Origin of the sequence: Streptomyces sp. NPDC096339 (assembly GCF_044762985.1) — a bacterium.
Taxonomy (GTDB): Bacteria; Actinomycetota; Actinomycetes; order Streptomycetales; family Streptomycetaceae; genus Streptomyces.
The window spans coordinates 1-54,364 of the sequence record NZ_JBIWFI010000034.1 but is presented as its reverse complement, the minus strand read 5'-3'; the positions used below and the strand labels follow the sequence as shown (position 1 = coordinate 54,364).

The following is a 54,364-nucleotide window of genomic DNA, read 5'->3' as shown; positions in this document are numbered from 1 at the left end:
GCGCAAACAGTCCAAGGCCAAGATCTCGGCTCATGCCGACAAGACCAAGGACATGCCCGTCAACGGCATCATGGCCTTCTGCACCTTCTACGACCGGCTCGAAAAGCTGCGACCCCTGGAGGAAGACCCCTTCGACTACGGAGTCAAGGGGACCAGCGGGCTGACCAGAATCCACTTCCGCCTCAAGGAGCCGACCGAAGGACACGACGGGGCCGCACTCCCCCCGCAGTTCACCGTGACCCTCTACCCCGGGTCGGTGTTCTTCGTTCCGCTGTCCACCAACCGCCTGTACACCCACGAAATCAGGCCCTCGGGATTGGACGCCGAGTCGCTGCCGACACGTCTGGGATACGTGGTGCGCTGTTCGAACGCCGAAGCCGTCCACAAGAACGGCCGTACGTTCCTCGCGTCGGGCGGGGATCTGGTCGAGCTGGGGCCACCCACACCGGCCGGCATGGACGAGTTGCGCAGGCTGTACGCCGAGGAGAACAGGAGCTCGTCCTTCATCGACTACGGCGACGAATTCCTCTTCAGCATGAACACGGGAGACTACATTGCCCCCCGAGTCTAGGATCTCGGATGAGATCGTCTCGTGTGACGTGCCCACCGAGAGAGATCTCTTCGCGGAGTTGTCCGCGTCCTCTCCCCTGGAGGACGTGGGAAAGGGCCGGCGAGGCGCCACTTTCACCAGGATCGAGGAGACGGGCGGTGTGCCACTCGTACGCACGACGAGTCGGTACGGCAGCCCGACCCGGAGTTTCCGGCCGGTGCACGAATGGCTGTCTCGGCAGGTTCGAGAACGTGCGGCGCTTTCGGTCGACTTCAACAACGCCCTCATCGAGAATTACACGAACGCCTACAGAACGATGGGCAGCCATTCGGATCAGGCCCTCGATCTGGCCGACGACTCGTTCATCGCGGTCTTCTCCTGCTACCGGAATCCCGAAGCGGGCCCGCCAAGGAAGCTGATCTTCGAATCGAAGGGGGCCGATGCCGAGAAGTTCGAGATCCCCCTCGTCCACCACGGCATCGTCGCGTTTTCCGTCGAATCGAACCGGCACCTCAGGCACAAGATCGTCTTGGACAAGCCCGTCCCGGCGGCGGACAACCAATGGCTGGGCGTAACCTTTCGAACGTCGAAGACCTTGCTCCGGTTCCGCGAAGGACACGCGTACCTCCCGCACGGTCCGCGCCTCGTGTCGGCCGACGACGAGCAGAGGGAGGAGTTCTACCGGCTACGCCGCCGCGAGAACAACGAAACGGACTTCGACTACCCCCTGCTGACGTACACGATCAGCGAGAGCGATCTGATGCCGCCCGTATGACCGGCGCGAGCATGGCTTCGGCCGCCCTCCTGTCAGCGCAGTCCGCTGTAGGCGGCCATGATGATCTCCATGCCCCGGTTGTCCTCCTGCCGGTCTCGATCGATCATCTGGTTCATGACGTAAGCCACCGTCATGCGTGAGTCGGGGTCGCTCGCGACGAGCGAACCGCCCCATCCTCCCCAGCCGAAGGTGTTGCCGAACTTGCCGTAGCCCGCCGTCCAGGACATCGGCGTCCCCAGGATGCGGTCCTCACCCCGGAACACCTCCTGCCACGCGGGTTCACACCCCCGGGGGGACAGCAGCCGCACGCCGCCGGCCGTTCCCCCGTTCGCCAGTACCGACTGGACGAGGGCGACGGAGCGGGCGTTGCCGAAGCCGTTCACGGCGGGGATCTGCGCACGGCGCCAGGCCACCGAGTTGACGTCCTTGACCCGGATCGCGGCGCCGGTGGTCTCCCGGCGCACGCCGTCCGGTCCGGGCGGTGCGCCGGCGTCGTACTCGTCGGTCAGCGACGGCGGCGCAATGAGCGGTGCGACGCGGTGGTCGTGGTCCCTGGAGAGCCCGATGTGGAAGTCGGCTCCCAGCGGCTTGGCCACCTCCTCCGCGAAGAACTCGCCGAGGCCGAGGCCGGTGATGCGGCGGACGATCTCACCGACGAGGAAGCCGAAGGTGAGCGCGTGATAACCGGCGGCCGTCCCGGGTTCCCATTCGGGTGCCTGGGCTGCCAGCCCTGCCGTCACCTTCTCCCAGTCGTAGAGGTCCTCGACCACCGTCGGCCCGGGCAGGTGCGGCAGCCCCGCGGTATGGGACAGCACGTGCCGTACCAGCACGTCCTCCTTGCCGGCCGCGGCGAATTCGGGCCAGTAGGCCGCGACCGGCGCGGACAGATCGAGCCGGCCTCGGTCGGCCAGGATGAGCGCGCACAGGGCGGTCATGTTCTTGGTCGTCGAGTTCACCCCGGCGAGGGTGTCGCGCTCCCAAGCGATGGAGCGGCCGGCATCGGCGTACCCGCCCCAGATGTCGACCACCGGTTCGCCGTCGAGGTAGACGGCGACCGAGGCGCCCACGTCGTACTCGTCGAGCGACGCCTCGAGTGCCTCACGTACCGCTCCGAACCGGGGCTCGCACAGTCCCCTAACATCAGTCATGGGTGAAAGCCTCCGGTGTCGTCGGGGCTTCCCGCCCGACCGTTCCCGTAGCGGTTTTGTCGGGCGGGGCGAGCGACTTCCCTCGCTCCGGCGAGGCGGCCCGGGCGCGACGCGAGAAGGAAGGGCGGAGTCGCTTGCTGGAGCGGCTGAATCAGGCGCTGGACCACCTGGAGACCTGCCTCGAAGGCGAGGTCGACATGGCCGAGGTGGCCCGGATCGCCGCGGCGTCCGAGTACCACTTCCGGCGGCTGTTCTCCGCGCTCGCCGGGATGCCCCTCTCCGTCTACGTGCGGCGGCGTCGGATGACGCTCGCCGGGGCCGAGGTGCTGGCCGGGAAGTGGACTCTGCTCGATGTCGCGACGCGGTACGGGTACGGCTCGGGCGAGGCGTTCGCCCGGGCCTTCCGGTCGGTGCACGGTATCGGGCCCGGCGAGGCCCGCCGCACGGGTGCGGTGCTCACGGCGCAGCCGCGCATGTCCTTCCGCGTCGTCGTCGAAGGGAGTACGGCCATGCGGTACCGGATCGTGGAGAAGGAGTCCTTTCGGTTCGTCGGCAGGAAGGCCCGGGTCCCACTGGTGCACGAGGGTGTCAACGCGGCCGCCGCGGCACACGTGGAGAGCCTGGACGCGCAGGCGATCGTCCGGATGAAGGAACTGTCCGGCCGGGAGCCCGAGGGGATCCTTTCGGCGGCCGTGTACCTGACCGACAGCCGGGTGGAGGGCGCCGAGGCGGACTACTGGGTCGGCGTGGCGGCCGGCCCCGAGGCGGACGCCGGGGAACTCGACGCCCTTGACGTGCCGGCCGGGACCTGGGCGGTCTTCGACGGCCGCGGTCCCCATCCGAGCGCGCTCCAGGAGCTGTGGCGGGACGTGTTCACGCAGTGGTTCCCCTCGAACCCGTACACGAGTCGGCCGGGTCCGGAGCTCCTGCGGACGCAGCCGGTGGAGATCGGCGCGGAAACCGACTCCCAGCTGTGGATCCCGGTCGAGCGGGGCAGCCGGCGCACCGGGTAGCGAGCACGCCCGTATCGGCGCGGCCGGCGCTCCGCTCCGCACGGTTCAGTCGACGCCCAGCAGACGCCTCCGGTCTTCGGGACTGGCACGGAATTCCGCGCAGGCCGCCTCGTGGACGATGCGGCCCTTCCGCATGACCGCCACGTTCCGGGCGACGGAGAAGGCGAGTCCCAGGTTCTGTTCGACGAGGACCACCGCCATGCCCTGCGCGCTCACTTCGCGGATGACCTCGCCCACCTGGGCGACGATGGCGGGGGCGAGGCCGTCGGACGGCTCGTCCAGGAGCAGGAGGCGGGGATTGCCCAGCAGGGACCGCGCGATCGCGAGCATCTGCTGTTCCCCGCCGGAGAGCTGGTCACCGCGGTGCCCGAGCCGCTCCCCGAGCCGCGGGAGCAGGTCGAGCACGCGGGCCCGCGTCCACGGGCCCCGGGTCTGACGCCTGGAGGCGATCGCCAGGTGTTCCGCCACGGTCAGCGGCGCGAAGACCCGGCGCCCCTGCGGAACCACGCCCACCCCGGCGCGCGCGATCACATCGACGCGGGATCCGGCGATCTCCCGCCCGCCGAGGGTGACGCTGCCTTCGTACGGCCTGACGAGACCCATGACCGTCGAGATCAGGGTGGTCTTCCCGACCCCGTTGCGGCCGAGGACCGCGACGGTCTCGCCTTCGCCGAGGTCGAGGTCGACGCCGCCCAGGACCACGCCCCCGGCGTAACCGGAACTCAGGCCGCGCATGCGGAAGAACGGTTTCACGAGGTGGCCTCCATCGTGCCGAGGTAGGCGCTCTGGACCTCGGCGGAGGACCGCACCTCGTCCGGGGAGCCTGTTGTCAGGTGTCTGCCGAGGTGCATGACCGTGACCGTGTCGGCGAGCCCGAAGACCATGTCGAGGTCGTGTTCGATCAGGAGGACGGTCACTTCGGGCGGCAGGGCGGCGACCAGTTCGGTGAGTCGCGCCGTCTCCGCCGGGGACATCCCGGCGGCCGGCTCGTCCAGCAACAGCAGCCGGGGTTCGGTGGCCAGGGCGACGGCGACCTCCAGCTGCCGCCGTTCGCCGTGCGAGAGGGCCGCCGCGGGGAGGTCGTGCCGGGTGGGCAGCCCCACCCGTTCGAGCAGCGTCCGCGCCCGCTCGATCGCCTCCGTCCGGGCAGCCACCCTCCGCGCGCCGCCGAAACCGGCACCGGCCCGGCGCAACACGGCCAGCAGGACGTTCTCCAGCACGGTCTCCCGCATGAAGAGGCTGGAATGCTGGAACGTCGCGGCGACACCGAGCCCGACCCGGCGGTCCACGGGCAGCCGGGTCACGTCCTGCCCGTCGACGAGGACGGTTCCGCCCGTCGTCGTCAGAGTTCCCGAGATCAGGCCGAACAGCGTGGACTTGCCCGCGCCGTTCGGGCCGATGATCGCGTGCCTGGCACTCCGGCGCACCGTGAGATCGACCTCGTCGAGGGCCCGGAAGGAGCCGAAGTGCCGGGACACCCGGCGGAGTTCCAGGAGATCGGGTTCCGTCATGCCGTCCTCTTCCGGGTCAGCCTGGGCGGGAGCCGTACGCCGGCCAGCCCTCGGGGCAGCGCGTAGACGGCGAGAACGAAGAACAGTCCGAGCAGCAGCGGCCCGCGTCCCGCGACGGCCTCCAGGTTTCCGAGGTAGTCGCGGGTGAGCCAGACCAGCGCGGCTCCGGCACAAGCCCCCCGCATCGACCCGGCGCCGCCCACGACGACGGCGAGCAGGGCCAGGGCGGCGATCTCGAATCCCGCGTCGCCGGGCGAGACGAACCTTTGCACCGACACCCACAGGCCGCCGGCGGCGCCGGCCAGCGCACCGGCCCCGCAGTAGACGGCCAGGGCGTACCGTCGCGTGGGGTATCCGATCGCGTTCATGCGGCGCTCGTTGTCGCGGATTCCGCGCAGGGCGAGGGCGAAGGGGGTGGCGCCCAGGCGGGAGACGAGCGCGAACAGCGCCGTGAACACGGCCAGGACGTAGATGTAGACCAGCCCGTCGAGTTCCAACGCCGACATGCCCGGCAGCGGTACGACGGGCGGGATGCCGGACACACCGTCGGTGCCGTTCGTCAGCGACTTCCAGTTGACGGCGGCGCTGTGGGCGATCTCGCCGATGGCCAGCGTCAGCATCAGGAACACCACGCCCCGGGCCCTCACCGCCAGCCATCCCGTGGGCACGGCCACCAGCGCGGAGACCGCGGCGGCGATGAGCAGTTGGAGCACCCCGACGTCGGTGACCCGCGTGGCGACGATGGCGGCCGTGTAGGCGCCCACGCCGAAGTAGGCCGACTGGCCGAGGGTCGGCAGTCCGGTCAGGCCGGTGAGCAGGTGCACGCTGATCACGAGGAGGGCGAACACCAGGATCCGCGAAAGGGTGCCGATGGCGTACGGGCCGAGGACGAAGGGGGCTGCCGCGAGCCCGAGGGCGAGGGCGGCCACGGAGATCCGCCGGGCGGCGGCTCCGTCGGGTCGGGACCGGCTCATGCGCGTACCCCCGACGGGACCAGGCCGTGCGGGCGGACGACGAGCACGGCCAGCATGGTGCCGAAGAGCAGGAACGGGGCGTACTCCGGGAGCAGCGCCACCCCGAGCGTCTGCACCTGGCCGATGAGGAGCGCGCCGGCGAGCGCGCCGCGCACGGATCCGAGACCGCCCACGACCACGACGACGAGCGAGAGCACGAGGACGGTCTCGTCGACGCCGGGGCCGGGCCCCAGGATCGGCGCCCCGAGGACCCCGCCGACCACGGCCAGTGCCGCGCCGAGCGCGAAGACCCCGTAGAGCACCTTGCGGACGTCCACGCCCAGCGCGCGGACCATGTCCCGGTCCGCGACGGTCGCCCGTACCAGCGCTCCGAGCGGACTGCGCTCGAACACGAGGTGCACGAGGGCGGCGAGGCCGGTCGCGACGCCGATGAACACGAGCCGGTAGACCGGGTACGCGTGGCCGAGGAGGTCCACGGTCCCGCGGAGCGATGTCGGCGGATCGGTGGGCAGCACCTCGCCGCCGAATGCGGCGGCGAGGAGGTCGGCGACGACGAAGGTGATGCCGAGCGTCAGCACGGCCTGGTCGAGGTGACCGCGCCGGGCCAGTGGTCCGGTGAGGAACGTCAGTGCCGCTCCGCCCAGGGTGCCCACCAGGACGCCGACGGCCAGTGCGAGGAGCAGGCCCCCCACGCTCCCGTCGGACAGGGCGTAGGCGACGTAGGCCCCGGCGAGGTAGAGCGTGCCGTGCGCCAGATTGAGCACGTCCATCATGCCGAAGACCAGGGAGAGGCCGACCGCGATCGTGAACAGCAGCAGACCGAAGGCGACCCCGTCGATGATGCTGACGAAGTTGCCGTCCAACCATCCGTACATGTCAGCCGCCCAGCCGGAGGAGTTCGGAGTCGACGGCGTTGGCCCCCTGCTTGACCTCGCGCAGGTACCAGGGCTGGACGGGCGTGCCGCCGGTGTTGAACCGCCAGGTGCCGCGCGGGCTGTCGATGTCTCCCACCGCGGGGATGGCGGCGTTGACCGTCTGCGGGGTCACCGTGTCGCCGGCGGCCCTGATCGCCCGGTCGAGCACCTGTGCCGCGTCCCATGACGCCATCGCGTACGTGGTCGGGGCGCCGCCGTAGGCGGACGTGTACGCCGGGGCGAACCGCTTGTTGGCCGCGTTGTCCAGGTCAGCGCTGTAGTTGAGTGCGGTGAGGATGCCTTCGGCCGCCTCCCCCTGGCCCTTGAGCACGCCGCCCTCGGTGAGGAAGCCGGGAGCGTAGAGCGGGATCCTGCCCGCCAGCCCGAAGTCCCGGTACTGCTTGACGAAGTCGACGGCCGCACCGCCGGCGTAGAAGCAGAAGACGGCCTTGGCTCCGGAGCGCTCGATCTGCGCGAGGTACGGCTGGAAGTTCTTGGTCCCCGGGAACGGCGTGTAGACCTCCTCCCCCGCGATCTTGCCGCCAGCCGGGAGGAAGGTGGACTTGAAGCCCTCCACCTCGTCCTTGCCCGCCTGGTATCCCGCGGCGATCAGGAAGACGGGGCCGCCGGCCTTCTCCGCCACGTGTTTGCCGAGCGCCTTTCCGGGTTCGTCGTTGACGTACGAGGTGCGCCAGACGTACTTGGTCCCGGTCAGGGTCGTGGGTGAGGCGTTCGAGCCGACGAGCGGGACCTTGCTGCTCTCGAAGAGGTCCTTGACGCCGTTGACGGTGGCCGAGCTGACCACGCCGCTCACCGCCAACACCCGGTCCTGCTTGACCAGCTTCTCCGCCGCCGCCTTGCCCGAGTCGGCCGTCTCCCCCTCGTCCGCGACGACGATCTCCACCTTGCGGCCGCCGAGTTCGCCTCCGTGCTGTTCGACGTAGAGCTCGAAGCCCTGCTTCATGTCGTCGCCCAGCGCCTTGTAGGTGCCCGACCGGGGGACGAGGAGCCCGATCTTCAGGGGCCCGTTCCGCTTGTCACCGTCACCCTTCCCCAGGGCGGCGCTGCCGCAGGCCGTGGCCAGGAAGAGGGCTGCCGTCGTCACGGCGATCAGACCGACGGGACGATTTCGACCTGCCATGGAAACTCCGAACGTCGTCAACCGGCCCGGGAGGGCCGGATGTTGCTGATGGGGCCGGCAAGGAGGGTGACACGTGTCTATCGTGCAGTTACGACGGTCGTCAAGAGTTCGCCATACGGCGGGCGTTGACGGAACCCCGCCCCTTGACCCCGGACATGCGCATGTCGTAACACTGACCCTCGTCAAAAAAGCGCTATGCCGATGTGGCGAGTGACCGCTCTTGATCAGTCAGGGAGTGAAGCACCATGACCGACGATCCATCGCGACGCGAGATCCTCAGGAACAGCGGGATGCTGGCAGGCGCCGCACTGCTCTCCGGAGTGCCGGGCGGGGGCACGGCGCAGGCCGCCCCGCACGCGACCGCCTCCTCGCCGGTGGTGGAGGCGCCCGCGGGCCGGCTGCGCGGCAGCGTCGAGGGAGGCCTCAACGTCTTCAAGGGCGTGCCCTACGCGGCGCCGCCCGTCGGCGCTCTTCGCTGGCGGCCGGCCCGCCCGCATCCCGGCTGGCAGGGGACCCGTGACGCGACCGCCTTCGGGCCGAGCGCACCGCAGCCCTACCGGGAAGGCGGCGACCAGGTGCTCGGAACGCACGGCGCACCCCCCTTCGACGAGGACTGCCTCACGCTCAACGTCTGGTCTCCCCAAACCGGCGGCGCGAAGCGGCCGGTGATGGTGTGGATCCACGGCGGCGGCTTCATCTCCGGATCCGGCTCGATGCCCAACTACTCCGGCGAGACCTTCGCGCGGGGCGGCGACCTCGTCGTCGTGACCATCAACTACCGCCTCGGACCATTGGGTTACCTCTACTTCGGCGAGGACGGCGCCGGCGGGAACTTCTGGCTCACCGACCAGCTCGCCGCGCTCGACTGGGTACGGGACAACATCGCCGCGTTCGGCGGAGACCCGGAGAACATCACCGTCGCGGGACAGTCCGGCGGTGCGCTGTCGGTCGCGGCGCTTGCCGGCGCCCGGACCAGGGGCCGCCCGCTGTTCCGGCGCGCGATCCTGCAGAGCCCGCCGCTCGGGCTGAAGATCCCCACCCGCGCCGAGTCCCTGCGGCGCACCGCGACCTTCCTGGACATCGTCGGAGCACAGGACCTGGCGGAACTGCGGGCCGTACCCTGGCCTCGCCTGATCGCCGCCACCTTCGAGATGTTCGGGCGCACCGGACGGTGGGGGTACTGGTCGACCCCGTTCCTGCCGGTGCTCGACGAGGTCACGCTGGACCGCCACCCGGCCGACCTGCTGCTCGGCGACGCCGGGGCGGACATCGAGGTCCTGATCGGCTGGACCCGGGAGGAGGCGAACTTCGCCTTCGCCCTCAGCGAGCCGTACGCCGCCACGACGAAGGAGCAGGTGCTCGCCAGGGCCCGGGACACCTTCGGAGACCGGGCGGCGCAGGCCTACACCGCCTACGAGGAGGCCCGGCCGGGCGCCCGTCCGCTCGACGTGCTCATGGACCTGATCACCGACGACCTGTTCCGCATGCCCTGCGTGGCGCTGGCCGAACGGCGGGCGGCTCGCGGACGTCCGGTCTGGGCGTACCAGTTCAACCTCCCGACGCCCGCGCATGACGGTCAACTCGCGGCCGCGCACTGCCTGGAGCTGCCGTTCGTGTTCGACAACTTCGACAAGTGGTCGCAGGCGCCCTTCCTGACGGGGCTGGACCCCAGGGTCCGCGACGGTCTCGCCACGGCCGTGCACGCGTCCTGGACCTCCTTCATCCGCACCGGCGACCCCAATCACCACCCCATGCCGCGGTGGGATCGCTACGACCGGGACTCTCGTACGACGATGACCCTCGACTCGGTCACCACCGCCGGCGAAGACGTCGCCGGATACTGGCGCCGCCTCCACCATCCGGCGGTGCCGTAGCCACACCGCCGGCCTACGGCCCGCCTCGCAGCAATGCCGCGATGCGCTCGGCGAGCATGAGCGTCGGCACGTGGGTGTTCGCCGACGGCGGGTCCGGCATGATCGACGCGTCGACCACCCACAGGGCGTCCAGTCCGTGCACCCGGCCGGCCGGATCGACGACCGCCCCGGCCGCCGGGCCGGGGCCCATCGCACAGGTGCCGACGGGATGGTGGTAAGTCCACACGTTGGTGCGGACGAACCGTTCGGTGGCCACGTCGCCCTCCGCGTCCGGCGCGCTCACGATGCCGGCGCTGAGGCTGCCGAGCGGCTTCGCCCGCGCCACCCGCCACGCACGACGTACCGCCTCCGCCAGCCGCGGCAGGTCGGCGGGGTGCGAGAAGTAGCCGAGGTCGACGCGCGGTGCCGCGAGGGGGTCCGGTGAGCGCAGCCACACCCGGCCCCGCGATCGCGGCCCCAGCAGCGCACCCCCGACGAAGAACGTGCCGCCGGTCTCGGCCGCCGTGCCGTCGAACGGGCCGCCGACGATCAGCTGCAGGTCCGGCGGCTCACGGTCCTCATCGGCCTGCGCACTGTGCAGGGTGGCGACGAGCTGGAAGCGGCGCGGCGGGCGCCCCGCCCCCGCGTAGGCGACGTCCACGGAAACCGCGGGATGATCGGCGAGGTTGCGTCCCACGCCCGGCAGGTCCAGCACCGGCTCGATGCCCACGGAACGCAGCTCGTCGGCCGGGCCGAGCCCCGACCGCAACAGGATCGCCGGGCTGCAGTAGGCACCGGCCGAAACGATCACGCGATCGCCGAACACGTTCTCCCCGTCGGCCAGCCTCACCCCGACCGCGCGCCCACGATCGAGGATCACACGGTCGACCGGCGCCTCGCCCCGCACGGTGAGGTTGCGCCGGGCCCGGGCCGCCGCCAGGTACGTCGATGCCGCGCCCAGACGTTCCCCCGCCACCTCGTTGACCGGAAGCGGGCCCACGCCCACGGCGCCCGGAGCGTTGTGATCGGCGATCGCCGGCACCCCGGTCGACTCGATCGCCTCCTGCCCGGCCGACGCGATGTCGCTGCGCTCCTCGCCCACGTACCGGCGGATGGGAATCGGGCCGTGCCGGCCGTGATACGGCTCGTGGCCGAAGTCCAGGTCGTTCTCCACCGCGGCGAACCGGGGCAGCACGTCGTCCCAGCCCCATCCGGGAATTCCCCGTGCCGCCCAGGCGTCGAAGTCGTACGGCGAGCCGCGCAGAGCGAAGGCCGCGTTGGTGGTGGACGAGCCGCCGATCACCTTCCCGCGCGGCAGGGCGATGGCCCGGCCGACCCGGCGGCCCGGCTCGCTCGAAAAGCCCCAGTCATGGGAGGCCGTGTGCGGTCCGGAGCCGTCGCGGAGGGCTGCGGGCAGCTCCACGTAGTCCGGCCCGGCCTCCAGCAGGAGCGCCCGCATCGAGGAGTCCTCGGTCAGCCGCGCCGCCAGGACGCATCCGGCAGCCCCGCCACCCACGATCACCAGGTCGTACCCGTCGACCATGCCTCGACCGTACGCCCGACGGGCGCGGGCGGGAAGTACGCGGTTGTCGTCGCACGGTCCGTACGGCCAGGCTGTACGGGCATCCGCCACCGCCGCCGAGCCGAAAGCAGACTGCCGTGAAACGACTTCCCCCGGACCCGACGGTGCTCCACCCGTTTCCCGACCAGCCGCGTGTGGTGCTGCTGAAGCCGCTGGTGACGTCACCGTTGATCGAGGTCGGGGAGTACTCGTACTACGACGACCCGACGGATCCGACCGGGTTCGAAACCCGCAACGTGCTCTACCACTACGGGCCGGAGAGGCTGGTCATCGGCAAGTTCTGCGCGCTGGGCACCGGGGTGAGGTTCATCATGAACGGCGCCAACCACCGCATGGACGGACCCTCCACGTTCCCCTTCCCCATCATGGGCGGTTCCTGGGCCGAGCACTTCGACCTGATCACCGGACTGCCCGGCCGGGGTGACACCGTCGTCGGCAACGACGTCTGGTTCGGCTACCACAGCATGGTGATGCCCGGAGTGCGCATCGGGAACGGCGCGATCATCGCTTCGGGCGCCGTCGTCGTCGACGACGTCCCCGACTACGCGATCGTCGGAGGGAACCCCGCCAAGGTCGTGCGCATGCGCCATCACGACGACGACATCGCCCGTCTGCTCGGCATCGCCTGGTGGGACTGGCCGGTCCAGCACCTCACGCGGCACCTCCGCGTGATCATGTCCGGCACCGTCGACGAGCTCGCAGCGGTCGCACCACGAGGCTGAGCCGCCCGACAGCGGCTCCGCGCGGGCACCGTCCCGTCGAGGCCGCATCCGCGGTCGAGCCCTTCACGTCGCGGGGCCCGCGCGACGCGTCCGTCCCATCAGCGCGCAGCGGCGTCGGCGAGGATCGCCTGGAGGCGCGCTCGGCATTCGGCGACGAACGCGGGGAAGGTGTGCCGGTAGTAGGAGATTCCGCTGACGCCCACCGCGATGGCCCAGGCACGGGCGCGGGTCCAGGTCGGGTCGTCGAGGTTCAGGGCGTCCCAGTAGGCCTGTCGTGCCCGGGGCGGCAGGTCCCAGATCGTGGAGTGCTCCGCATCGGGGAAGCCGACCGAGAGTCCACCGAAGTCGATCACCGCGTGGAGCCTGCCGTCCCGGACCAGGAGGTTGGTCGGCTTGAGGTCGCCGTGGAGCCAGACGTGCGGGCCGGAGGGCTCGGGCAGCGCCAGCGCGCCCCGCCACAACCGTTCCAGAGCGTCGACGTCGAGCTCAGGGCCCACGACGGTCCGGCACTCGTCGAGACGCACGCCGACCCACTCGTCGCACGGCTCCAGGGTGCCGCCGCGGTACCAGCTGAGGCCGTCCGCGCGGATAGCTCCCATGAGGTCGATGCCGTGGAGCTCCCTCACGACTTCCGCCAGGTCGGCTCCGAAGGCGGCCCAGTCCCGGACGGTGTGCGGGCCGGGCTCGTCGCCGTCGATCCAGCGGTAGACCGACCAGGGCAGCGGGAACGCGCCGGTGGGCGTACCGGCGTGGACGGGCCGGGGAATCGGACGCGATAGGAGGGGCGCCAGGCGGGGCAGCCATTCCTGTTCCTTTCGCACGGACTCTCCGTTGCCGGCGGTCCGCGGAAGTCGTACGAGCAGGTCGTCGCCCAGTCGGTACATGGTGTTGTCCGTGCCCGCGCCCGCGGGCGACAACGGCCGGTCGGCCCACTCCGGGCGCTGTGCCTTGAGCAGTGACCGGACCAGCGTCTCGTCGACCGGGATCTCGTTCTCGTGAAGCGTCACATCGGAAGTCTCACCTCCGTGGGGAAACGGAAGCCACCGAGTTTTGGTCAGCCTGTCAGGGCCCCGGCCGGGCAGGGCCCCGGCCGGGCAGGGCGAAGTCGGTAGGCTGCACCGATGCGCCGTGTACTCGTGGTCGGCATCAGTGGCGCCGGCAAGTCGACCCTGGCCCGAGAGCTGGAGCTGCGACTCGGACTTCCGTACCACGAGATGGACGCCCTCCACTTCTCGGGACCGCAGTGGGCCGTCAGCCCCTCCTACGCCGCGGACGTCGCCTCGATCGCGGCGGGCGAGCGCTGGGTCCTGGACTCCCACGGGCCCGAGTCCGCGCGAGAGTTCCTGTGGCGGCGGGCCGACACCGTGGTGTGGCTCGACCATCCGCGCCGTGTCGTCATGCGCCGGGTTCTTCTGCGGTCACTGCGCCGGAGCCTGACGCGGGAGCGGCTGTTCGGCGGCAACAGGGAGCGGTGGCGGGAGTGGCTGCGCGGCGACCACCCGGCATGGTGGGCCTGGTCGAGGTACGCGTCCCGGCGCGCGGAGATCGGACGGCTCGCCGGTGACACGCGGTTCGCCCCGCTGGACGTCGTACGCCTGCGCTCGCCGGGGGCCGCCGACACGTGGTTGCGGGCCCAGCGCTCGGCCGGGTAGCGGCTGCCGACGTGGTCGCGGCCCCTGGCGGTACCGGGTGGGGGCCCGCCGCGTGCTCGCCGGCCCGGGGCCACCGGGTTCGGCCGGGCGCCCCGCGGCCCCTTCTACGGGGTGGGAGTCGCGGGTTCCCACGGGAGCGGCGGGTGGCATGCGGGGCGGGCGTCGTCTTCCTCCGTGCGCGGCCAGTACCGTCCTTCGAGGGCCTCGGCGCTGCGGTTGAGCCGGACCAGGACGTCCTCCAGTTCCCGTACCTCCTCCGGGGACCAGTCGGCGACCACCTGGGCCAGGCAGGACCGGTTGGCCTCACGGTCCGCGGCGAGCCGGCGACCGCCTTCGTCGGTGATGCGCAGCTTGCGGGCCATGCCGCCGTCCGGGTCCGCGACGCGCTCGGCCAGTCCGCAGCGCAGCAGTGCGGCCGTCTGGCGGTTCACGGTCGAGGTGTCGAGCCCGAAGGCCTCCGCCAACTGCCCTATGGACATGGGCCCTTGCGTGTCGATCCGGCTGAGCAGCAGGTACGCCGACCGATCGAGGCGTTCGGGGTCGCGCTCGCGCCGGGCGAGCACCTGGTGCCGCGAGAGCAGCATCAGCTCCCGTTCCAGTTTCTCCAGCACTGCGCCTCCCGCTTCTTCCGGCGCTCCATTATCGCCGACCCGTGGACCGTCGGGCCGCGGCAATATGCATGATACATATCGTGTGTAGTATGCACTTCTCGTTGTCACCCCGACGAGCCACAGCCTGAACCCGGAGGACCCGCATGACCGTCACCACGTCCACCGCCTCCCGCGCGGCCGAGATCCTGTCCCGGCCCGTCACGCTGAACGGCCTGACCGTCCCCAACCGCATCGCGATGGCCCCGATGACGCGGATGTTCTCGCCCGGCGGCGTGCCCGGCGAGGACGTCCGGGCGTACTACGCCGCCCGGGCCGCCGCGGGTGTGGGCCTGATCGTCACCGAGGGCACCTACGTCGGCCACGACTCCGCCGGGCAGAGCGACCGGATTCCCCGGTTCCACGGCGAGGAGCAGCTCGCCGGGTGGGCGGAGGTCGCCGCGGCCGTGCACGAGGCCGGCGGCACGATCGTGCCGCAGCTGTGGCACATAGGCATGGTCCGCGAGCAGGGCGAGGCGCCCTACCCCGAAGCGCCCGCCGTCGGCCCTTCCGGCATCCGCGTCGACGGCACCGAGGGGACCGGCAGGGCGATGACCCGCGCCGACCTCGACGACGTCATCGGCGCGTTCGCCGACGCCGCCGCGGACGCCGAGCGGATCGGCTTCGACGGCGTCGAACTGCACGGAGCCCACGGCTACCTGCTCGACCAGTTCCTGTGGGAGCGGACCAACCGCCGCACCGACGAGTACGGCGGCGACGCGGTGGCCCGTACGAAGTTCGCCGCGGAGGTCGTGGCCGCGATCCGCGAGCGCGTCTCGGCCGAGTTCCCGGTGATCTTCCGGTACTCGCAGTGGAAGCAGGAAGCCTACGACGGCCGGCTCGCGCAGACCCCGCAGGAGCTGGAGGCGATCCTGGCCCCGCTGGCGGCGGCGGGCGTCGACGTCTTCCACGCCTCCACCCGGCGCTACTGGATCCCGGAGTTCGAGGGCTCGGACCTGAACCTGGCGGGCTGGACGAAGAAGCTCACCGGCCGGCCGACCATCACCGTCGGCTCGGTCGGCCTCGACGGCGACTTCCTCCGCGCCTTCGCCGGCGAGGGCGCGGCCCTCGGCGACATCGACGACCTGCTGGACCGCATGGAACGCGACGAGTTCGACATGGTCGCCGTCGGCCGGGCGCTGCTCCAGGACCCGCAGTGGGCGGCGAAGGTCCTCGGCAACCGCTTCGACGAGCTGAAGCCGTACGACGCGGCGGCCCTCGGCTCGCTCAGCCGGTAGCCGGCGCCGCCGGCCGGTGGCCCTCAGCCGTCCGGACGGTCGGCGAGGAGACGCCATGCCGTGAGGGCGAGCCTGGCCCTGACCGGTCCGCCGGGTGCGGTGAGGTCCATGCCGAGGCTCCGGCCGATGTGTTCGAGGCGGCGGGAGACGCTGCTGTGGTGCAGGTGGAGGAGCTCGGCGGCGCGCCGCAACGAGCCCGTGGCGCAGTACGCGTCCAGGGTCCGCAGGTCGTCCGGGTCGGCCGCGAGCCGGGCGATGGCGGCCACGTCCTGGTTGTCCCGTACGGATTCGTCCGGGATCTCCGCCAACAGGGCCAGCGCTCCCAGGTTCGCGTAGTGGACGACGGGTTCGCGCGGGCCGGTGAAGCGCAGGGCCGCGCGGGCCTGGCGCCAGGAGCGGTCGGGGCCGCCGTCGGCGCCGATGCCCGCGCGGGCGTCCGCGGGGAGCCGGGCCGGGTCGACGGCGGTGGCCAGGACGACGCCCACATCCCCGATGAGGGCCGCCTTGACGGGGCCCGACGGGCACACCAGGGCGCCGACCCGGTCGAGCGGCAGCGGCGACCGGACGGCGAGGACGCGCAGCGGTACCCCGGCGGGGAAGCCCAGCAGCCGCAATGCCCGGGCCCGGTCCGCCTCGTCGGTGTCGGCGCCGATGGCCAGTTCGACGAGGGCGGGGTCGGCCATGGTGGTCCGGGCCGGACCGTACCGCTCGACGACCCCGGCGGCGGCGAGGGCCAGCCGGTCCAGGAGCAGCTCGTCGAGCGGGCCGGCCGGGCCGGGGCGCTCCAGCCACACCGTGCCGATCTCCTCGTCGTCGAGCGTGATCGCGACGGTGGTGGACGCGGGCGCCGGGAGGTCGGGGGCGGGCCGGCCGTCGGGGGTCACGCGTACGACGCGCCCCGTTCCGTGGAGCCGGAGCCCCGCGACGCATTCGGCGAGAGCGGCCGAGGCCCGCCCGAGGGCCGGCAGGTCCACCCGTCGGCGCATGAGCGTGTCGTAGAAGGCGACGATGCGCATGGCGCCGTCGACGTAGGGGTCCAGTCCTGACAGCCGTACGGCCAATGCCTCCATGCTCGAAGGATAGGAGGAGAGGGCCGCGCCGTTCGGTGCGCGTCGGGGGTGCGATGTGCGACGGGTGGCGGGCGACGCCGCGGGCGGCGGCGACCAGGATGGTCGCCATGGACCCTGAACTCGAAGCATTCGTACCGCTGTTCCCGCTCTGCGACTGGACCGACCCGGTCGCCGACCGCAAGGTCTACGCGGAGCTCGCCGCAGCACGGCCGGCCCCGGACACCTCCGAGCTGCTCGTCGAGGACCGCCTGGTGCCCGCCGAACCGGCCGTCCCGGTCCGCCTCTACCGCCCGCACCGGACGCAGGGCGCGGTCGTCTGGATGCACGGCGGCGGGCACGTCGTCGGCGACCTGGACACCGAGGACCATTGGGCCTCCCGGATCGCCGTGACCACCGGCGCGGTGGTGGTCTCGGTGGGTTACCGGCTCTCCCCCGAACACCCTTACCCGGCCGCCCTGGAGGACGTGTGGGCGGTCCTGGGCTGGACCGCCGACCACGCGGCCGAACTCGGCGTCGACCCGGCACGGATCGCGGTCGGGGGCCACAGCGCGGGCGCGAACCTCGCGGCGGCCGTGGCCCTGCGGGCCCGGGACGAGCGGGGCCCGGCGATCCACTTCCAGCTGCTGAACGAACCCGGGCTCGACGACCGCCAGGAGACGTGGTCGCAGCGGCAGTTCACCGACACCCCCTGGCTGACCCGGGACAAGCTCCGGGCCTCGTGGGGGCACTATCTGGGCCCGCGGCCCGCGACCGCGTACGCCGCACCGGCCCGGGCCGCCGACCTGTCCGGACTGCCGCCGGCCTACATCGCCACCGCCGAGCTCGACCCCAACCGCGACGAGGGCATCGAGTACGCGCTGCGCCTGCTGCGGGCGGGCGTGTCGGTCGAGCTCCACCAGTGGCCCGGCACCTTCCACGGCTCCCAGGCGATCCTGTCCGCCGAGGTGTCGCAGCGTCAGATCACCGAAGTCGGCGCGGCCCTGCGGCGCGCCCTGGCACCGTGACCGGAGAGGGGAGGAAGAGCATGACGAAGGCGAAGAGGATCCGGCTGGTGGTCTGCGCGGCCGCGGGCGCGGTCGCACTGAGCGTGTCCGCGAGCGCGGGCACGGTCGCGGCGGCCCCCGAGCCGGGCGGCGGTTCGACGGCAGCGCTCGGCACGGCCCTGGAGGGCGTCCACCGGGCGGGTGTGCCGGGCGTGTTCGCTGAGGTCCGCGACGGCGGCCGGACGTGGCGCGGCGCCTCCGGGGTCGCCGACACCGCGACCGGGCGCCCCGTCACACCGGGCATGCGCCAGCGCGTCGGCAGTGTGACCAAGACGTTCACCGCCGCGGCGGTCCTCCAGCAGGCCGAGCGGGGACGGATCCGCCTCGACGCGCCGATCGGGGACTACCTGCCGCAGCTGGTGCCGGGGGAACGCGGCAGGAAGATCACCGTACGCATGCTGCTGAACAACACCAGCGGCATCCCCGACTACATCCCGTACGCGTTCCCGTCCCTCCAGGGCTTCCCGTCCCTGCCCGACATGTCCTCCCGGAGCCTCGACGAGAACCGGTTCCGGCAGTTCAGCCCCGAGGAACTGATCGAACTGGGGCTGTCGGCGCCGCCCGCCGGCGAGCCCGGCGCCACCCCCGGCGTGTACTCCAACACCAACTACCTGCTCCTGGGGCAGCTCCTGGAGCGGGTGACGGGCACCTCGGCGGAGGCGTACATCACGCGCAACGTCATCGAGCGGGCCGGGCTGCGCGAGACGTCCTTCCCGAGCGGCCCGTGGATCGAGGGACCGCATTCGCGGATGTACGAGGCGTTCTACGGCCTCCTCGCCCCGCCGCGCGACTACAGCGTCTACAACATGTCCTGGACGGGGACCGGCGCCGCACTCGTGTCGACCATGGACGACCTCAACCGCTTCTACGCCGCGCTGCTCGACGGCAGGATCGTCGGCCGGTCGTCGCTGGCCGAGATGCAGCGGACGGTCCCGGTGCGGGCCCTGGACGGCTCGCCCATCCAGTACGGTCTCGGGCTGCACCGGGTCGACACCCGCTGCGGCACCTTCTGGGGCCACGACGGCACGGTGTGGGGCGCCGGGACGATTTCGCTGACCCGGTCCGACGGCAGGCGCCAGATGTCCGTCGCCGTCAACCTCCAGAGGTGGAACGTGATCGACGCCTCGGGCGTCCCGCAGCCCCATCCCATCGACGCGGCCCTGTCGGCCCTGTACGACCGGGCGATGTGCGGCGACCCCGAGACCCGCCCGGCACCCGCCGAGTAGACGATCACCGGCCGGGCCCGGAACCGTCCCCGTTGCGGGCGGCGGGCTCGGTCGCTCCTACGGGGCGGACAGGGTGGCCGCCAAGGCGGGGGCCAGGCCGGTGATCACCGCCTCCGGGGGCAGGGACGTCACCCCGGGGAGTTTCAGGAGGTAGCGGGTCAGGGCGAGGCCCAGGAGCTGGGCCGCGACCAGGCCCGCCGCCCGAGCGGCCCGCTCCGGGCCGAGGGCCGCCGCGAGCGCCGGGGCGACCTGCAGCGCGAACACCTCCCGCATCCGGGCCGCCGCCTGCTCGTTCGTCACCGCGGAGCGCAGCAGTACCAGCAGGGCGTCGTCCGCCGGGTCCCCCTCCCACCGCTCCACGAAGTGCCGTACGAGCGCCGCCGGGAGCTCACCCGCCGGCACGGCGCCCAGCTCCGGCAGCCGCAGGTCGATGGCCAGGCTCGCCCCGAAGAGCTGTTCCTTGCTGCCGAAGTACCGCATCACCATCGAGGGGTCGATCTCCGCGTCCGCGGCGATGGCACGGATGGTGGTGCGCTCGTAGCCCTGTGTTGCGAAACGCTCGCGCGCGGCCCGCAGGATCTCTGCCTTGGTCCGTTCGGAGCTGCGTCGTACCGTCATGCCAACAACTGTAGGCCAACAACTGTTGACACACCAGGTCGCCCGACCGCATCCTTTAGTCAACAGCCGTTGGCCAACAGGTGTTGGCTCACTGGAGGAGGCCCGTGATGAACAGCACCGCCCCGCTCCCACTCCCCGCCACCACCGATGTCGCCATCGTCGGGGCCGGCCCCACCGGACTGGCCCTCGCCGTGACCCTGGCCGAGGCCGGCATCGACTTCGTGCTCCTGGACCGGCAGGCCGAAGGCGCCAACACCTCCCGCGCCGCCGTCGTGCACGCCCGCACCCTGGAAGTCCTCGACGAGCTCGACCCCTCCCGCGCCCTCTCCGCCGAGCTGATCGGCCGCGGCATCCCCGTCGGCACGTTCCGGATCCGCGACGGCGCCCGCCCGCTCGCGAAGGTCGGCTTCGAGGGCCTGCCGACCGCCTACCCGTACGCGCTGATGGTCCCCCAGGACCAGACCGAGGCCGTGCTCCTCGCCCGGCTGCGCGCCGTCGGCGGAGACGTCCACCGCCCGTACGAGGTCACCGCGATCACCCAGGACGCGGACGGGGTCACCCTCACCACCACCACCGGCGAGACCCTGCGCGCCGGCCACGCCGTCGGAGCCGACGGGATGCACAGCGCGGTCCGCGAGGCGGCCGGGATCGGCTTCACCGGCAGCGCGTACGAGGAGTCCTTCGTACTGGCCGACGTCGTCATGGACTGGGCCCCGGGCGCCACCGAGGTCTCCCTCACCCTCGGTGCCGCCGGTCTCACGGTGGTCGCGCCCCTGCCCGGAGGCCACTACCGGGTGGTCGCGAGCGTCGCCGAGGCCCCCGCCGAGCCCGACCTCGCCTTCGTGCAGGGGCTGCTGGACGAGCGTGCGCCCGGCCAGGCCGGCGTCCGCGAGGTGGCCTGGTCCTCCCGGTTCCGGATCCATCACCGCGTCGCCGACCACTACCGGGCGGGCCGGCTGTTCCTCGCCGGGGACGCCGCCCACGTCCACTCCCCCGCCGGCGGACAGGGCATGAACACCGGCATCCAGGACGGGTACGCCCTCGGCCGCTCCTTCGCCGACAAGAACCTCGACGGCTACGAGGCCCGCCGCAGGCCGGTCGCCCAGCGGGTCGTGGCCCTCACCGACCGGATGACCCGGGTCGCCACCACCCGCAACCCGGCCCTGCGCACCGCCCGCAACACCGTGCTCCCCATCGCCTCCCGCATCCCCGCCCTGCGCCGCCGCCTGGCCACCGAACTCGCCGAGCTCAACTACCGCTAGGCCACCGCGGGCCGTCTCACCGAGCCGGCGGTGCTCAGGTCGCGCGGACCTCGACCTTGCGACCGTCGGGGTCCGTGAGGACGTGGCGTCCCGGGGTGAGCGGCGGAGTGACCGTGGCTCCGTCGACGGCCAGGCCGAGGCGCAGGATGTCCGTCTGGCGCCCCTGACGGGCCGGGTAGAGCTCGAAGACCATACCGCCCGGCAGGACCGCGGCGTAGTGCTCTGGGCCTTGGCCGTGGCGCTCCGCGATGAAGTCCAGTCCGAGGTCCCGGTAGAAGCGTCGGCATTCCTCCAGCCGAGGTGAGTACAGCACGAGCAACGTCACAGCGACCGGTTTCGGGTCAATCATGGGGCTCCCGCGCTCTGTTCACGCTGACGGGCCGACTGTAACCGGCGAAACGATCATCGACCACCATCGGCGACGAGCTGTTCCTCCAGGGCCGCCAGCGTCCGGTAGCAGGGCAGCACCTGGGCGATGGAGGCGTTCGGCTCGCGGCCCTCGCGGATGGCGGCGACGAACTCCCGGTCCTGCAGTTCGATCCCGTCCATCGACACGTCGACCCCGCTGACGTCGATCGGCTCGTCCTTGCCGGTGACCAGGTCGTCGTAGCGGGCGATGTAGGTGCCGGTGTCGCCGATGTAGCGGAAGAACGTGCCGAGCGGCCCGTCGTTGTTGAACGAGAGGGACAGGGTGCAGATGGCGCCGTTCTCCGCGCGCAACTGGATCGACAGGTCCATCGCGATGCCGAGTTCGGGGTGGATCGGGCCCTGGAGGGCGTTGGCCCGCACGATCGGGGAGCCGGTCTGGTAGGCGAACAGGTCGACGGTGTGAGCCGCGTGGTGCCACAGCAGGTGGTCGGTCCAGGAGCGCGGCTGCCCGAGGGCGTTGAGGTTCGTGCGGCGGAAGAAGTACGTCTGCACGTCCATCTGCTGGATCCGGTAGTCCCCGGCCTGGATCCGGCGGCGCACCCACTGGTGGCTGGGGTTGAAGCGGCGGGTGTGTCCCACCATGGCGACCAGTCCGGAGCGCTGCTGGGCTTCCAGGCAGGCCTCGGCGTCCGCCAGGGAGGCGGCGAGGGGGATCTCCACCTGGACGTGCTTGCCCGCGTCGAGACAGGCCAGCGTCTGCTCGGCGTGCATCGGGGTGGGCGTGGCGAGGATGACGGCGTCGATGTCGTCCATCGCCAGCACCTCGTCCAGGGAGGCGACGCCACGGCCGACGCCCTGTTCCGCGGCGAACTTCCGTGCGCCTTCGAGGGTGCCGCTCACGACGGCGGCCACCTCGACGCCCTCGATCCGGCGCAGCGCGGCCGCGTGCTTGGCGCCGAAGGCGCCACCGCCGGCCAGGGCCACCCGGAGGGTTCGTCCGTCGCTCATGTCACTTCACTCCTTCGGCGGGCTCCTGGGCCCGGGGGTGGTTTTCGAGTATCAGATGGCCGACGGCGGTGTTGGACGCCGGCACGTGGTAAAAGCGGTGCTTGACCTCGACGTGTCCCGCCCCGTCGAGGTCGCTCATCGCCCCGCGGGCGATCAGCCACATCACCAGCTCGATGCCCTCCGAGCCCGCCTCCTCGACGTATTCGAGGTGCGGTACCCGCGACAGACCGACGGGGTCGGCGACGAGCCTGTCGAGGAAGGCGTTGTCCCATTCGCGGTTGATGAGGCCGGCGCGCGGGCCCTGCAGCTGGTGGCTCATGCCGCCGGTGCCCCACACCTGGACCTTCAGTGGCCTGTCGTAGGACTCGATGGCCTTGCGCAGTGCCCGGCCGAGTGCGAAGCAGCGGGCGCCCGAGGGCACGGGGTACTGCACCACGTTGACGTGGAAGGGGATCACCTTGCACGGCCACTTCTCGACGTCCCCGAACATCAGTGACAGCGGGACGGTGAGGCCGTGGTCGACGGCCATCTCGTTGACGAGGGTGAGGTCGAAGTCGTCCCTGATGAGGGAATGCGCGATGTGGGCGGCCAGGTCGGGGTCGCCCTCGATGCCGGGGACCGGGCGGGGCCCGTAGCCCTCGTCGGCGGTGGGGTAGGCGGCGCCGGTGCCGAGCACGAAGGTCGGGATCAGCGACAGGTCGAAGGAGGTGGCGTGGTCGTTGTAGACGAGGAGGATCACGTCGGGGAGGTTCTCCTCCTCCCACTTCTTCGAGAACTCGTAGCCCTCGAAGACCGGCCTCCAGTAAGGCTCTTCGGTCTTGGCGTGGTCCATCGCCGCGCCGATCGCCGGCACGTGCGAGGTGAAGACCGCTCCGGTGATCACGGCGTGCTCGGACGGGGGTGCCGGATCGGCGTGCGCCGCTTCGAGGACCGCGTGGTCGATGCGGTTGCCGTCGACCGGGCGGCCGCCGCGGACCATCATGTCGCGGTACTCCTGTTCGGTCATGCCGGTCATCGATCCCGCCATCTGCTGGAACGAAAGGCCCAGCGTCGCACCCCACTTGGCGAGGAAGTAGATGTTCCCGCCCTCGCGCATCGCGGCGTTGAGGTCGCGGTCGAGCAGTGCCCGCTTCTGCTCCTCCCGCAGCGGCCACGCGTCCAGGTAGGCGCGTTCGTCGGCGAGGTAGAGGGCACGGTTCTCGGCCGTCATCAGCGACATGCAGAACTGGTTGAGGTGGTAACCCTTGGCGGACTGTTCGGCGTCGAAGACGGTCGTTCCCGGAACGAGCTTGTAGCTCTTGTCCAGTGTCACGGTGGGACTCCAATCGTGGGGCGGTCAGCCCGCGTCCGGCCAGTACAGGCGCATCGGGTTGTCGACGAGGAGCCCCTGCCGCAGCCGTGGGGTCGGCGCGATCCGCGGGACGAAGTCGACGAGCAGGCCGTCGTCGGGCATGTGGTCGGTGAGGTTCGGGTGCGGCCAGTCGGTGCCCCACAGCACCCGGTCGGGGAACTCCTCCACTACGCGCCGCGCGAAGGGAACGACGTCGCGGTAGGCGTCCTGCTCGCCGTCGAGGGCGGGCGGGCCGCTGACCGACAGCCGCTCGGGGCAGGTCACCTTGCACCAGATGTCCGGCCTGGCCCGCATGAAGTCCAGGAACGCCTCGAACTCCGGGCCGTGCGGGTCCTTGGTGACATCGGGCCGGCCCATGTGGTCGACGACCAGCGGCACGGGGATGGAGAGGAGGAAGTCGCGCAGGTCCGCGAGGTCCGCGGCCTCGAAGTAGACGACGACGTGCCATCCGTAGGGCGCGATGCGCTTGACGACGTCCCACAGGTCCTGGCGCGGAGCCGCGTCGACGAGTCGTTTGACGAAGTTGAACCGCACGCCGCGGACGCCCGCCTCGTGGAGCTCGCGCAACTCCGTCTCCGGAATCCCGGGCCGTACGGTGGCGACCCCCCGGGCCAGGCCCCCCGAGGACCGCAGGGCGTCGACCATGGCGCTGTTGTCGGCGCCGTGGCAGGTCGCCTGCACCACGACGCTGCGGGAGACGCCCAACCGGTCCCGTAGCACGACGAGTTGACTCTTGGACGCGTCGCAGGGCGTGTACTTGCGCTCGGGGGCGTAGGGGAACTCGGCGCCGGGACCGAAGACGTGGCAGTGCGCGTCGACGGCGCCCTCGGGCAGCCGGAACCGGGGCCGGCTGGGATCGGCGTACCAGTCCAGCCAGCCGGGGGTCTTCTCGAAGCTCGTCGTCATCGTCAGTCCTCGTAGCGCAGTCCGAGCTCGGCCAGCGGGCCGCGCATGTCGTACATGTCCAGGCCGAGTTCGCCCGCGCGGAACCGCGCGCGCTTGCTCTCCTCGGCCGCCTCGCGCCGTGCCGCGGCCCCGGCTACCTCGGCGGCCCGCTCGCGTGGCACCACCACGACGCCGTCGCGGTCGGCCACGACCACGTCCCCGGGCCTGACCAGGGCGTTGGCGCAGACGACCGGGACGTTGACCGAGCCGAGCGTGGCCTTGACCGTGCCCTTGGCGTTGACCGCCCGTGCGAAGACGGGGAAGTCCATGTCCTCCAGGTCGGCCGCGTCGCGTACGCCGCCGTCGATGACCAGGCCCCGGCAGCCCCGGGCCCGGAACGAGGTGGCGAGGAGGTCGCCGAAGAATCCGTCCTCGCTCTCGGTGGTGCAGGCCGCGACCACGACGTCGCCTTCGCGTATCTGCTCGGCGGCGACGTGGAGCATCCAGTTGTCGCCGGGTTGCAGCAGCACGGTCACGGCGGTGCCGCACAGTCGCGCCCCCGCGTAGACGGGGTTCAGATAGGGGCGCATCAGCCCGGTCCGGCCCATGGCTTCGTGGAGGGTGGCCACGCCGAACGCCGACAGTGCGGCCACGTCCTCGGGGGCGGCGCGGGTGATGGACGTGTGGACGACACCGATCTCGGTGTGCTCCATGAGGGTTTCTCCTGGGTCAGTGGCCGACGGCGCCGGGCCGAACGGCGGCGCGGGCGGCGAGGCGGGCGGCGAGGCGGGGGTAGACGCGCAGGGCGTTGCCGGAGTAGACGGCGGCCCGTTCGTCGTCGGTGAGGTGCGCGGTGGCCTCGACGTACCGCCTCGTGTCGTCGAAGTGGTGGCCGGTGCGCGGGTCGATGTCGCGGACGGCGCCGATCATCTCGCTCGCGAACAGCACGGACCGGCTGGGGACGACCTGCGTGAGCAGGTCGATGCCGGGCTGGTGGTACACGCAGGTGTCGAAGGAGACGTTGTCGAGCAGCGTCTCGGGGTCGGGGCGGCCGAGCGCCATCGCCAGACCACGGAACCGGCCCCAGTGGTAGGGCGCCGCTCCCCCGCCGTGGGGGATCACGAACCGCAGCGACGGGAAGTCCGCGAACAGGTCGCCTTGGACCAGCTGCATGAACGCCGTGGTGTCCGCGTTCAGGTAGTGGGCTCCGGTCGTGTGGAAGGCCGGGTTGCACGAGGTGCTCACGTGGATCATCGCGGGGACGTCGTACTCGACCATCGCCTCGTAGAGCGGGTACCAGCTGCGGTCCGTCAGTGGCGGCGCGGTCCATCCGCCGCCCGACGGATCGGGGTTGAGGTTGACCGCCACCGCGCCGAGCTCCTCCACCGCGCGGCGCAGTTCGGGCAGGCACGTGGCCGGGTCGACGTCCGGCGACTGCGGCAGCATGGCGGCCGTGGCGAAGCGGTCGGGGTAGAGCCCGGCGACCCGGTGGACGAGGTCGTTGCAGATCCGTGCCCACGTCGCGGACACCTGGAAGTTCCCGATGTGGTGGGCCATGAAGCTGGCCCGGGGGGAGAAGACCGTCAGGTCGGTCCCGCGCTCGTCCATGAGGCGCAGTTGGTTGCTCTCGATCGCCTGGCGGAGGTCGTCGTCGGTGATGACGAGCTCGTCCGGGTGCGGGGCGTCCGCGGGGGATCCGGCCGCGGCGACCTGTCGGTCGCGCCACTGGGCCAGTTGCGGGGGCGCGGTGGTGAAGTGCCCGTGACAGTCGATGATCATGGGGGTTCCTGGGGGTCGTCGGTTTCAGCCCTGGGAGGCTGCGGGCCAGCCGGTGTACTGCTCGGCGAGGTAGGTGCGGCCGGCGCGCGTGCCCAGTACGTTGTCGAGTTCGCCGAGCCCTCGGCGCAGGTCGAACGGCGAGCCGCCGGGCGGGGTGTGCAGCAGTCGGGTCATCCAGTGGGAGAAGTTCTGCGCCCGCCAGATCCGCCGCAGCGCACGCGGCTCGTACTCCTCCAGCGCGGCCTCGCCCTCGGCGCCGAGCGCCCGGACGAGGACGCCGGCCAGGACCTTCACGTCGTGCAGTGCGAGGTTGAGTCCGCGGGCGCCGGTCGGCGGCACGGTGTGCGCGGCGTCCCCGGCGAGGAGCATCGAGCCCCAGCCCATCGGCTCCTGCACGAACGAGCGGAAGCGCAGCACCGACTTCTCCAGGATCGGGCCTTCCTTCAGGCGGAAGCCGTCCTCCCCCGCCACCCGTGCCCGGAGCGTCTCCCAGACGCGCTCGTCCGGCCAGGCCTCGACGTCTTCGTCGGCGGCGCACTGGAAGTACATCCGCTGCACGGTCTCGGTGCGTTGGCTGATCAGCGCGAAGCCGTGCTCGGAATGGGCGTAGACCAGCTCGGGTGCGCTCGCCGGCGCCTCGGCCATGATGCCGAACCACGCGAAGGGGTACTCCTTGCCGTACCGCACCCGCCGGTCCTCGGGGACCAGGTCCCGGCACATGCTGCGCGATCCGTCCGCGCCGACCACGTACCTCGCCCGGATCTCGTGCCGGGCCCCGTCGGGCGCGGTGTACCGGACCCGCGGAGCGCTGGTGGTGATGTCGAGGACCTCGGTGTCGCGGACGCCGAAGTGGACCGTGCCGCCGTCGCGTTCCCGTGCGTCGGCCAGGTCGGTGAACACGTCGGTCTGCGGATAGAGCCACACCGACGCGCCCACCAGCTCCTTGAAGTCGATCCGGTGCGGCCGTCCGCCGAAGCGGATTTCGATCCCCTCGTGCTCGTGTCCTTCGCGCAGGATCCGGTCCGACACCCCCGTCTCCACGAGGTCCCGGGCGGCATCGGCTTCGAGGATTCCGGCCCGGTGGGTCGTCTCGATCGCGTGCCGGGTGCGGGTGTCGAGGACGATCGTCTCGATACCCGCGCGCCCCAGCAGGTGCGCCAGCATCAGACCGGCGGGGCCGGCTCCGATCACGGCGACGGGAACCCGGGCAACGGTATCGATGACGGCGTCGGCCATGGCTTCTCCTGGGCAACGGTGAACGTGGTGGACACGTCGAACGTTGGCAGCCGCGGCCGCGACCGGTCACCGGCGTTTCCGTCAGGCGGAAGCCGGATCGGGTCGCAGCCGGTCAGGTCTCAGCGCGTCAGGTCTCAGCCGGTCGGGCGGGTGCGTCGGCCGAGTTCGTCGGAAATCCCGTACGCGGCCCTCAGCAGCGGTTCGCGCAGCCCGCGCGCACGATCCGCGCTGCGCATGGTGATCACGATCCCCAGAGCGGCACTGACCGGCCCGCTCCGGCCGATCCTCACCGGTGCGGCGACCGCGACCGTGCTCTCCGAGAGCTGCCGGTCGCTGACGAAGACCTGCTCGCGGCGGATGCGGTCCAGCTGCGCGCGGAGCGTCTTCGGGTCGGTGACGGTGTGCGGGGTCCAGGCCCTCAGCGGGGACTCGAGCACCTCGTCCTGGATGTCCGACGGCGCGTGGGCCAGCAGTACGCGCCCCATCCCGGTGGAGCCGATCGGGAACCGGCTCCCCACCATCGTCAGCAGCTCCACCGACCGGTGCCCGGCGATCCGCTCGACGAACACGAGCTCCGTACCCTCGCGCACCGCCAACTGGACGTTCTCGTGGGTGGCCTCGTAGAGGTCCTGCATGAAGGGCAGCGCCACGTCGCGCAGGATCTGGGTGCGCGGACACCCCGAGGCGATCTCCCAGAGCCGCAGCCCGACGTGCCACGACCCGTCCTCCGCGCGCTCCAGAGCCCCCCAGTCCGCCAGTTCCGCGACGACCCGGTGCGCCGTGCTGAGGGCCAGGCCGGTGCGCTGGGCGATCTCCGACAGTGTCTGCGACGGGTGTTCGCGGTCGAAGGCCGAGAGAACCTCGAGGACCTTTCCAGCTGCCGTGCTCCGGGTTGCGCTCACGCGGCCAGTCTCGCAGACCCTCGTTGAGGCCCGGCGGCAGGCGTCGTACGATCTGCCGCACACCAAGGAGGCGATTGTGAACCCGGAGATACGTGGGCTCTCCTCGATGGCGACACGGCCGGTGCTGGCCGATCTGTCCGAGCGGTTCCGGCCGGCCGACGGACTTCCCGTGCGTTTCGAGGCGGGGGGCGGGGTCGAGGTGGCGCGCCGGGTGCGCGAGGGCGCCGAGGCCGATCTGCTCGTACTCGCCGACGGGGCCGTGACCGCGCTGGCGGAGGAGGGGTACCTCCTGGCGGACACCGTGCGTCCGCTGTGGATCTCCCAGGTCGTCGCCGCCGTGCCGGAGGGGGCACCGGTGCCGGCGCTCGGCTCGGCTTTGGAGCTGCGATCCGTCCTGGAGGCTGCCGGGGGCATCGCCTACTCCACCGGTCCCAGCGGAACGGCCCTGATCGAGCTGATCGGCCGGCTGGGCCTCACCGGCGCGCTCGCCGGGCGGCTCGTCCAGGCACCACCCGGGGTGCCGGCCGGCAGCCTGTTGTCCTCCGGAAGGGCCGATCTGGCGTTCCAGCAGCACAGCGAGCTGATGGACCTGCCGGGCGTCGTCGTCGCCGGCCCGCTGCCGGGGGACGCGGCCATCAGCTCGACGTTCAGCGGAGCCGTCCTGGCTTCCGCTGCCCGGCCGGACCGTGCTCGTGAAGTCCTCGACTTCCTCGGCTCCGAGGCGGCCTGCGAGGTCGCCCGCGCCAGGGGGATGCGGCCCGCCGGGACGTAGGCCGGGCGCATCGGCGCGCGGTCGGGCCCGTGCCGGACTCCTCGGCAGGCCTCGGGGGAACGCGTACGCCGGGAGCCGGCGTCCGGCTACGCCCGCGCCTCGATGGGCTCGGCGGCCCCTGCGCCCCGCGCGGGGCGGGTGCGCGTGCCCCAGCGTTCGAGCGCCGGGCCGGCGGCGCCCACGGCGGCGAAGAACCCTCCGAGGAGGAGCCAGCCGGCCGTACCCGCTCCGAGCACGATGGTGGTGAGGATGGCGGGGGCGAGCGCCTGGCCCCCGCTGAAGCCGAGCCCGAGGAGCCCCTGGTACTCGCCCTGGGCGTGCTCCGGTGCCAGGCCGAAGCCGAGGGCGAAGCCGGCCGAGGACTCCCAGATCTCCCCGAGACTGTGGACGAAGATCGCCACGACCACGAGGAGGGCGGCCGCCCATCCGGGGGTGTGGGCGGTCAGGGCCATCATCGGACAGCTGAGGAGGAAGAGCAGGCCTGCCGTGCGGAAGGCCCTGCCTCCGTCGCGCGGGGTTTCGATGCGCGATCCGATCCTGGTCTGCAGGAGGACGCAGACCCCGGAATTGATCGCGGACACCGCGACCACCGTCCAGCGCGGCGCGTTCGTGTGCTCGGAGATCCAGATGGGCAGGAGCAGGGAGACCGTCGCGTACTGCAGCCCCATCGCGCCGTAGAGGACCGTGAAGGTCACGTACGGGCGGTCGGCGAGGGCCGGCCGGCGGCGCGCCCGCGCCGGCGGCGCCAAGGGCTCGTAGTCGGGCAGCAGCAACAGCAGCAGGGAGCAGAGCGCGAAACTGGCCGCGTTGCCGAGGATCAACACCACGTAGGCGGTGCGGCTGTTCGCCGCGACCGCGAATCCGGCACCCGCGGTTCCCAGGACGACGCCCAGGTTGACGTACGTTCGGAGTTTCGCCCTGAACAGCGCCGGGCGGTCGGTGCCGACCCGGCCCACGAGGGCTCCCCAGGCCGCGCCGCCTACGGCCGCGGCGAGCTGGTCGACGGTGGCGACGACCGTGAGGCCGGACCAGCTCTCGACCAGCACGAGGGCGGCCATCGCCGACGCCTGGACCGCCAGGGCGAGCATCATGACCGTGCGCGGGCCGCGTCGGTCGGCCAGCCGGCCACCCGGTATCCCCGCGAGCAGGCCCACCAGTCCGGCGACGGTGAGGGCGGCGCCCACCTGGGCCGCCGGGAGGCCCACGACCAGGGTGAAGTAGAGCGCCGACGCCGTGTTGAAGAGCCCGTTGCCGACTCGGTTCACGAAGCTCGCCAGGATCAGGACGCGCTCCGCCCTGTTGCTCCCCGCGACGGCGGCGATCCGGCCCGGCCCTCTCCCCCTGGTCATGGGCGCAGACTAGCAGCGGCCCTTACGATGCCCGACGGGGCCCGCTCCGGCAGCCTTTAGGCTGTTCCCGGGATTCGATCAAGGAGCGGGACGAAGTGCGGATAGAGCGTCACCAGGTGGGCGGGGCCGCCGTGTCGGCAGCGCGCGAGGACTTCACGAACCGGATCGGGGGGCAGGTGCGGTCCATGTCGAGGGGCGGCCGGATGACCACCTACGAGTGGCAGTCGATCTCGGACGAGTTCCTCGACTATCTGGGCGCCCTCTCCGTGGAGACGCCCGACCTGGACACCCCTGAGGCCAAGGCCGCCCTCGACGACGCCTCCGAGGCCGCGGCCGGCGCCGTCGCCTACGCGGCGTACCACCCGCACTGCAGCTTCCAGGTCTTCCTGGAGTACGTGAACTTCGGCATGAGCTACGACCCCGGTGACGACGAACCCGAGGAGAGCGTCACGCCCGGGGAGTGGACCGACGCGCTCTGCCTGGCGGTCCTCAGGGGCAAGGCCAAGTGGCACGGCGAGGCCTTCCACTTCGCCCGCGACAAGTTCGCCGCGCGGGCGCAGGGAACTCCTGTCGGCGAGCTCGCCACCGGGTTGATGGCCGTGGTCCTGGACGACACGGGCGACGACGAGGAGTACCCGCCGAGCGCGCGGGCCAAGCTCGCCGCCGTCGACGCGGCCCTGGCGCGGATCCGGACCCGCGCCGAGGAGACCGGCGAGCCCCTCCAGGAGCGGCCGGACAGCGCGGCGCTGCGTACCATGCGCGCCTTGGCCGCCGAGGACCGGGACGCCTTCGACGCCGCGCTGGCCGGCCTCCTGACCCGGCACGCCGCCCTGCACGGCTCCACGACTTCCCCGAGGAGCCTCCTCCCGCTCGTCCCCATCGCCCTCGCCGCGCTCGCGTACCGGACCCTGGGCTGGGCCCCGGCCGTCCGCAGCGGCTACCTCCCGCACGCGCTGGTCACCGGCTTCGAGACCCGGGGCCCGCGGGTCGGGGGCTTCGGCCGGGACCGGCGGCCGGACGCGGTCGCCGAACTGGCCGCCGGCCCGCTGGTGGTGGAGCGACCGGCCGGCGATTGGACGGTGAGCCCGCAGACCGAGGCCCATTACGGGCAACGGCTCGAGGAGGCGTTCACCCCGGCCGACGGGAAGCCTCCGCGCGTCTCGCGGCTCGACAGCGTCATGGGAGACCAGGAGCGCCTCTTCAAGTGGCGGGCGGGAGAGCCCGGCGGAGTCACGGACGCTCAACTCGCGCGCCTCAGGCTGGTCTCGCAGATGGGGGCTGCCCTGTTCCGCTCCGCCCTCGCGGAACCGGGCAGCGAGGCCGAGGTGACCATCGACGGCCGCAGCCTGCGCTACCCGGCCCAGCGGGAGAGGGAAGCCGGCGCCGGCAATTGGCAGACGGCCGCCGCCTTCGCCCTGATCACGGGCGCCCGCGAGGACCTCGCCCCGCTGGTCCTGACCGGCCCCACCTTCGCCGGGACCGACGGATCCGCCTTCGGCCCGTACCGCGAAGCCCTCCACGCCTACCTGAAGGGCGACGACCCCGAGTCCGCCGCGCAGCGGGCGCTGGACCAGGCCGAGAAGGCCAAGGACTGGGGCTTCGCGATGCCGCCGGCCGTGCTGCTGTCGCAGCTCGTGGAGGGCGACGAGGAGAGCTTCAACCTCGCCCTGGCCGACGCGCTCGAAGCCCATCGCGCCTACTACCAGGTCGCCGACCGCGCCGACGACCCCGACGCCGCCGTCAACGTCGACATCCTCGCCCTGGCCTGCCACGCCCGCCGCCGCGGCTGGACCATCCGCGTCGAATCCCCCTACCTGCCGCAGGACCTCCTGCGGGCCGCTGCGCCCTTCTAGCGGGCGAGGTCTGCTCCCCGCCGTGGCCGGCCGCGATCACGTGGCCGGCCACGGCTGCCGGGGGCTGCGGGTGGCCGGGGGCTGCCGGTTGCCGGGGGCTGCGGACCCCGGTGGGCGAGCCCTACAGCGCCCCGTCCGCGGCGCGGTCCAGGAACGTCTGCAGTGCGGCCAACTGCTGCTCCACCGCCTCATTGAACTGTGCGCCCGCCTTCTTCACGTCGACGCCTTCGGGGCCCTGGGCGACCCTCTCGTTCGCCAGCCGTCCCACGCGGGCCGTGAGGGCCTCCAGCTCGTCCAGGTCCTGCCTGCCCTCGTCCGTCGTCACCAGGCGGACCGTCGTGTAGGCCCGCGCGAGGTCCGTGTTGGCCGGTGCGTACCCGTTGGCGAACGCGCGCTGCCTGTCCTCCTCGGTCTTGGCCGGATCGAGGCTCGTCCTCAGCAGTTGGGTGGCCTGCTGTACGAACTTGTTCACGCTCGTCGAGAGCTCGACGTACGCCTCCCGCCGGATGTCCGCGCGGCGCGCCTCGGCCTCGGTCCGGTGCGTGTCCTTGGCCTCGAAGTAGGCCAGCGTGCTTCCCGTGAGACCCGCCAGGGCGCCGATCAGCGCTCCGGCGAGAACGGCGAGGGTGGCCCCCCGCTGCTTCGGCCGTCCGGTGCTTCCGTCGTCGCCCGCCTTCTCCTGCTTCTGCGCCATGACGTACCCGTACCGCGGCGGACGGGGCCCGGCACGCCCGACGGCCGACTGTGACCCCAACGGTCCGCTCCCTGCGGATAGCCTCGGGACGGCCCGTCGCATCCGCATAAAAAGGACTTCCCCGTGGCCCTGACCCGACGCGCCTCGCTCGCCGCGCTGTCCACCGTCGCGCTCGCCCCACTGCTGGGCGCCGCCACGGCCGAGGCCGACACCACGGCCAAACCGCGCACCACGACGGCGGACGACGCCTTCGCCCGCCTGGAGCAGGAGTTCGACGCCCGGCTCGGCGTCCACGCACTCGACACCGGCAGCGGGCGCGTCATCTCGCACCGCGCGGACGAGCGATTCGCCTACGCCTCCACCCACAAGGCACTCGCCGCAGCGGCAGTGGTGAGGGAGAACTCGCCCCAGGGCCTCGAACGAGTCGTCCACTACACCCGGGACGACCTGGTCACCCACTCTCCCGTCACCGAGCAGCACGTCGGCACGGGCATGACACTTCGCGCGCTGTGTGACGCCGCAGTGCGCTTCAGCGACAACACCGCCGGCAACCTGCTCCTGCGGGACCTGGACGGACCCAGGGGTTTCCAGTGCTTCCTGGCCGATCTGGGCGATCACACCACGCAGGCCGACCGCTGGGAGACCGCCCTCAACGAAGCCACGCCCGGGGACCTCCGCGACACCAGCACCCCGCGCGCCCTCGCCGGCGACCTGCACGCCTGCACCCTCGGCGACGCCCTCGGCGCCGAAGGCAAGGCCCTGGTCATGGACTGGCTGGAGCGCAACACCACCGGCGACGACCTCATCCGCGCCGGCGTTCCCACCGGCTGGCAGGTCGGAGACAAGACCGGCACCGCCGGCTACGGCACGCGCAACGACATCGGCGTCATCCGGCCACCGCGTCGCGAGCCGATCGTCCTCGCGGTCCTCTCCAGCCGCTCGGCTCAAGACGCCGGCCACGACGACCGCCTCATCGCACGAGCCACCGAAGTCGTGGTCGCCGCGCTGCGGTAGCGCCCCGAACGGGCACGGGTCGTCCGGCAGCCGTGTGACGGCGCCCGGTTCAGTCGCGGCGCGGCAGCGTCAGGCCGGCCTCGTGGGCGGCTACGGCCGCCTCCACTCGGTTGCGGGCGCCCAGTTTCGTCAGGACGGCGCTGACGTGTGCCTTGACGGTGCCCTCGACGAGGTGCAGTCGGCTCGCTATCTCGGCATTGGACAGCCCTGAGGCGAGCCCTGCCAGGACTTCGCGCTCGCGCGCCGTGAGCCGGTCCAGGGAGCGGTGCGGGTGTGCGGTGCGGTGCGCGCGCAGGCCGGCGATGACCCGGGCGGCGACTCGGGGGGAGAGGTAGGCCCCGCCCGCGCCGACCGCCCGTACGCCGTTGAGGAGTTCTCTGGGGTCGTCCGCCTTGAGCAGGAATCCGTCGGCGCCTTCCTCGAGTGCCCGGGTGATGTACTCGTCCTGGCCGAAGGTCGTCAGCATGATCACACCTACGGTCACCGGTTCTCGGCGCAGCCGGGCCACCGCCGTCAGTCCGTCGAGGCCGGGCATCTGGATGTCCAGCAGGACCACGTCAGGCCGGTGTCGGCGGGTGAGTGCGAGGGCCTCGTTGCCGTCGCCCGCTTCGGCGACCACGTCGACGTGCGGGTCCCGGGCCAGGATGGCGCGTACGCCGGCCCGGACCATTGCCTCGTCGTCGGCCACCAGGACGCGTACGGGCCGGCTGTTCGGTGTCGTCTCTTCCACGCGAGGAGCCTACGGCCGGCTCACGGCCGTGCCCGTGGTGAGTCCCGAAGTCGCCTCCCGGAGTGGGGGTGTTCCCCCGACGAAAGGCAGGACGCCCCTTCCTTTCGGCCCATGGGCGTCGTCTTCGTGCGCTCGTAGCGTCGATGCCGTACGGGAATCGCGGCGGGCCCCGTGCCTCGTGCGCCGAGCCCTCCGACCGACAGCGAAGGAAGTGTCGTGATCAGCATCCGAGGACTGACCAAACGCTACGGCGTCACGACGGCTGTGGACGACCTGACGTTCGACATCCACGCCGGACGGGTAACCGGCTTCCTCGGCCCCAACGGGGCCGGGAAGTCCACCACGATGCGCATGATCCTGGGCCTCGACCGCCCCACGCGCGGACGGGCCCTGATCTCCGGCCGGCCCTACGCGGACCTGCGGCGGCCGCTGCGGGCGGTCGGAGCGATGCTGGACGCCCGGGCCGTCCACCCCGCCCGATCCGGCCGTGCCCACCTGGTCGCCCAGGCACGGGCCAACGGCATCCGGGTACGGCGGGTGGACGAGGTACTGGAGGCGGTGGGCCTGGCCGAGGCCTCCCGTAGACCGGCGGGAACGTACTCGCTCGGCATGAGCGGTCGGCTGGGCGTGGCGGGCGCACTGCTCGGCGACCCTCCGGTGCTGGTTCTCGACGAACCGGTGAACGGCCTCGATCCCGACGGTGTGCAGTGGATCCGGCGGCTCGTGCGGGACCATGCGGCGCAGGGGCGCACCGTGTTCCTCTCCAGCCATCTGATGAGCGAGATGCAGGTGACGGCCGATCATCTCGTCGTCATCGGTCGGGGGAGGCTGCTGAGCGACTCCTCCCTCGCGGAGTTCCTGGACGCCGCGTCGCCCGTCTCGGCACGGGCCTCGGTGCCGGACCCGGAAGGGCGCTCCACGCTGGTCCGGTGCCTGGCGGCGGCCGACGGCGTGCGCGTGGAGGTGTCCGCGGCGGGCGAGCTCTCCGTGGGCGGCATGAGCGCGGCCGACGTCGGTGACCTCGCCCACCACCGCGGCGTACGGCTGCACGCGCTGAGCGACGTACGGGTTTCGCTGGAGCAGGCGTACATGGACCTGACCGCGCGGAGCGTCGAGTACGCGTCGGGCGGCACTGAGGGGAAGGGACGGCAGTGATCACCACGGCGTCATCCGGGAAGCGGACGATCGCACCACCGCCGGGGGAGGAACACGGGGCCGCGGGGCGGAGCACACCCGGTGGTTTCGCCGGGGCCGTGGCTTGTGAGTGGACGAAGCTCTGGTCCGTCCGGTCCGCCTGGCTCTGCCTTGTGGCGGGGCTCGCGGTCACCGCCGTGTTCACCTTCTACTACGCCTCGATCGCCCGCATCAACGAACAGGCGGTCCAGCCCGTGGGGAACGCGGCGGCCGGCTCCGTCGTCGTCAGCCAGTTCGCCGTCGTCGTCCTGGCCACGGTCGCCGTGACCTCCGAGTATGCGACGGGGACCGTGCGGGCCTCGCTGCTGTGGGTGCCTCGACGGCATCGGGTGCAGGCCGCGAAGGCGCTGGTGACGGGCGTGGTCGCGTTCCTCGGTGGTGCCGGGTTCGCCGTGGTGGGCACGGTCGTCGCCTGGATGGCGTTCGACGGGCGGGCCTCGTTCGCCGCCGGCACGACCGTCGGTCAGATCCTCGCCATCGGCGGCTATCAGGCGCTCGTGGCCGTACTCACCGTCGGTGTGGCCTTCGCCTCGCGGCACCCGGCCGGCGCGCTGTCGATCCTGGTCGCACTGTTGTGGGCGCTGCCGAGCGTGCTCCCGGGACTCGGCGGCGACGCGCTCGCGGCCGTGAACGACGCCCTGCCGTACGGAGCGGGCGACCACTTCACGCGCGTCGGCGGCCATGCCCCGTACTCCTCGGCGACGGCCGTCCTCATCGTGGTCGGGTGGACCGCCGTGGCGCACGTGGCCGGCCTGTACGTGCTGCGCCGCAGGGACGCCTGACGGCGCGTCGGTGGTGCGCGCCGGTGCCGGACCGGGCACCTGCCGACGGCCGGCGCCGGCGGGCGCCCGGTGCGCGTACCGGAGAATCGGCGGGGGCACGTCACGACACCCGAGCGGAAGGACGTCCACGCACCATGCGGCACCCTCGTATCCCTGCGACCAGGGTCGTCATCGCCGACGCGGCGCTGTGGGCCGTGCTCGCCGCCGCGACCGGATACGGGTTCCGGGACGCGGGCGCGGCCGCCAGGCCGGTGGTGGACCTGCTGCTCCCCCTGGCCGTGCTGGCGGTGACCGTACCGCTGTCCCGCGGTCGGCCGATGGCGGCGGTGGTCGTCGTGAACGGCTTGTGCGCGCTGGGCTTGGCGGATGCCTCGACCCCGGCCAACTCCCATGTCCTGTCGCTGGCCGCGCTGAGCTGTCTGCTCGGTGTGCGCGTCGCCGGGGCCCGGGGACCGCTGGTGGTGCTCGCGGCGTGCCTGGGGGTCGACGTCGTGGCCTGCGCCGTACTGCGGGTGCCGGCGGTGTGGTGGTTCTACGCCCTGACGGTGATACCCGCCGCCCTGCTGCTGCCGTGGCTGGCGGGACGCCACTGGCGCGGCCGGCGTGAGCTCGTGCGGGACGGATGGAGGTTGGCCCGGAGTCTGGAGGAGCGCCAGTACCTCGTCGCGGAGCGGGCCCGGCTGACGGAACGGGCGGACATCGCGGCCGACATGCACGACTCGCTCGGCCATGTCCTGAGTCTGGTCGCCCTGCGCGCCGGTGCCCTGGAGCTCTCCCCCGACCTCACCGATCGTGATCGCGCCGATCTCGCCGAGCTGCGCGCGACGATCGCCGACGCCGTCGAGCAGTTGCGGCAGACCATCACCGTCCTGCACGAACCGCAGGAAGCGGGAACCGGGACGGCGGAGGGCTCGGGCGGGCCGTCCGCCGAGGACACGGTCGCGGACCTCCTCGGCCGGGCGGCCGCCTCCGGGGTGCCGGTGAGCTGGGAACGGCGTGGAGCGGTGCCCGTGCTGCCACCGCTGGTCGAACGCGGGATGTACCGGGTGGTGCAGGAAGCCCTCACCAACGCCGTCAAACACGCCCCGGGCCGCGCCGTCAGGGTGGGAATCGACCACGCCGCCGACCACACCCGCGTGAGTGTCGTGAACGCCGCCGCGCGGGAAGGCGAGGGCGAGCGAGCCACGCGGGTGCGAGCGGACGAACGGACGCGCGCCACCGGCGGCCGGGGACTGGCAGGGCTCAGGGAACGGGTCACGGTCCTCGGCGGCACCTTGCACACCGGTCCGCATCGGGGCGGGTTCCGTGTCACCGCGGTCCTCCCCCACCAGGCCCCGGCCCGCCCTCTGACGCGTACGGCCGCTTCCGCGGGCGGCGAGCACCCCGAGGCCGGCGCCGCCCCACAATCCGCCGAACTGCTCGCCGCGGTGCGGCGCGCCGCTGTGCGCCGCACCGTCGCCGCGTGCGTGGCGCCCGTCGCGGCAGCGGCGTTCTTCGTCCCGGCCGCCGCGTATCTGGCCTGGCAGCTGACGACGGGCGTGCTGCCGCCGTCGCGGTTCGACGTCCTGGAGGCGGGCCGGTCCCGAGCCGAGCTCGGCCATCTGCTCCCGGCCCGCACGTTCCCGTATCCGCCCGACCACGCCCGCTCCGCACCCCGGCCGCCGGGCACCGACTGCGAGTTCTACCGCTCGGGCCGCGACCTGCTGGACCAGGTCGACCTGTACCGGCTCTGCTGGTCCGACGGCGTTCTCGTGGCCAAGGACACCCTGGAAGCGCACCGGAACTGACCGGCCGATCGGCACCCGTCAGGAGAAGGGGACCCTGTCCGGGCGGCAGACCGTGCCGGAGGGCGGGAGCGTCCCGTCGACGAAGTAGCGGCTCTCGTACGCGCTGATGCAGCTGCTGCCGTTGTTGAACAGCGCGGTGTGCCCGTAGCCGTCGTTCGTGAGGAGGCGGGCGTCGGCCAGCTCGCGGGCCATGGCCTGGGCGCCCGTGTAGGGCGTGGAGGGGTCGTACCGGGTCCCGATCACCAGGACGGGGTGGGCGGTGGGCTTGTTCCACGGGCCTTCGTACCCGGCGGCGGACCGGGCCGGCCAGGTGGCGCAGGGTTCCGCCGCCCACGTCCAGTAGCGTCCCGCGTCGCCGGCCCGCCGGGCGCTGTCCTCCTCCAGGCCCTGGTACGCGGCGGGGTCGCGGGGGTTGGGGCTGTCGGCGCACCACACGGCAGCCGCCTGCTCGTCCCCCAGGTACGGGTTCGGCTGGGCGACGGGGGGCGGCGGCGGGTAGACCGGGGGTTTGGGGGCACGGCCCCGCGACAGCTCCTGGAGCCTGCCCGCGAGGGCCGTCCAGCCGGGGTCGACGATGTAGAGGCTGTTCACGGTGTCGGCGACCGTCTTCGCGTACGTCCACGGGCCGATCGGACGCTCCCGCAGCCGCAGCATCAGCCGGTCGAACTTGTCTCGGGTGGCCTCGGGGCTGCCCGCCGAGAAGGCGCAGCGGGTCGCGGGCGCCGATCCGCACAGGGTGAGGAACCGGTCCAGGGTGGCCGCGGCGGTGCGGTCCGAGCCCATGCGCAGGAGGGTCGTGGTGCGGGGATCGGCCTGGGGGCCGCCGTCGATCCAGGCCCGGGGGGCGATGTTGCTGTCGAGGACCATGGCGCGGACGCTGCCGGGGAAGAGGTTGGCGTAGGTGGCGCCGAGGATCGTGCCGTAGGAGACGCCGAGGTAGTTGAGCTGCGGGTCGCCGACCGACCGGCGGAGCAGGTCGAGGTCACGGGCGGTGTCGGCGGTCGACACGTGGCGCAGCAGGTCCGGGTCGCGCTTCTCGCAGCGCCGGGCGAGGTCCTCGTAGGCGTCGATCCACGCCTTGCGCTCCTGCGCGCCGACGGGGAAGCCGCCGGGTGGGCGGGCCGCCCAGGTCTTGGCCTCCTCGGTGGTGTCGAAGCAGTTCACGGCGGTGCTGTTGCCGATCCCGCGCGGGTCCCAGCTGACGATGTCGAACCGTTCCCGCAGTTCCTTGGGGAAGGCGTCGTAGTTCTGCGGCACCTGCACGGTCCCGGGGCCCCCGGGACCGCCGGGGTTCACGAACAGGGTGCCGAGGCGGCGTCCGGGATCCGTGGCCTGCCGGCGGACGACCGCCAGGTCGATGGTGCGGCCCTCGGGGGCGGCGTGGTCGAGCGGCACCTTCGCCGTGGCGCAGTCCCACGGGCTGCCGGGCCGGCACGGGCTCCAGTCCAGTCTCGGGACCGTCACCGAGGGTGAGGGCGAGGGAGACGCGGGTGCGGGGGGAGGCGCGCTGTGCGCGGCGGCGGCTCCGAGGCCCGGGCCGGTGAGCAGCGCCGAGCAGGCCAGCGCCACGGAGAGGACCGCCGCACGGCGCCGGCGGCCGGCTGTGGGACCTGGTGCGGACATGTCCGCCCTCCTCCGTCACGGCGAGGGCCCGGTCCGGCGGTCGATGCCGCCGCATCGGTACGCACGCCTAGTGCTGTGACCGGAAAGGTTCACCGGGTCACGGCGCCCGGCACGGCACTAGGAACCACGAAACCGCGATTCGGCGGCCCCCGCCAGCGGGGCGGACGCGCCGCGCGCGGGGCCAGTGCGGGTCGTCCGATGACCGGCTCCCCCGCGCCCGGCGACGAGGGTACGTTGGACGCGTGATCGACTTTCTCCGGGGCGCCCCGGTCGCAGGCAGTCTCGACGTCGTCTGGCACGCGGGCCGGCCCTCCCCGCAGCACGACCCGGCCCCGGAGATCCAGGTCCACGCCTACTCCGAGCACACGGTGATCCTGCGCCAGAACAAGTCCGTGCACTACGAAGCCCCCTTCCTCTTCCTCCTGTTCGGCAATGAGCGGGCGCTGCTCCTCGACACGGGCGCGTCCGCCGACCCGGCCCGCTTCCCGCTGCGGGAGGCCGTCGACCGGCTCGTCGCGGACTGGCTGGAACTCCATCCGAGGCCCGCTTACTCGCTGCTGGTCGCCCACACCCACGGGCACGGCGACCACATCGCGGCGGACGGACAGTTCACGGACCGGCCGCGCACCACGGTCGTGGGGCCCGGACTGGACGAGGTCACGGCCTCCTTCGGCCTCACCGACTGGCCGGACCGCTCCGGCGAACTGGACCTGGGCGGCCGGATCCTCGACCTGATCCCCGGGCCCGGCCACCAGCAGGCCGCGCTGGTCTTCCACGACCGCCACACCGGCCTCCTGCTGACCGGCGACTCCCTCTATCCGGGGCGGCTCTACATCGAGGACCGGACGGCCTACTCGGCCACGGTCGACCGGCTGCTGGCCTTCTGCGCCACCCGGCCGGTCCGCCATGTCCTCGGCTGCCACATCGAGATGACCACCACGGCGGGCCGGGACTACCCCCGCGGCACCACGTACCAGCCGGACGAGCCGCCGCTGCAGCTCACCACAGCCCATCTGCGGACCCTGCGCGGGGCCCTGGACGAGACGGCGGACCTCCACGGCACGCACCCCTGCGGGGAGTTCATCCTCGTGTACCGGGACTGACCGCACTGCGAAGGGAATCGGGATCAGGCCCAGCGGGTCAGGTCGTACACGGCTTCGCACAGGGGGTCCGGGGCGCCATGGACCCGGTGGGCCGCCAGGGTGGTCGGTTCCTCCGGGTGGAGGAGGGCGATGAGTTTGGCGGAGGCCCACCACTGGACGGGACGCGGTGTTCCGTCGTTGGCGATGGGCAGGTCGATGCCGATGGTCCGGTTCTGGTGGTCGAGGTAGACGCGGACGATGCCGGGCCGGCGGTGGTCGAAGCCCGCCAGCACGTACAGGTCGGGTGCCACGGAAGGTGGCTCGCCCTTCCAGAGGGGGTCGCCGGAGAGGTCGGCGATCAGGTAGTCGATCGCGTCGTCCAGCGTGACCTCGCCCCCGTCGGGAACCACGGAGCCGATCAGGGGGGCGACGTCGACGTACGGGAGTCCCTGTTCGCCCGCGGGCGGCATGGGGTTCTCGGTGAGCCAGGCGGCCGTGTGCCGGAGCGCTCCGGCATACCACCAGGTGCCGTGTTCCCGGCCGTGGCCCGTGGGCAGGTCCACCAGGACGGCCCGGCCGGCGGTGTCGGCGAGGCGGATCCGGATCCGGTCCGCGTCGGGGCGGACCATGGCGCGGACACGCCAGTCGGTGGCCGGCAGGGGCACGCCGATGAACCTGCGCAGGACCAGCAGGGTGTCGGTGAAGTGGTCGTCCATGGCTGCACTCTTCCCGTTCGCCTCGGGCCCGCGCCGGCGGTCAGGGATGGTTGACCCGGACGGACATCCGGCGAGAGTGCGCGGTGGCGTGGAGGGCGCCCAGGAGGGCGAGGGCCCGGGCGCTGGGCGTGGCGGGTTCGGCCTGGTAGACGACGAGTTGCTGACCCGGTGCGTCGCGTACGTCAAAGGCCTGGTAGGTGAGGGTCAAGGGGCCGACGTCCGGGTGGAGGAAGTGTTTGGCGTCCGAGGTCTTGCCCCGCACGCGGTGGGTGTTCCACAGGCGGCTGAAGTCCGCGCTGTGCTCGGTGAGCTCGGATACGAGGTTCCCCAGGCGCGGGTTGTCGGGGTCGATCCCGGCCGCCTGGCGCAGGTGGCCCACGACGGCCCCGGCCGTGTGGCCCCAGCGGGTGTGGAACGGGCGTCCCGCCGGGTCGAGGAAGACCATGCGGGCCAGGTTGTCCGCCGGGTCGAAGGGCGAGTACAGCGCGTCGGCCAGGGCGTTGGCGGCCAGGACGTCGAGGGCCTGGTTGATGACGAGGGCCGGGGCGCCCGGGTGGCCGTCGAGCAGTTGCCGCAGGGCGGGCCCGACCCGGTCCGGGGCGGTGGACCGGACCGGGACGGCCGGCGCCGTCCCGGCCAGCCGGTGCAGGTGCGCGGATTCGTCGGGGTCCAGTCGCAGGGCGAGGCCGAGGGCACCGAGCACCTGGGCCGAGGGGCGTCGTTCGCGGCCCTGTTCCAGGCGCGTGTAGTAGTCCGCGTTCACCCCGGCCAGGACCGCGACTTCTTCCCGGCGCAGTCCGGCGACCCTGCGCACGCCGTGGCCGGGCATGCCGACCTCCTGGGGGCTCAGGCCGGCTCGGCGGGCGCGGAGGAACTCTCCCAGCTGGTTGTCGGACATGTCGTCAGGCTAAGGGACCGCGCTGAGGTGCTGCCCGGGTGCGGCGCACCCAGGCAGCACTCGTCCTGGCCGATGGGCCGTGGCCTGCCCAGACTCGGCGGTGCGGACGGGGCGAACTCCTCTCGCCCCGCCGGCAGTCATCCCGTACCCCACCGGAAGGAACAGCCGGAATGAAGGACGCAGCCAAGGTCGTGGCGATCACCGGAGCGAGCAGCGGCATCGGGGAGGCGACCGCCCGCCGACTCGCCGCCGACGGACACCACGTCTTCCTCGGCGCGCGCCGCACCGACCGTCTCGACGCGCTGACCCGCGTGATCACCGCCGCCGGCGGCAGCGCGGCGTACCGGCGACTGGACGTCACCGTCGCCGCCGACATGGAGTCCTTCGTGACGGCGGCCCGCGAGCGCTTCGGCCGAGTGGACGTGATGGTCAACAACGCGGGCGTGATGCCGCTCTCGCCGCTGCATGCGCTGAGGGTCGACGAGTGGGACCGGACGATCGACGTGAACGTACGGGGCGTCCTGTACGGGATCGCCGCCGCCCTCCCCGTCATGCGCGCCCAGGGCGGCGGGCACTTCGTGAACATCGCCTCGGTCGGCGCGTACGAGGTCTCCCCCACGGCCGCCGTCTACTGCGCGAGCAAGTTCGCCGTCCGGGCGCTCTCCGAGGGGTTGCGCCAGGAGTCCCGGGGCGGTGACATCCGCGTCACGCTCGTCTCCCCCGGCGTGACCGAGTCCGAACTCGCCGACGGCATCGGCGACCCCGATGCCAGGGAAGCCATGAAGGCCTACCGTGCCGTGGCACTGCCCGCTTCCGCCATTGCCGCCGCCATCGCCCACGCCGTCTCCCAGCCGCCCGAGGTCGACGTCAACGAGATCACGGTCCGTCCCTCGGCGAGCGCCCGGTGACCCGCCGCTCCCCCACCGACGGCGGGCCACGGCGACGGCGGCCGCCACGGCGATGATCGGCCGGTTCCCGCAAAACCACGGCGAGCTGCGGTAGTAGGTGGGGCGACATCCTTACCCCGTCCGAAGGGACCCACCGTGTCTGCTGAGCTCAGCCACCGGCTCAAGGAACTGCTCGACAGCCCCGTCTTCGTCACCATCGCCACCATCCAGCCCGACGGAAGCCCCCAGGTGTCACCGGTCTGGGTGATGCGCGAAGGCGATGACGTACTCATCTCGACAACGATCGGCCGGCGCAAGGAGCAGAACATGCGCCGCGACCCGCGCGTCACCGTACTGCTCCAGCCCTTCGATTCCCCGTACGAGTACGCGGAGATCCGGGGCACCGCCGAGCTCACCACCGAGGGCGGCCAGGAGCTGATCGACGAGCTCTCGCTCAAGTACACCGGCAAGAAGTACCGCGACTTCAACCCGGCATCCGTCGACGACGCCCCACGCGTGGTCGTCCGGATCGCCGCACGGAAGGTCGTCGGGGCACTCTGAGCCCCGGCTGCCGCCGGTCCCCTGTGCTCCGCGGCCCGGCAGGGCCGCGGAGCACAGGGGCGGCACCGCCCGCGGTCATCGGGACCGGTCCCGCAGGGGTGCTACGCGACGCCGGGGATCTGCCGGGCCGCGAAGGCGGCCCGCACCGCGTCCGCCTGCGTGTCGCCGTACATCTGACGCGCCGTCTCGATGGTCGTCAGCGCCGCGTCCTGGAAGCTGGTGTCGGGTGCGAAGGCGAACTGCGCGTTGATGATGATCCGGTCGGCGGTACGGGCGCCCAGCGCGTTGCGGATGTCGAACAGGGCCCGCGACCAGATCTCGCCGTCGGCGTGCACCTCGCCCTCGCGGTCCCCGTACACCTTGTCGCCGTCCACCCTGCGCAGGCAGTGCGGGGCGGTGGAGTACGGGACCGAGTCCCAGTCCGCCACGCACGCCAGGTCCGCACGGCGCGGCCAGCCGTACGCCTGTACCGCGTGCTCCCCCACCTCGACGGCCAAGTAGTCCCCGAAGGCCTCGCCGATCGCCCCCGCCTCGGGGGAGGATCCGAAGCCGGGAACCTGCGCCTGGTGCACCGCGTGCCCGTACTCGTGGACGATCACCTCGGCGTCCTCGGCATCGTCCACGCCGCCCTTGCCGAAGCGGATCTCACCCCTCCGGTCCGTGAAGAAGGAGTTGTCCCGGCCCCACTGGTTGATCCGCACCGCCTGCCGGCGGTTGTTGGCCCCCGGCAGTTCGCTGCCGAAGCCCAGGCTCTGCAGGTACTCCTGCGCCTCGTCGACCCAGAAGTACGCCATCACCTGCTCGAACTGGTCGTTGCCGCGGTTGTACGTGGCCGCCGCGGAGACCGAGGCGGGAGCGCCGGTCTCCGAGCGGATGTACGCCCACCTCCCCGAGAGGCGGCCGCTCGTGTCGAGGTTGCGCAACTCGGCCAGGGTGTAAGCGGAGTCCGGGACGGCGGAGGCGGAGTCCCGCTGGTCGGTGAGGCCCTGGTCACCCGTGGACTGGACGGGGTTGACCATGAAGATCCGCGCCTGGGGCAGGGCGGCGGCAGCGGCGGCGGGTGCGGACTCGGCGCTGGCCGCGGCGCCGACCAGTCCGGCCGGCACGAGCAGCGCGACGCCGGCGGTGGCCGCGGCGACGAGGCCGCGGATGGTGGTACGGCGAGCCATCGACATCCTCCTGGGTGGGTCCTCGGGCACGAGGGCGGGCTCGCCGTACGCATGGGTGTTCGCTCGGCGACCGCGTGGACGATGGAACCATGCCGCCCGGGGATGACCTGGGAACCCGGAGGGTGAAGTCCCGTTGCTCCGACGGCCGGATGGCCGTACGGAGGACCTGGCGGCGAGTCGGCGAAGCAGCGGTCTCGGAGCAGCGGTGCTCTAAGGGGTGGCCGTCGGAGCCGCTGAAAGGTCGATGGTGAAGGCCACCCGGTCGAGGCCGGGGCCGTCGTAGTCCGGCTTCACGGCGGAGGGCGTGAAGCCGAGCCGGGTGTGGAAGGCCTGCGACGCGGTGTTCTCCGGGCTGGTGACGCAGTGCACGTAACGACGCCCGTGTGACCGGGCCAGGGCGAAGAAGGCCTGGTAGAGGACGCGCCCGACACCCTGGCCGTGCAGCGCCGGGTCCACGCCGACGAAGTGCACGTAGGCGGCCCCGGGTTCGGTCTGCGACAGGAATCCGACGAGGAAGGCGGCGATCTCGCCGTCGCCGTGTTCGACCAGGAAGCTGGTCGTGGTGAAGTGCTGGAAGTACAGCCGGGGCAGGAGCAGCGCACGCTCCCTCGCTCCCGCTTCCCCCTTGAGGCCGCCCCACCACGCGTCCAGTACGGCGAGCACGCGGAGATGGTCCTCTTCGGCGAGGCGCCGGGCCCGCAGGCCGGCGGGAAGATCATTGATCATCCGTGCAGTCTGTCATCCCGCGCGGGGCGCGTGCACGGCCGGCGCCCTGCCGGGACGCTGTCCCCCGGCACGGCGCCGGTGCACACCGGCGCTACCTCTTCGTGTACTCCTCGCGGAGGTCTTCGGTGGGCCCGGCTGGAGCTCCTCCAGCACGTCGCCCGGCAGGACGACGCCTGGCTCGACGCCTGGCGTGCCGCCGAGCCCGGCAGCGATCGAGGAGGCCCGGAAGGCCGCGCTGCTCGACCCCGCGAACCCCACCACTACGAGGGCCATTGGCAGGCCCTCCAGTGCTGGTGCGCCAAGTGGTTCGGCAGCAACCGGCTGATGATGCGCTTCGCCCGGCAGGCGGTCCGCAAGGCCCCGCCCGGCAGCCCGCTCGCCGGTATCTACCTGTACGCGCTGAACGAGCTCGCCGAGCGGTCCACTTCCCTCCCCCTCGCTTCCCGTCACGCCCGTGAACCGGATTCTGCTGAAGAGGATCGCCGCCTCGTTCGACCAGGTCGCACCCGATGACGAACGTCTGCCGGTCCTGCGTCACCTGCTGGCGCACCGCATGGTCGAGTCGATGCTGTACAAGCCCGCTCTGGAGCAGTTCCGCCGGATCGGACCGTGGTGCGGGGCCGAGCCCTGGCGTTCGGCCGGGAATCCGGTCACGGCGTTCGAAACGGCCCGCGGCAGGGCCGCGAAGCTGTCCCGGACCCGTCCCTCCCCGGCGGAGCCGGTCTACGGGATGGCGCGCTAGGTTCCGGCCGTCACCCGGCGGCGAGGACCTCGCCGGCCGTGACCTGGGGAGGGTTGGGCAGGAGCGACGCGAGGTTTTCGCGTACGAACGCGGCCGCCCTCGTGACCGACTCCTCGGCCCCGGCCCGGTCTTCGTAGACGCTGGTGGAGACCATCACCCCGTCCCCCGCGTCGATCCAGTAGTAGGCCACGAATCCGGGGACTTGGCGCAGGAGGGGAACGAATCCCTCGTCAACTCGGCGTCCCGCCTCCGCGGGATCGGTCACGCCTTCGTACCGTCGAACCACTGCGTACACGGCTGATCTCCTCATGGATGCCAAGGTCGCCTAGCGCGGAACGACATACCCCCGCCGGCCGACCCCCGCTCGCGGGGCGTCCCGAAGGCACTCGCATGGGCGCATCCGCGGTGCCCACCGGGCATCCGCCCGCGGAGGAGCGGGAAGGAGCCTTGACCGGCAGCGACCACCCGCCTACCCGCGGTGCGCGCTCCGCGCCGTCCTGGAGCGTTGCCGGGCCATCGAACATACGATGGGCGGGAACCGGCGCGGACGGCTCCCGCTGCCGGCCGCCCAGAGCACGCGGGGTGGAGACGAATGGCACAGGCTGCCGATGCAGGGCGGACCGTCATCCTGACGGTGGACGACGACCCGGGGGTTTCCCGCGCCGTCGCGCGTGACCTGCGGCGTCGGTACGGCGCCGGGTACCGGATCGTGCGCGCCGAGTCCGGGGAATCCGCGCTGGAGGCGTTGCGCGAGCTGAAGCTGCGGGGCGACCTGGTGGCGGTGATCCTCGCCGACTACCGGATGCCGCAGATGAACGGCATCGAGTTCCTCGAACAGGCCCTGCAGGTGTACCCGGGCGCGCGGCGCGTGCTGCTGACCGCGTACGCCGACACCAACGCGGCCATCGACGCGATCAACGTCGTCGACCTCGACCACTACCTCCTCAAGCCGTGGGATCCGCCGGAGGAGAAGCTCTACCCCGTCGTGGACGATCTGCTCGCGGCCTGGCGTGCCGGCGACCACCGGCCCGTACCCGCCACCAAGGTGGTCGGGCACCGCTGGTCGGCGCGCTCCTCCTCCGTACGGGAGTTCCTGGCCCGCAACCAGGTGCCGTACCGCTGGTACTCCTCCGACGAGCCCGAGGGGCGGCGGCTGCTGGAGGCGGCCGGGGCCGACGGTCAGCGGCTGCCCGTGGTGGTCACGCCGGAGGGCACCGTGCTGGTCGAGCCGGAGGCGCCCGAACTCGCCGCCCACGTCGGGCTCGCGACGACGCCGACCGCCGACTTCTACGACCTCGTCGTGATCGGCGGCGGCCCGGCCGGGCTCGGCGCGGCGGTGTACGGGGCTTCCGAGGGGCTGCGGACCGTACTGGTCGAGCGGTCGGCGACCGGCGGGCAGGCCGGGCAGAGCTCGCGCATCGAGAACTACCTGGGCTTCCCCGACGGGGTGTCGGGCGCACAGCTCACCGAACGCGCCCGCCGCCAGGCCGGCCGGTTCGGCGCCGAGATCCTCACCGCGCGCGAGGTCACCGGGCTGGAGGTCAACGGCGCGGCGCGGGTCGTCCGTTTCTCCGACGGGTCGGCGGTCGCCGCGCAGAGTGTCATCCTGGCGACGGGTGTTTCGTACCGGCAGCTCCAGGCGCCGGGCTGTGAGGACCTGACCGGGTGCGGGGTGTACTACGGCTCCTCGCTCACCGAGGCGTCCTCCTGCCAGGGCCATGACGTGTACATCGTGGGCGGTGCCAACTCCGCCGGGCAGGCGGCGATGTACCTGGCGCGGGGTGCGAAGTCGGTGACGCTGCTGGTGCGCGGGGAGTCCCTGACGGCGTCGATGTCGTACTACCTGATCCAGCAGATCGAGGAGGCGCCGAACATCACGGTGCGGACCCGTACGGTCGTCGAGTCGGCGCACGGCGACGGGCACCTGGAGCAGTTGACGCTGCGGGACGTGGACAGCGGTGCGACCGAACTCGTCGACGCACAGTGGATGTTCGTGTTCATCGGCGCGGCCCCGCGGACCGACTGGCTGGACGGTACGGTGCTCCGCGACGAGCACGGGTTCATCCTGGCCGGGCCGGACCTCACGCCGGACGGGCGACCTCCGGCCGAGTGGGAACTGGACCGGCCGCCCTATCACTTGGAGACCAACATTCCCGGCGTGTTCGTGGCGGGCGACGCGCGTGCCCGGTCCGCGAAGCGCGTCGCGTCCGCCGTCGGAGAGGGAGCCATGGCCGTGATGCTCGTCCACCGGTACCTGGAGCAGTCATGAGCGTGCAGAACGGGCAAGCGGGGCAGGCAGAGCAGGCGGCGGGACAGGTCATGCCGTGCAGCCCGCAGGAGATCACCTCCCTGTTCCTGTTCGAGAAGCTCTCCCCGGAGCAGCTCGGGTGGCTGTGCAGAGAGGGGCGGGTGGAACGGTTCGAGGCAGGCCCGGTCTATACCGAGGGCGACCCGGCCACCTGCTTCTACGTGATGATCGAGGGCACCGTCGTCCTCTACCGCCGGGTCGGCGGCGACGACGTCGAGGTGAGCCGTACCTCGCAGCGCGGCGTGTACGCGGGAGCCATGCAGGCCTACCTCGGCGACCGCGTGCCGCAGACGTACAACAACTCGATGCGGGTGACCGAGCCGACGCGGTTCTTCGTCCTGCCCGCGGAGTCCTTCGCGGACATCATGCGGGAGTGGTTCCCGATGGCCGCGCACCTGCTGGAGGGGCTCTTCTTCGGCTCGAAGCAGACCCAGCGGGCCATCGGGCAGCGGGAACGGCTGCTGGCGCTGGGGTCGTTGTCCGCCGGTCTCACCCACGAGCTCAACAACCCGGCCGCGGCGGCCGTCAGGGCCACCGCGACGCTGCGGGAACGGGTCGGCAAGATGCGGCACAAGCTGGCCCACATCTCCCAGGGGCGGTACTCGCGCGAGGCGATCGCCGACCTCATCGAGATCCAGGAACGGACCGTCGAGCGCGTCGCCAAGGCGACGGCGCTCAGCCCCCTGGAGGCGTCCGACCGGGAGGACGAGCTCGCCGACTGGCTCGACGACCGCGGCATCCCGGAGGGCTGGCGGATCGCGCCGACCTTCGTGCAGGCCGGTCTGGACACGGACTGGCTGGAGCACGTCGCGGCGACCGTGGCCGAGGAGATACTGCCGGCGGCCATCGGCTGGCTCAACTACACGGTCGAGACCGAACTGTTGATGGACGAGATCGACGACTCCACGGCCCGCATCTCCCACCTCGTGGACGCGGCCAAGCAGTATGCGCAGCTCGACCGCGCCCCGCACCGCGTCGTCGACGTCCACGAACTCCTCGACAGCACGCTGCTGATGCTGTCCGGCAAGATCGGCCCCCAGGTGCGGGTGGTCAAGGCCTACGACCGTTCCGTGCCCGAAGTGCCGGCCTACCCGGCGGAGCTGAACCAGGTGTGGACCAACCTCATCGACAACGCCGTCTTCGCGATCGGCAGCACCGGCCACGACGGCACGCTCACGGTCCGCACGGCGCGCGAGGGGGACCGGCTGCTGGTGGAGTTCCGCGACACCGGTCCCGGCGTCCCGGCGGACATCCGCAGCCGCATCTTCGACCCCTTCTTCACCACCAAGCCGGTCGGCGAGGGTACCGGTCTGGGTCTCGACATCTCCTGGCGGATCGTCGTCAACAAGCACCACGGGAGCCTTGAGGTCGATTCCGCCCCGGGAGACACCCGCTTCCGGGTGTTGCTGCCGCTGACCGCCCCGCCGCCGGAGACCGCCACCACCACGGAAACCGCCGAGGAGCAGGCATGACCGACCTCCAGGGAATCGACCCGACCGTCCCGCCCAGCGGCACCGGCTGCGCCGAGTGCGACGCGGTGGGCGGCTGGTGGTTCCACCTGCGCCGCTGCGCCCAGTGCGGCCACGTCGGCTGCTGCGACTCGTCCCCCGCGCAACACGCCACGGCGCACTGGAAGTCCACCGGCCACCCGCTGGTACAGAGTTTCGAGCCGGGCGAGGAATGGTTCTGGAACTTCGACACCAATGCCCTGTACGAGTCGGGGCCGGAGCTGACCCCGCCGAACGACCACCCGACGGACCAGTCGGCGCCCGGACCCGCCGACCGCGTCCCGCGGGACTGGACGACGCGGCTGCACCGCTGAACGACGCGCGGCGGCCGCGTGGCTGACGGCCTGGCGCGAGTGCCGCGCCAGGATGGAGGGATGACGGACACCTTCACCACCCGGACCATCGACGTCACCACCGGCTCCGCCGAGACCGTGCACGATCTGACCGCCGCGTGCGCCCGTTTCCTCGCCGACGTGGCCCGGGGGCGCGACGGGCTCCTCAACGTGTTCACCCCGCACGCGACGGCCGGACTGGCCGTCATCGAGACGGGCGCGGGCAGCGACGAAGACCTGCTGGACGCCCTGCGTACGCTGCTGCCCGCCGACGACCGCTGGCGCCACCGGCACGGCTCCCCCGGCCACGGCCGGGACCACGTGCTCCCGGCGCTCGTGCCGCCGCACGCCACGCTTCCGGTCGTCGGCGGCGAACTCGCCCTGGGTACCTGGCAGTCGGTCGTCCTGGTGGACACCAACGGGGACAACCCGCGGCGCACGGTACGACTGTCCTTCCTCGCCTGAGGCCCGCGTCCACCGCACCTGCTCGGACAATCCCCCGGCCGGGTGAACCAGCCCTGTTCGGGCGAGTTTCAACGCCACCACCACAGGCCCGCCATGGCCACCGGGACCGGCCAGAACATTCGTTCACCATGCGTGCCGGATCCGGCCGTGACGTGCCCCGCTCGGGAGCCGTTCCCAGAGCACCAGTACCAGTCGTGCGCCCATCCGGAGGCCCCGTGCACCCCCAGCCGCCCGTCCCTTCGACACCCGTGGCCGAGGGGGTCGAGTCGTGAGCAAGCAGTGGCTGCCTCCGGAGGAGTTCGCGGCGACCCTGCCGAAGGCCACGGTCTTCGGGGCGGTGTTCTTCACCGACGAGGACGACCGCCCCGTCCAGCTGCGCGCCACCTACTCCAGCGTCCACCCCTGGCAGTGGCCGGGTGGCATCGCCGAGGCCGGCGAGCGCCCGTGGGAGACGGCCGTACGCGAGTGCCGGGAAGAGACCGGGCTCCACGTACCGGGACCGCCCCGGCTGCTGGCGACGGTGTTCGGGCTGCCGGGAAAGGACTGGCCGCTGAGCACGGTCGGGGTCGTCTTCGACGGCGGGCGCCTCTCGTCCCGCCAACTCGCCGCGATCGAGCTGGATCCCGACGAGCACGACGACGTCCGCGCCCTGGCCCTGCCCGAGTGGCGGGACCTGATGCCGGCCCGCGACCACGCACGGCTGGAGGCCGTCATGGCCGCCCGCCGGGCAGGGCTGCCCGCGTACTTCGACACCTGGGACTGGGAGGCGTGGTGAGCCTCATCCCGATGCCCCGTTGCGCGTTGCAGGCAGGTCCTCGCGCAGCCGGTTCCAGGCGGCCAGGCCGAGCATGAGGCCCCACAGGACGAACAGGCCGTACCAGAAGAGGCCCCAGGCGGCCTGCGGGTGGGCGTCCTTGGCGGCGAAGGCGGGCGCGGAGACGACGCGGCCGGCGGCGAGCAGGCCCTGCATCGCGAAGTAGGTGAAGCCCCACAGGGTCATGCCGACCGAGGCGGTCAGGGACAGGACGCAGAGCGTTCGGCGCGGGAGCCGGTGACCCCAGGGCTGGACCAGGGCGAGCGCGACGACCGCACCGGAGACCGCGACGGCGCCCATCACCCAGTAGCCGATCGCGGCCTCCCAGGTGCCGTGCGGCGCGGAGGCGAAGTCCCCGGGGAAGGTCGCGCCGATCCCGGCTCCCCACCAGAAGTGCGGGGCCGCGTAGGCGATCGCCGCCCCGGCCGCCACGTGGCCGGGCCAGGCCTGCCGCCACCCACGCCGTACCGGTGTCGGCGCCAAGGCCGTCGTCATCGTCATGGCTTCCCCCAAGGTCTTGTCGGCCGCGATGTGCGCTGCCTGGGAAGACTCTGCCGGAACGGCGGTGCGGGCACCTCGCCCACCGGAACGAAGCCGCCTCCCCCGGACGGGGGAGACACGCTCGTGATCCTCGTGATCCTCGTGATCCTCGTGATCCTCGTGATCCTCGTGATCCTCGTGATCCTCGTGACGGGAGCCACCGATCGGGCCCCGGTCCCCCGAACGGACGGCTCGACGGGCACCCGCCTACCGGCGACCGGAGGATGAGGGCCGGAACATGCGACGGGAGCCGACCGAGATGCCGAAAACCGCCAGGCAGTCGCACAGGGCGCGCAGCGCGCTGGCAGGCGTGCTGGTCCTCGCCGGGGTCGCCGTCACCGGGTGCGGCAGCGAGGACCGCGGAGCCGGCCGGGGACCCGGAGCGGGTCCCCGCCCCCAGGCGACGCGCTCCGGCAAGGTCACCATCGTCTACGAGGACCGGACGGTCCCGCCGGAGGACCGGCAGGTCGTGGCGCTGGTCCGCGACTCCGGTGTGCTGGAACGGGCGGCCGACTGGGTGAACGAAACGCTCACCCTCCCGTACGACATGGTCGTGAAGGTCACCGCCGCAGTGCCGCCGGGGGTCACCGACGCCGTCACTCAGCCGGACGGCAGGACGATCTACATCCCGCCGTCGTTCCTGGCCGAGATCGAGGAATCCTTCGCCGACGTGGTGAAGACCGTCAAACGGCCGGCCCCGTTCCCCGCGTCCGAGTACAACACCGACGACCTGACCGTGCTGGCGACCGAGTTCATCTTCGGCCACGAGTTGGGCCACGCCCTGCAACGCCAGCTCCTCCTGGCCAACCTCGGCCTCGAAGAGGACGCGGCGGACGGCTTCGCGTCCTTCTACACCGTCAACGAGGTCGGACCGGGCCCGTCCCTGGCCGCCGCGATCCTCTTCGACGAGATCGCCCGCAAGCAAGGCCGGCTGACCTTGGAGAACCTGGCGAGTGACCACCCCGTCACCCAGGCGCGGGTCTTCAACTTCCTGTGCTACCTGGAAGGCAGCGACCCGAAGAAGTACAAACAGTCCCTCGTCGACGGCGGCTACCTCCCGAAGACCCGCGCCCCCCTCTGCCCGCAGGCGTGGGCGATGCTGGACTACGGCTGGTGGACCCAGCTCCAACCGCACTTCAGCAGCGCGTTCAAGCCCGAGGGTGACCAGGAGCAGAAGAAGGCCCAGGCTCGGTTGGTCGCGGAGACGAAGGCTTTGACGAAGGTGCTCGACGAGCTCCGCAGCAACCAATGACCACGCGAAAGACGCCCGGCAGGGAATCCCTGCCGGGCGTCTTCGCGCGTGCACCGCGTGTGCTGCCGGTGGTGCCGGCGGCTTAGTACCAGTGGTT

General features: G+C 72.1%; 56 protein-coding genes (1 of these 56 cut by a window edge). 27 read left to right on the top strand and 29 right to left on the bottom strand.

Annotation, left to right across the window (positions count from 1 at the left end; genetic code table 11):
• On the top strand, positions 1 to 571 hold the 3' portion of the coding sequence (locus ACIQ5Y_RS31580; RefSeq protein WP_403888221.1) for a hypothetical protein. Its footprint begins 659 nt before the window's first position; the window shows 571 of its 1,230 coding nt (coding positions 660–1,230); its start codon lies off the left edge, out of view; its stop codon occupies positions 569 to 571.
• Positions 555 to 1,325, top strand: coding sequence for a hypothetical protein (locus ACIQ5Y_RS31575; protein ID WP_403888091.1), 771 nt, complete (start codon positions 555 to 557; stop codon positions 1,323 to 1,325). Before ACIQ5Y_RS31580 ends, ACIQ5Y_RS31575 begins: the two co-directional genes overlap by 17 nt.
• Positions 1,326 to 1,357: 32 nt before the next feature.
• Here the strand turns inward: ACIQ5Y_RS31575 and ACIQ5Y_RS31570 are convergent, their stop codons facing one another.
• Positions 1,358 to 2,473 carry a serine hydrolase domain-containing protein gene (locus ACIQ5Y_RS31570; protein WP_403888088.1) on the bottom strand — a complete coding sequence of 372 codons (1,116 nt, stop codon included), beginning with the start codon at positions 2,471 to 2,473 and terminating at the stop codon, positions 1,358 to 1,360.
• Positions 2,474 to 2,607: 134 nt separating this feature from the next.
• Here ACIQ5Y_RS31570 and ACIQ5Y_RS31565 point away from each other — a divergent pair, with 134 nt between their 5' ends.
• Positions 2,608 to 3,486, top strand: coding sequence for a GyrI-like domain-containing protein (locus ACIQ5Y_RS31565; RefSeq protein WP_403888085.1), 879 nt, complete (start codon positions 2,608 to 2,610; stop codon positions 3,484 to 3,486).
• A 45-nt stretch (positions 3,487 to 3,531) separates the two neighbouring features.
• On the opposite strand, the gene ACIQ5Y_RS31560 is transcribed toward ACIQ5Y_RS31565, so the two are convergent.
• The 5 genes from ACIQ5Y_RS31560 to ACIQ5Y_RS31540 are packed head-to-tail and all read right to left on the bottom strand — an operon-like array spanning position 3,532 to position 8,026.
• Positions 3,532 to 4,221 (bottom strand): ABC transporter ATP-binding protein, encoded by a 690-nt coding sequence (locus ACIQ5Y_RS31560; RefSeq protein WP_403888219.1) that lies wholly within the window; start codon positions 4,219 to 4,221, stop codon positions 3,532 to 3,534.
• 14 nt (positions 4,222 to 4,235) lie between these two features.
• Entirely contained in the window at positions 4,236 to 4,997 is a 762-nt protein-coding gene (locus ACIQ5Y_RS31555) for an ABC transporter ATP-binding protein (protein ID WP_403888082.1), read from the bottom strand.
• Positions 4,994 to 5,971 carry a branched-chain amino acid ABC transporter permease gene (locus ACIQ5Y_RS31550; RefSeq protein WP_403888079.1) on the bottom strand — a complete coding sequence of 326 codons (978 nt, stop codon included), beginning with the start codon at positions 5,969 to 5,971 and terminating at the stop codon, positions 4,994 to 4,996. The genes ACIQ5Y_RS31555 and ACIQ5Y_RS31550 overlap by 4 nt, the downstream gene beginning before the upstream one ends.
• Complete coding sequence (locus tag ACIQ5Y_RS31545; RefSeq protein WP_403888076.1) at positions 5,968 to 6,846, bottom strand: branched-chain amino acid ABC transporter permease; 879 nt, start codon at positions 6,844 to 6,846, stop codon at positions 5,968 to 5,970. Before ACIQ5Y_RS31545 ends, ACIQ5Y_RS31550 begins: the two co-directional genes overlap by 4 nt.
• Position 6,847: 1 nt before the next feature.
• Positions 6,848 to 8,026, bottom strand: coding sequence for an ABC transporter substrate-binding protein (locus ACIQ5Y_RS31540; protein ID WP_403888073.1), 1,179 nt, complete (start codon positions 8,024 to 8,026; stop codon positions 6,848 to 6,850).
• A gap of 245 nt (positions 8,027 to 8,271) precedes the next feature.
• On the opposite strand from ACIQ5Y_RS31540, the gene ACIQ5Y_RS31535 reads away from it, so the two are divergent.
• Positions 8,272 to 9,900, top strand: a complete 1,629-nt coding sequence (locus ACIQ5Y_RS31535) for a carboxylesterase/lipase family protein (protein WP_403888070.1) — start codon at positions 8,272 to 8,274, stop codon at positions 9,898 to 9,900.
• Positions 9,901 to 9,913: 13 nt separating this feature from the next.
• Here ACIQ5Y_RS31535 and ACIQ5Y_RS31530 read toward each other — a convergent pair whose 3' ends face one another.
• A complete protein-coding gene (locus ACIQ5Y_RS31530) occupies positions 9,914 to 11,422 on the bottom strand; it encodes a GMC family oxidoreductase (RefSeq protein WP_403888067.1) in 1,509 nt (502 codons plus the stop codon).
• Between the two features lie 116 nt (positions 11,423 to 11,538).
• Here ACIQ5Y_RS31530 and ACIQ5Y_RS31525 point away from each other — a divergent pair, with 116 nt between their 5' ends.
• Positions 11,539 to 12,183: a CatB-related O-acetyltransferase gene (locus ACIQ5Y_RS31525; protein ID WP_403888064.1), complete on the top strand. Its 645-nt coding sequence runs from the start codon at positions 11,539 to 11,541 to the stop codon at positions 12,181 to 12,183.
• A 98-nt stretch (positions 12,184 to 12,281) separates the two neighbouring features.
• Here ACIQ5Y_RS31525 and ACIQ5Y_RS31520 read toward each other — a convergent pair whose 3' ends face one another.
• On the bottom strand, positions 12,282 to 13,190 hold the full coding sequence (locus ACIQ5Y_RS31520; RefSeq protein WP_403888061.1) for an aminoglycoside phosphotransferase family protein: 909 nt from the start codon (positions 13,188 to 13,190) through the stop codon (positions 12,282 to 12,284).
• A gap of 114 nt (positions 13,191 to 13,304) precedes the next feature.
• Here ACIQ5Y_RS31520 and ACIQ5Y_RS31515 point away from each other — a divergent pair, with 114 nt between their 5' ends.
• The gene (locus ACIQ5Y_RS31515) at positions 13,305 to 13,835 is read left to right on the top strand and encodes an adenylate kinase (protein WP_403888058.1); all 531 of its coding nucleotides are present in this window, start codon (positions 13,305 to 13,307) and stop codon (positions 13,833 to 13,835) included.
• Positions 13,836 to 13,939: 104 nt separating this feature from the next.
• Here the strand turns inward: ACIQ5Y_RS31515 and ACIQ5Y_RS31510 are convergent, their stop codons facing one another.
• Positions 13,940 to 14,443 (bottom strand): MarR family winged helix-turn-helix transcriptional regulator, encoded by a 504-nt coding sequence (locus ACIQ5Y_RS31510; RefSeq protein ID WP_403888216.1) that lies wholly within the window; start codon positions 14,441 to 14,443, stop codon positions 13,940 to 13,942.
• A gap of 146 nt (positions 14,444 to 14,589) precedes the next feature.
• Here ACIQ5Y_RS31510 and ACIQ5Y_RS31505 point away from each other — a divergent pair, with 146 nt between their 5' ends.
• Positions 14,590 to 15,720, top strand: coding sequence for an NADH:flavin oxidoreductase (locus tag ACIQ5Y_RS31505; RefSeq protein WP_403888055.1), 1,131 nt, complete (start codon positions 14,590 to 14,592; stop codon positions 15,718 to 15,720).
• Positions 15,721 to 15,743: 23 nt separating this feature from the next.
• On the opposite strand, the gene ACIQ5Y_RS31500 is transcribed toward ACIQ5Y_RS31505, so the two are convergent.
• Positions 15,744 to 16,790 (bottom strand): helix-turn-helix domain-containing protein, encoded by a 1,047-nt coding sequence (locus tag ACIQ5Y_RS31500; protein WP_403888053.1) that lies wholly within the window; start codon positions 16,788 to 16,790, stop codon positions 15,744 to 15,746.
• A gap of 107 nt (positions 16,791 to 16,897) precedes the next feature.
• On the opposite strand from ACIQ5Y_RS31500, the gene ACIQ5Y_RS31495 reads away from it, so the two are divergent.
• A complete protein-coding gene (locus ACIQ5Y_RS31495) occupies positions 16,898 to 17,794 on the top strand; it encodes an alpha/beta hydrolase (protein ID WP_403888050.1) in 897 nt (298 codons plus the stop codon).
• Between the two features lie 20 nt (positions 17,795 to 17,814).
• Complete coding sequence (locus ACIQ5Y_RS31490; protein WP_403888047.1) at positions 17,815 to 19,059, top strand: serine hydrolase domain-containing protein; 1,245 nt, start codon at positions 17,815 to 17,817, stop codon at positions 19,057 to 19,059.
• Positions 19,060 to 19,116: 57 nt separating this feature from the next.
• Here the strand turns inward: ACIQ5Y_RS31490 and ACIQ5Y_RS31485 are convergent, their stop codons facing one another.
• Positions 19,117 to 19,677 carry a TetR family transcriptional regulator gene (locus ACIQ5Y_RS31485; RefSeq protein ID WP_403888044.1) on the bottom strand — a complete coding sequence of 187 codons (561 nt, stop codon included), beginning with the start codon at positions 19,675 to 19,677 and terminating at the stop codon, positions 19,117 to 19,119.
• A gap of 107 nt (positions 19,678 to 19,784) precedes the next feature.
• Here ACIQ5Y_RS31485 and ACIQ5Y_RS31480 point away from each other — a divergent pair, with 107 nt between their 5' ends.
• Positions 19,785 to 20,939, top strand: coding sequence for an FAD-dependent oxidoreductase (locus ACIQ5Y_RS31480; protein ID WP_403888041.1), 1,155 nt, complete (start codon positions 19,785 to 19,787; stop codon positions 20,937 to 20,939).
• Positions 20,940 to 20,973: 34 nt separating this feature from the next.
• Here ACIQ5Y_RS31480 and ACIQ5Y_RS31475 read toward each other — a convergent pair whose 3' ends face one another.
• From ACIQ5Y_RS31475 to ACIQ5Y_RS31440, 8 genes are all read right to left on the bottom strand, one after another.
• On the bottom strand, positions 20,974 to 21,288 hold the full coding sequence (locus tag ACIQ5Y_RS31475) for a glyoxalase/bleomycin resistance/dioxygenase family protein (protein WP_403888038.1): 315 nt from the start codon (positions 21,286 to 21,288) through the stop codon (positions 20,974 to 20,976).
• Positions 21,289 to 21,341: 53 nt separating this feature from the next.
• Positions 21,342 to 22,316 carry a Gfo/Idh/MocA family oxidoreductase gene (locus tag ACIQ5Y_RS31470; RefSeq protein WP_403888035.1) on the bottom strand — a complete coding sequence of 325 codons (975 nt, stop codon included), beginning with the start codon at positions 22,314 to 22,316 and terminating at the stop codon, positions 21,342 to 21,344.
• Position 22,317: 1 nt separating this feature from the next.
• Entirely contained in the window at positions 22,318 to 23,628 is a 1,311-nt protein-coding gene (gene ligA, locus ACIQ5Y_RS31465; RefSeq protein WP_403888032.1) for a protocatechuate 4,5-dioxygenase subunit alpha, read from the bottom strand.
• 24 nt (positions 23,629 to 23,652) lie between these two features.
• On the bottom strand, positions 23,653 to 24,573 hold the full coding sequence (locus ACIQ5Y_RS31460; protein WP_403888029.1) for an amidohydrolase family protein: 921 nt from the start codon (positions 24,571 to 24,573) through the stop codon (positions 23,653 to 23,655).
• Between the two features lie 2 nt (positions 24,574 to 24,575).
• A complete protein-coding gene (gene ligK, locus ACIQ5Y_RS31455; protein WP_403888026.1) occupies positions 24,576 to 25,265 on the bottom strand; it encodes a 4-carboxy-4-hydroxy-2-oxoadipate aldolase/oxaloacetate decarboxylase in 690 nt (229 codons plus the stop codon).
• Between the two features lie 16 nt (positions 25,266 to 25,281).
• On the bottom strand, positions 25,282 to 26,331 hold the full coding sequence (locus tag ACIQ5Y_RS31450; protein ID WP_403888023.1) for an amidohydrolase family protein: 1,050 nt from the start codon (positions 26,329 to 26,331) through the stop codon (positions 25,282 to 25,284).
• Between the two features lie 24 nt (positions 26,332 to 26,355).
• Positions 26,356 to 27,567, bottom strand: a complete 1,212-nt coding sequence (locus tag ACIQ5Y_RS31445; protein ID WP_403888020.1) for a 4-hydroxybenzoate 3-monooxygenase — start codon at positions 27,565 to 27,567, stop codon at positions 26,356 to 26,358.
• A gap of 134 nt (positions 27,568 to 27,701) precedes the next feature.
• Complete coding sequence (locus ACIQ5Y_RS31440) at positions 27,702 to 28,469, bottom strand: IclR family transcriptional regulator (protein ID WP_403888017.1); 768 nt, start codon at positions 28,467 to 28,469, stop codon at positions 27,702 to 27,704.
• Between the two features lie 76 nt (positions 28,470 to 28,545).
• Between ACIQ5Y_RS31440 and ACIQ5Y_RS31435 the strand changes: the two genes are divergently transcribed.
• Positions 28,546 to 29,241, top strand: coding sequence for a substrate-binding domain-containing protein (locus ACIQ5Y_RS31435; RefSeq protein ID WP_403888014.1), 696 nt, complete (start codon positions 28,546 to 28,548; stop codon positions 29,239 to 29,241).
• Between the two features lie 86 nt (positions 29,242 to 29,327).
• Here ACIQ5Y_RS31435 and ACIQ5Y_RS31430 read toward each other — a convergent pair whose 3' ends face one another.
• Positions 29,328 to 30,590 carry an MFS transporter gene (locus tag ACIQ5Y_RS31430; protein WP_403888012.1) on the bottom strand — a complete coding sequence of 421 codons (1,263 nt, stop codon included), beginning with the start codon at positions 30,588 to 30,590 and terminating at the stop codon, positions 29,328 to 29,330.
• 116 nt (positions 30,591 to 30,706) lie between these two features.
• Between ACIQ5Y_RS31430 and ACIQ5Y_RS31425 the strand changes: the two genes are divergently transcribed.
• Positions 30,707 to 32,443, top strand: a complete 1,737-nt coding sequence (locus ACIQ5Y_RS31425) for an immunity 49 family protein (protein ID WP_403888213.1) — start codon at positions 30,707 to 30,709, stop codon at positions 32,441 to 32,443.
• 121 nt (positions 32,444 to 32,564) lie between these two features.
• Here ACIQ5Y_RS31425 and ACIQ5Y_RS31420 read toward each other — a convergent pair whose 3' ends face one another.
• Positions 32,565 to 33,137 carry a hypothetical protein gene (locus ACIQ5Y_RS31420; RefSeq protein WP_403888009.1) on the bottom strand — a complete coding sequence of 191 codons (573 nt, stop codon included), beginning with the start codon at positions 33,135 to 33,137 and terminating at the stop codon, positions 32,565 to 32,567.
• Between the two features lie 123 nt (positions 33,138 to 33,260).
• On the opposite strand from ACIQ5Y_RS31420, the gene bla reads away from it, so the two are divergent.
• The gene (bla, locus tag ACIQ5Y_RS31415) at positions 33,261 to 34,151 is read left to right on the top strand and encodes a class A beta-lactamase (protein WP_403888006.1); all 891 of its coding nucleotides are present in this window, start codon (positions 33,261 to 33,263) and stop codon (positions 34,149 to 34,151) included.
• Positions 34,152 to 34,200: 49 nt separating this feature from the next.
• Here bla and ACIQ5Y_RS31410 read toward each other — a convergent pair whose 3' ends face one another.
• Positions 34,201 to 34,881, bottom strand: coding sequence for a response regulator (locus ACIQ5Y_RS31410; RefSeq protein ID WP_403888003.1), 681 nt, complete (start codon positions 34,879 to 34,881; stop codon positions 34,201 to 34,203).
• A gap of 216 nt (positions 34,882 to 35,097) precedes the next feature.
• Here ACIQ5Y_RS31410 and ACIQ5Y_RS31405 point away from each other — a divergent pair, with 216 nt between their 5' ends.
• From ACIQ5Y_RS31405 to ACIQ5Y_RS31395, 3 genes are all read left to right on the top strand, one after another.
• Positions 35,098 to 36,036, top strand: a complete 939-nt coding sequence (locus ACIQ5Y_RS31405) for an ATP-binding cassette domain-containing protein (RefSeq protein WP_403888000.1) — start codon at positions 35,098 to 35,100, stop codon at positions 36,034 to 36,036.
• A gap of 98 nt (positions 36,037 to 36,134) precedes the next feature.
• Entirely contained in the window at positions 36,135 to 36,857 is a 723-nt protein-coding gene (locus ACIQ5Y_RS31400; protein ID WP_403887997.1) for an ABC transporter permease, read from the top strand.
• A gap of 134 nt (positions 36,858 to 36,991) precedes the next feature.
• On the top strand, positions 36,992 to 38,644 hold the full coding sequence (locus tag ACIQ5Y_RS31395; protein WP_403887994.1) for a sensor histidine kinase: 1,653 nt from the start codon (positions 36,992 to 36,994) through the stop codon (positions 38,642 to 38,644).
• 18 nt (positions 38,645 to 38,662) lie between these two features.
• On the opposite strand, the gene ACIQ5Y_RS31390 is transcribed toward ACIQ5Y_RS31395, so the two are convergent.
• The gene (locus ACIQ5Y_RS31390) at positions 38,663 to 40,267 is read right to left on the bottom strand and encodes an alpha/beta hydrolase (RefSeq protein WP_403887991.1); all 1,605 of its coding nucleotides are present in this window, start codon (positions 40,265 to 40,267) and stop codon (positions 38,663 to 38,665) included.
• A gap of 242 nt (positions 40,268 to 40,509) precedes the next feature.
• Here ACIQ5Y_RS31390 and ACIQ5Y_RS31385 point away from each other — a divergent pair, with 242 nt between their 5' ends.
• On the top strand, positions 40,510 to 41,370 hold the full coding sequence (locus ACIQ5Y_RS31385) for an MBL fold metallo-hydrolase (protein ID WP_403887988.1): 861 nt from the start codon (positions 40,510 to 40,512) through the stop codon (positions 41,368 to 41,370).
• A 23-nt stretch (positions 41,371 to 41,393) separates the two neighbouring features.
• On the opposite strand, the gene ACIQ5Y_RS31380 is transcribed toward ACIQ5Y_RS31385, so the two are convergent.
• Positions 41,394 to 42,065 carry a hypothetical protein gene (locus tag ACIQ5Y_RS31380; RefSeq protein ID WP_403887985.1) on the bottom strand — a complete coding sequence of 224 codons (672 nt, stop codon included), beginning with the start codon at positions 42,063 to 42,065 and terminating at the stop codon, positions 41,394 to 41,396.
• 40 nt (positions 42,066 to 42,105) lie between these two features.
• The gene (locus ACIQ5Y_RS31375) at positions 42,106 to 42,963 is read right to left on the bottom strand and encodes a helix-turn-helix transcriptional regulator (RefSeq protein ID WP_403887983.1); all 858 of its coding nucleotides are present in this window, start codon (positions 42,961 to 42,963) and stop codon (positions 42,106 to 42,108) included.
• 170 nt (positions 42,964 to 43,133) lie between these two features.
• Here ACIQ5Y_RS31375 and ACIQ5Y_RS31370 point away from each other — a divergent pair, with 170 nt between their 5' ends.
• Together ACIQ5Y_RS31370 and ACIQ5Y_RS31365 are read left to right on the top strand one after the other, a co-directional pair.
• Complete coding sequence (locus ACIQ5Y_RS31370) at positions 43,134 to 43,871, top strand: SDR family oxidoreductase (RefSeq protein ID WP_403887980.1); 738 nt, start codon at positions 43,134 to 43,136, stop codon at positions 43,869 to 43,871.
• A 135-nt stretch (positions 43,872 to 44,006) separates the two neighbouring features.
• The gene (locus ACIQ5Y_RS31365; RefSeq protein ID WP_403887977.1) at positions 44,007 to 44,411 is read left to right on the top strand and encodes a PPOX class F420-dependent oxidoreductase; all 405 of its coding nucleotides are present in this window, start codon (positions 44,007 to 44,009) and stop codon (positions 44,409 to 44,411) included.
• A 101-nt stretch (positions 44,412 to 44,512) separates the two neighbouring features.
• On the opposite strand, the gene ACIQ5Y_RS31360 is transcribed toward ACIQ5Y_RS31365, so the two are convergent.
• Together ACIQ5Y_RS31360 and ACIQ5Y_RS31355 are read right to left on the bottom strand one after the other, a co-directional pair.
• Complete coding sequence (locus ACIQ5Y_RS31360; RefSeq protein WP_403887974.1) at positions 44,513 to 45,580, bottom strand: M4 family metallopeptidase; 1,068 nt, start codon at positions 45,578 to 45,580, stop codon at positions 44,513 to 44,515.
• Between the two features lie 210 nt (positions 45,581 to 45,790).
• Positions 45,791 to 46,306, bottom strand: coding sequence for a GNAT family N-acetyltransferase (locus ACIQ5Y_RS31355; RefSeq protein ID WP_403887971.1), 516 nt, complete (start codon positions 46,304 to 46,306; stop codon positions 45,791 to 45,793).
• 454 nt (positions 46,307 to 46,760) lie between these two features.
• Between ACIQ5Y_RS31355 and ACIQ5Y_RS31350 the strand changes: the two genes are divergently transcribed.
• On the top strand, positions 46,761 to 47,048 hold the full coding sequence (locus tag ACIQ5Y_RS31350; protein WP_403887968.1) for a hypothetical protein: 288 nt from the start codon (positions 46,761 to 46,763) through the stop codon (positions 47,046 to 47,048).
• Positions 47,049 to 47,058: 10 nt separating this feature from the next.
• Here the strand turns inward: ACIQ5Y_RS31350 and ACIQ5Y_RS31345 are convergent, their stop codons facing one another.
• Positions 47,059 to 47,343: a hypothetical protein gene (locus tag ACIQ5Y_RS31345; RefSeq protein ID WP_403887965.1), complete on the bottom strand. Its 285-nt coding sequence runs from the start codon at positions 47,341 to 47,343 to the stop codon at positions 47,059 to 47,061.
• Between the two features lie 297 nt (positions 47,344 to 47,640).
• On the opposite strand from ACIQ5Y_RS31345, the gene ACIQ5Y_RS31340 reads away from it, so the two are divergent.
• From ACIQ5Y_RS31340 to ACIQ5Y_RS31320, 5 genes are all read left to right on the top strand, one after another.
• Positions 47,641 to 49,317, top strand: coding sequence for an FAD-dependent oxidoreductase (locus ACIQ5Y_RS31340; RefSeq protein ID WP_403887962.1), 1,677 nt, complete (start codon positions 47,641 to 47,643; stop codon positions 49,315 to 49,317).
• Positions 49,318 to 49,367: 50 nt separating this feature from the next.
• Entirely contained in the window at positions 49,368 to 50,828 is a 1,461-nt protein-coding gene (locus tag ACIQ5Y_RS31335; RefSeq protein WP_403888211.1) for an ATP-binding protein, read from the top strand.
• A complete protein-coding gene (locus tag ACIQ5Y_RS31330; RefSeq protein ID WP_403887959.1) occupies positions 50,825 to 51,178 on the top strand; it encodes a UBP-type zinc finger domain-containing protein in 354 nt (117 codons plus the stop codon). Before ACIQ5Y_RS31335 ends, ACIQ5Y_RS31330 begins: the two co-directional genes overlap by 4 nt.
• A gap of 60 nt (positions 51,179 to 51,238) precedes the next feature.
• Entirely contained in the window at positions 51,239 to 51,661 is a 423-nt protein-coding gene (locus tag ACIQ5Y_RS31325) for a secondary thiamine-phosphate synthase enzyme YjbQ (RefSeq protein ID WP_403887956.1), read from the top strand.
• Positions 51,662 to 51,929: 268 nt separating this feature from the next.
• Entirely contained in the window at positions 51,930 to 52,436 is a 507-nt protein-coding gene (locus ACIQ5Y_RS31320; protein WP_403887953.1) for an NUDIX domain-containing protein, read from the top strand.
• A gap of 3 nt (positions 52,437 to 52,439) precedes the next feature.
• On the opposite strand, the gene ACIQ5Y_RS31315 is transcribed toward ACIQ5Y_RS31320, so the two are convergent.
• Complete coding sequence (locus tag ACIQ5Y_RS31315) at positions 52,440 to 52,976, bottom strand: DUF3995 domain-containing protein (protein WP_403887950.1); 537 nt, start codon at positions 52,974 to 52,976, stop codon at positions 52,440 to 52,442.
• A gap of 123 nt (positions 52,977 to 53,099) precedes the next feature.
• Between ACIQ5Y_RS31315 and ACIQ5Y_RS31310 the strand changes: the two genes are divergently transcribed.
• Positions 53,100 to 53,243, top strand: coding sequence for a hypothetical protein (locus ACIQ5Y_RS31310; protein WP_403887948.1), 144 nt, complete (start codon positions 53,100 to 53,102; stop codon positions 53,241 to 53,243).
• Between the two features lie 10 nt (positions 53,244 to 53,253).
• Positions 53,254 to 54,267: a DUF4344 domain-containing metallopeptidase gene (locus ACIQ5Y_RS31305; RefSeq protein ID WP_403887945.1), complete on the top strand. Its 1,014-nt coding sequence runs from the start codon at positions 53,254 to 53,256 to the stop codon at positions 54,265 to 54,267.
• Positions 54,268 to 54,364: the final 97 nt, after the last annotated feature.

What these genes read in the sequence shown, in the direction of transcription:
- ACIQ5Y_RS31475 (WP_403888038.1), bottom strand. Translation starts at nt 21,288, where the DNA reads ATGATTGACCCGAAACCGGTCGCTGTGACGTTGCTCGTGCTGTACTCA.
- ACIQ5Y_RS31540 (WP_403888073.1), bottom strand. Translation starts at nt 8,026, where the DNA reads ATGGCAGGTCGAAATCGTCCCGTCGGTCTGATCGCCGTGACGACGGCA.
- ACIQ5Y_RS31505 (WP_403888055.1), top strand. Translation starts at nt 14,590, where the DNA reads ATGACCGTCACCACGTCCACCGCCTCCCGCGCGGCCGAGATCCTGTCC.
- ACIQ5Y_RS31450 (WP_403888023.1), bottom strand. Translation starts at nt 26,331, where the DNA reads ATGATCATCGACTGTCACGGGCACTTCACCACCGCGCCCCCGCAACTG.
- ACIQ5Y_RS31485 (WP_403888044.1), bottom strand. Translation starts at nt 19,677, where the DNA reads ATGACGGTACGACGCAGCTCCGAACGGACCAAGGCAGAGATCCTGCGG.
- ACIQ5Y_RS31430 (WP_403888012.1), bottom strand. Translation starts at nt 30,590, where the DNA reads ATGACCAGGGGGAGAGGGCCGGGCCGGATCGCCGCCGTCGCGGGGAGC.
- ACIQ5Y_RS31515 (WP_403888058.1), top strand. Translation starts at nt 13,305, where the DNA reads ATGCGCCGTGTACTCGTGGTCGGCATCAGTGGCGCCGGCAAGTCGACC.
- ligK (WP_403888026.1), bottom strand. Translation starts at nt 25,265, where the DNA reads ATGGAGCACACCGAGATCGGTGTCGTCCACACGTCCATCACCCGCGCC.
- ACIQ5Y_RS31470 (WP_403888035.1), bottom strand. Translation starts at nt 22,316, where the DNA reads ATGAGCGACGGACGAACCCTCCGGGTGGCCCTGGCCGGCGGTGGCGCC.
- ACIQ5Y_RS31390 (WP_403887991.1), bottom strand. Translation starts at nt 40,267, where the DNA reads ATGTCCGCACCAGGTCCCACAGCCGGCCGCCGGCGCCGTGCGGCGGTC.
- ACIQ5Y_RS31305 (WP_403887945.1), top strand. Translation starts at nt 53,254, where the DNA reads ATGCGACGGGAGCCGACCGAGATGCCGAAAACCGCCAGGCAGTCGCAC.
- ACIQ5Y_RS31380 (WP_403887985.1), bottom strand. Translation starts at nt 42,065, where the DNA reads ATGGACGACCACTTCACCGACACCCTGCTGGTCCTGCGCAGGTTCATC.
- ACIQ5Y_RS31550 (WP_403888079.1), bottom strand. Translation starts at nt 5,971, where the DNA reads ATGAGCCGGTCCCGACCCGACGGAGCCGCCGCCCGGCGGATCTCCGTG.
- ACIQ5Y_RS31555 (WP_403888082.1), bottom strand. Translation starts at nt 4,997, where the DNA reads ATGACGGAACCCGATCTCCTGGAACTCCGCCGGGTGTCCCGGCACTTC.
- ACIQ5Y_RS31530 (WP_403888067.1), bottom strand. Translation starts at nt 11,422, where the DNA reads ATGGTCGACGGGTACGACCTGGTGATCGTGGGTGGCGGGGCTGCCGGA.
- ACIQ5Y_RS31375 (WP_403887983.1), bottom strand. Translation starts at nt 42,963, where the DNA reads ATGTCCGACAACCAGCTGGGAGAGTTCCTCCGCGCCCGCCGAGCCGGC.
- ACIQ5Y_RS31420 (WP_403888009.1), bottom strand. Translation starts at nt 33,137, where the DNA reads ATGGCGCAGAAGCAGGAGAAGGCGGGCGACGACGGAAGCACCGGACGG.
- ACIQ5Y_RS31545 (WP_403888076.1), bottom strand. Translation starts at nt 6,846, where the DNA reads ATGTACGGATGGTTGGACGGCAACTTCGTCAGCATCATCGACGGGGTC.
- ACIQ5Y_RS31335 (WP_403888211.1), top strand. Translation starts at nt 49,368, where the DNA reads ATGCCGTGCAGCCCGCAGGAGATCACCTCCCTGTTCCTGTTCGAGAAG.
- ACIQ5Y_RS31445 (WP_403888020.1), bottom strand. Translation starts at nt 27,567, where the DNA reads ATGGCCGACGCCGTCATCGATACCGTTGCCCGGGTTCCCGTCGCCGTG.
- ACIQ5Y_RS31535 (WP_403888070.1), top strand. Translation starts at nt 8,272, where the DNA reads ATGACCGACGATCCATCGCGACGCGAGATCCTCAGGAACAGCGGGATG.
- ACIQ5Y_RS31570 (WP_403888088.1), bottom strand. Translation starts at nt 2,473, where the DNA reads ATGACTGATGTTAGGGGACTGTGCGAGCCCCGGTTCGGAGCGGTACGT.
- ACIQ5Y_RS31395 (WP_403887994.1), top strand. Translation starts at nt 36,992, where the DNA reads ATGCGGCACCCTCGTATCCCTGCGACCAGGGTCGTCATCGCCGACGCG.
- ACIQ5Y_RS31490 (WP_403888047.1), top strand. Translation starts at nt 17,815, where the DNA reads ATGACGAAGGCGAAGAGGATCCGGCTGGTGGTCTGCGCGGCCGCGGGC.
- ACIQ5Y_RS31315 (WP_403887950.1), bottom strand. Translation starts at nt 52,976, where the DNA reads ATGACGATGACGACGGCCTTGGCGCCGACACCGGTACGGCGTGGGTGG.
- ACIQ5Y_RS31370 (WP_403887980.1), top strand. Translation starts at nt 43,134, where the DNA reads ATGAAGGACGCAGCCAAGGTCGTGGCGATCACCGGAGCGAGCAGCGGC.
- ACIQ5Y_RS31495 (WP_403888050.1), top strand. Translation starts at nt 16,898, where the DNA reads ATGGACCCTGAACTCGAAGCATTCGTACCGCTGTTCCCGCTCTGCGAC.
- ACIQ5Y_RS31325 (WP_403887956.1), top strand. Translation starts at nt 51,239, where the DNA reads ATGACGGACACCTTCACCACCCGGACCATCGACGTCACCACCGGCTCC.
- ACIQ5Y_RS31330 (WP_403887959.1), top strand. Translation starts at nt 50,825, where the DNA reads ATGACCGACCTCCAGGGAATCGACCCGACCGTCCCGCCCAGCGGCACC.
- ACIQ5Y_RS31480 (WP_403888041.1), top strand. Translation starts at nt 19,785, where the DNA reads ATGAACAGCACCGCCCCGCTCCCACTCCCCGCCACCACCGATGTCGCC.
- ACIQ5Y_RS31355 (WP_403887971.1), bottom strand. Translation starts at nt 46,306, where the DNA reads ATGATCAATGATCTTCCCGCCGGCCTGCGGGCCCGGCGCCTCGCCGAA.
- ACIQ5Y_RS31360 (WP_403887974.1), bottom strand. Translation starts at nt 45,580, where the DNA reads ATGGCTCGCCGTACCACCATCCGCGGCCTCGTCGCCGCGGCCACCGCC.
- ACIQ5Y_RS31340 (WP_403887962.1), top strand. Translation starts at nt 47,641, where the DNA reads ATGGCACAGGCTGCCGATGCAGGGCGGACCGTCATCCTGACGGTGGAC.
- ACIQ5Y_RS31560 (WP_403888219.1), bottom strand. Translation starts at nt 4,221, where the DNA reads ATGCGCGGCCTGAGTTCCGGTTACGCCGGGGGCGTGGTCCTGGGCGGC.
- ACIQ5Y_RS31500 (WP_403888053.1), bottom strand. Translation starts at nt 16,790, where the DNA reads ATGGAGGCATTGGCCGTACGGCTGTCAGGACTGGACCCCTACGTCGAC.
- ACIQ5Y_RS31460 (WP_403888029.1), bottom strand. Translation starts at nt 24,573, where the DNA reads ATGACGACGAGCTTCGAGAAGACCCCCGGCTGGCTGGACTGGTACGCC.